The organism is Shewanella sp. SM69 (genome assembly GCF_025653985.1).
Classification (GTDB): Bacteria; Pseudomonadota; Gammaproteobacteria; order Enterobacterales; family Shewanellaceae; genus Shewanella; species Shewanella oncorhynchi.
This window is the reverse complement of record NZ_JAKKRV010000016.1, coordinates 57,672-115,342: the sequence shown is the minus strand read 5'-3', so window position 1 is coordinate 115,342 and position 57,671 is coordinate 57,672. Positions and strand designations below refer to the sequence as shown.

Sequence of the window (57,671 nt, the reverse complement as noted above, 5' to 3'; positions counted from 1 at the left end):
CGAGTGGGGAATTCAACGTCGCCGCGTGGTGACGATCAACGATGGTCTACCTGGCGAAGCCTCAATTTCAGTGGCTTGTATGCACTGTACTGACGCTCCCTGCATGGCCGTATGTCCGGCAGATTGTTTCTACCGTACCGAAGACGGCATAGTGCTACACAACAAAGATACTTGTATCGGTTGTGGTTATTGCTTCTATGCTTGTCCATTTGGTGCACCGCAATTCCCGAAAAAGACTGCCTTTGGTAGTCGTGGCAAGATGGACAAGTGTACTTTCTGTGCCGGTGGCCCAGAAGAAACCTTCTCCGAAGCTGAGCGTAAAAAATACGGTGCTAACCGTATTGCTGAGGGCAAGTTACCTATGTGTGCTGAGCTTTGTTCTACTAAAGCGCTGCTCGCAGGTGATGCGGAAGTGGTATCAAACATTTACCGTCAGCGTATGGCCTCTCGAGGCAATCCTAACGTGATTTGGGGTTACAACCCCAAGACAGGTGAGATTAACTAAGCAGAGCGAGGGTTAGGGAGAAATCCCTAACCTCTGGCAAGGAGTGAAAATGTTAAACAAACAGTTAAACAAATCACTGCGCAGTCTGTTTGCTCTGTTGGTGCTCGTCATGGGATTGGGATTAGGTTCAGTCATGAGCTCAAACCCAGTACACGCAAGTGATCAGCAATCGAGTCAACAACAGGCGAAAGCGCAAACCAGCGATGCCGATCTTTGGCGAGCGGTAAAAGCAGGCGATGCCGGCTATACCACTGCCAAAGGAATAGATACTGGGGTGTTGATTAACGTTGCCGGTAACCAAGGTAAAGAACTGAGAAATGAATACTTAACCCCCGTCATGGCGCTAGCCGTGGTAGGTGTGTTTGGTGCTTTCTTATTGTTTTATCTGGTGAATGGTCCATCAAAACTGAGTCATGGCTTTTCAGGCAAGATGGTTTCGCGCTGGTCAAAGGCGGATCTGTGGATCCATTGGATCATGGCGAGCAGCTGTCTGGCACTGATGTTTACCGGTCTAACCATAATGTTAGGTAAGCATGTCATACAGCCAATGTTAGGCCCCGACCTTTGGGCGCCATTGATCTATGGCAGCAAAACAATCCACGATTGGGCAGGTCCCATTTTTATCGCGGCTTGGGCTGTATGTGTGGTGAAATGGATGCCGTTACAAACCTTCAAGATGTATGATTTGAAATGGTTTTTAGTGGTAGGTGGTTATATCAACTTTGGCCCGTTCAAAGGTAAGCACCCTGACAGTGGTTTCGCTAACGCCGGTGAAAAAATGTGGTTCTGGACCCTGATGTTGTTTGGTTTATTCATCAGCGTATCTGGCATCATGTTGGTATTACCAGGCTTGGATTTACCCCGCGAAGCCTCTATGGGCGCGCTGCTGATCCACTCTATCAGCGCTATTATCTTGATTGCCTTTACTATAGTGCATATTTGGATGGCGACCGTACTGAGCGAAGGCGGTATGGAGTGTATGAAGTCAGGTTATTGTGATGAAAACTGGGCAATCCAGCACCATAATCTCTGGTATGACGAAATCAAAGCCAACGGCAGCTTAAAGTATAAAGACTAAGTTAAACCGCAGCTTTTACATCCTCAAAACACCCCGCGATGCGGGGTGTTTTTTATTCGCCCTGATACCCATCGCATTAATTCAAAAGCACAAAAAATTAACAACTGAAACAGCGAGATACAAAAATCCGCCAACGCCATCCTCCCCAGTAGTTCACTAAACTATGAGCGAGTTAACGCTTTAAGAGAACGGCCGCCGATTTCAGGGCTGCAAACTGTCCTAGATCAATTCCTACTCAACCCTTTCCTACTATATTGCCGTCACGCGCGATGATTGATGGTAAACAAGATGATTTCATTATCTTTTCCGCCGCTAATCTTCACTTTTTGATAACAAGATGAACCCCACAAAAAGCCGTGCGATCTCAAAAACTAAACCCTAATTTCAGGAGTCAGCATGAAGCAGCAACCCAGCGATTTATCTCGCCGATCTTTGCTCAAAGCGCTCACCGTCGGCAGCGTAGCGGGTGCCGCCATTGCCGCAACCGGCATGAGCGTGGCACAGGCCAGCGAGAGCAGCAAGGTAACCACTAAAGAGTCAAAGGGTTACCACGAAACTGCGCATATCAGCAGCTATTACGATAGCTTGCGCAGCTAATCTAGGAGAAGTCAGCGATGAAGTTAACTCGCAAGTCCAATGTTGCCACAGTGGCAGACAAACCGGCGTTAGGCATCAGCCGTCGTCAATTTATGAAGCACGCAGGTATCGCCACAGGTGGTATTGCCGCAGCATCTCTGATGGGCACAGGCATGATGCGTCGTGTCGAAGCCAAAGAAGTGCCGCATGATGCGCCAATCGAAATCAAACGTACTATTTGTAGTGCCTGCGCCGTCGGTTGTGGCCTGTATGCCGAAGTACAAAATGGTGTGTGGACGGGCCAAGAACCCGCATTCGACCATCCATTCAACGCTGGCGGTCACTGCGCGAAAGGTGCTGCACTGCGTGAACATGGTCATGGTGAAAAACGCCTGAAATATCCAATGAAATTGGTTGATGGCAAGTGGAAAAAAATCTCTTGGGAAGATGCTATTAACGAAGTGGGCGACCAAATGCTCAACATTCGTAAAGAATCTGGCCCAGACTCAGTGTACTTCATGGGTAGCGCTAAGTTTTCTAACGAAGGTTGTTACATGTACCGCAAGTTGGCGGCTATGTGGGGCACAAACAACGTCGACCATTCAGCTCGTATTTGTCACTCTACCACGGTAGCCGGTGTTGCTAACACTTGGGGCTACGGTGCGCAAACTAACTCTTTCAACGATATCCAGAATGCTCATGCCATCTTCCTGATCGGGGCAAACCCAGCAGAAGCGCATCCCGTTTCGATGCAACATATTCTGATCGCTAAAGAAAGAAACAACGCCAAAATCATCGTCGTTGACCCACGTTTCTCTCGCACTGCAGCGCATTCAGACTTGCATTGTGCAATTCGCCCAGGCACTGACATTCCTTTTATTTACGGTATGTTATGGCACATTTTTGAAAATGGTTGGGAAGATAAAACCTTTATCAAGCACCGCGTATTCGAGATGGAAAGTATCCGTGCTGAAGTGAAGAAGTTCCCACCTAAAGAAGTCGAAAACATCACTGGTGTGAGCGAAGCCGAGGTTTATCAAGCGGCTAAATTAATGGCTGATAACCGTCCTGGCACTGTGATTTGGTGTATGGGTGGAACTCAACACCACGTGGGTAATGCCAACACTCGCGCTTATTGTATTCTGCAATTAGCACTGGGCAACATGGGCGTTTCAGGTGGCGGCACTAACATTTTCCGTGGCCACGATAACGTACAAGGCGCAACTGACTTAGGTTTGTTATTTGATAACTTACCCGGTTACTACGGTTTGACCTCTGCAGCATGGAGTCACTGGACCCATGTTTGGGATCTGGACATGGCATGGGTGAAAGGTCGTTTCGATCAAACAGCCTACCTTGGCAAAGATCCAATGACGACACCGGGTATTCCTTGTTCTCGTTGGCACGATGGTGTGTTAGAAGATAAGAGCAAGTTAGCGCAGAAAGATAATATCCGTATGGCGTTTTTCTGGGGACAATCGGTCAACACTGAAACCCGTCAGCGTGAAGTGCGTGATGCCTTAGACAAGATGGACACAGTCGTCGTTGTCGACCCATTCCCAACGATGGCAGGTGTTATGCACCGTCGTAAGAATGGCGTGTATCTGCTGCCTGCGGCAACTCAGTTTGAGACTCACGGTTCAGTATCTAACTCAGGCCGTTCTATCCAGTGGCGTGAGCAAGTCATCGAGCCACTGTTCGAATCTAAAACTGACATCGAAATCATGTACCGTTTGGCCCAAAAACTGGGTATTGCCGAGCAGTACACTAAACGCATCGCGATTGAAAATGGTTTACCTGTGATTGAAGAAATCACCCGTGAAATCAACCGCGGTATGTGGACTATCGGTATGACAGGTCAAAGCCCTGAGCGTATCAAGTTACACACCCAAAACTGGGGCACTTTCAGCAACAAGACGTTGGAAGCCGCAGGCGGCCCAGCTAAAGGCGAAACCTACGGTTTACCTTGGCCATGTTGGGGCACACCAGAGGCTAAACACCCTGGCACTCAAATCCTTTATAATCAAGCCAAACACGTTAAAGACGGCGGTGGTAACTTCCGCGCCCGTTACGGTGTTGAATATAAGGGTCAAAGCATTTTAGCCGATGGCACTTATTCTAAAGGCGCTGAAATTCAAGACGGTTACCCAGAATTTACTGCCGATATGCTCAAACAATTGGGTTGGTGGGATGATCTGACGGCGGAAGAAAAAGCGGAAGCCGAAGGTAAAAACTGGAAAACAGATTTGTCAGGCGGCATAGTGCGCGTGGCGATCAAGCACGGTTGTATCCCCTTTGGTAATGCTAAAGCTCGTTGTATTGTATGGACTTTCCCTGACCAAGTCCCTGTACACCGTGAACCGTTATACACAGCACGTCGTGACTTAGTGGCGAAATACCCAACCTATGACGACATGCAAGTACACCGTCTCCCTACGCTGTATAAGTCTATCCAAGACAAAGACATGAGCGGCAAGTACCCGCTGGTACTGACATCGGGTCGTCTGGTTGAATACGAAGGTGGTGGTGAAGAATCTCGCTCCAACCCTTGGCTGGCTGAACTTCAACAGGAAATGTTCGTTGAGATAAGCCCTGCCGACGCTGCCGATCGCGGCATTCGTAACGGTGAAGACGTCTGGTTAGAAGGCGCCGAAGGTGGCCGTATTAAGGTACAAGCCATGGTTACCCCAAGGGTAAAACCCGGCGTTACCTTTATGCCATATCACTTTGCGGGTGTGATGCACGGAGAAAGTTTAGCGCCTAATTATCCAGATGGAACAGTGCCTTACGTTATTGGTGAATCTTGTAACACTGCGCTGACCTATGGTTATGACCCTGTGACACAAATGCAGGAAACCAAGGCATCACTCTGTCAGATTGTTAAAGCGTAAGTGCAGCTTAAGCTAGGAGAATTGCCATTATGGCTACAATGAAATTTTTGTGTGATACCAAGCGCTGCATCGAATGTAACGGTTGTGTCACTGCCTGTAAAAACGAAAACGACTCCGCTCTCGAGTGGGGGATCCAACGCCGCCGCGTAGTGACGATCAACGATGGTCAACGTGGTGAAGCCTCAATATCTGTCGCCTGTATGCATTGCTCAGATGCACCTTGTATGGCGGTTTGCCCAGCAAACTGCTTCTACAGAACCGACGACGGCATAGTGCTACACGACAAAGATGCCTGTATTGGTTGCGGTTACTGCCTGTACGCCTGTCCATTTGGCGCACCTCAGTTCCCGAAGAAAGGTGCCTTTGGTAGCCGCGGTAAGATGGATAAATGTACCTTCTGTGCCGGTGGCCCAGAAGAAAACCACTCAGATGCAGAACGCCAAAAATACGGTTCAAACCGTATTGCCGAAGGCAAACTGCCTATGTGTGCAGAACTGTGCGCGACTAAAGCACTGTTAGCGGGTGATGCCGAAGTGGTTTCAAGCATCTTCCGTGAGCGTGTGGCTTATCGTGGTGCTAAAAACGCGGCTTGGAATTAATTCAGGTCAACAGGATCTGTCCACAGACTTAGCTTAGCGCCTATCTAGGTGGGCGCGACTAAGTGAGAGAGGATGTATGATGAACAAATGGTTCAAACACATAGGTTTAGCCATAGCACTGTTATTTAGTGCTGTGTGTATAGCCAATGGTGGTGATGAACTGGCGAATCAAGTTCAACAGTCTGATGCCCAAATTTGGGCGCAACTGAAGGATGGTGCCACGGGATACACTACCTCCCAAAGTGAGTTTCATGCTCAGCCTATCAATACCTACGATTTACGGGTATTAGCGCTGCGTAGCGACTGGTTAGCGCCCGCCTTAATGGCAGCACTATTCGGTATGATCATTATCTTTGTCCTATTTATCAAGGTGAATGGCATCTCCAAGCTGCACCATGGTTTTTCAGGCAAGTTAGTGCATCGCTGGTCTAAGTTTGATGTTTCAATCCACTGGTTAGGCGCGATTCCATGCTTACTGTTGATTTTAACAGGCTTAACCTTGCTGGCGGGTCGCTTCTTCTTCCAACCTTGGTTGGGTGAAGGCATCTGGGAAGCAATCGTCTATGGCGCGAAGCAAATCCATGACGTGATGGCGATTCCCTTCATGATAGGTTGGGCATTGATGACCACCCTATGGGCAAAAAACCAACTGCCAAAAATGTACGACGTAAAGTGGTTCATGGTAGTAGGCGGTTACATTAACTTTGGTCCGTTCAAAGGTAAGCACCCAGATGCAGGTTTTGCTAACGCGGGTGAGAAAATGTGGTTCTGGGCATTTGCCCTGTTTGGATTAGTGATTTCGGCCTCGGGCATGTTATTACTCTTCCCTAACCTGTTCGAGCCAAGCCGTACATTAAGCTTGATCGCCCTGGTACTGCATTCAGTGAGCGCTATCGTGATCTGTGCTTTCTCTATCGTACACATCTTCATGGCAACTGTGATGTCAGAAGGTGGTATGGAATGTATGGTGTCAGGCTACTGTGATGAAAACTGGGCAAGCCAACATCACAACCTATGGTTTGATGAAATCAAAGCCAACGGCACGCTTAAATATAAAGAATAAGACTGGAATCTAGTTGTAGGTATTCCAAAAAATACTTAGCCACTAGCAAACGTAGAGCCCCCGTCAATCACTACTGGCGGGGGCTTTTATTTCAGCATTAGTCATCGGCTTTAACTATATGTCTGAATTACATTTTGAATCATTTGTAGCATTTGAGTACGAGATCACAAAGACCAATTTAAATGCTAAATCACTGTAAAAAAATTGCATGTATCATAGTCATTTAATAATAAAAACAATAATCTAGATAAAAGTTGAATTTAAACAACACAACATTTCGTAACTTAGCAACCAACCAGATGCAACACCAATAAAACAATTCAATTAAAAACAGTATCTTAGTGGACATTTCCATAAAATACTCTCTTGCTGGCTAGCTCACGCACACGCTAAAATTACCTATAGCGTAATTAAATTACGCATTGCTGCTTTTTATCCTAGAAGGTCACCATGTTTAAAAATGCCAAAACCAGTACATTGACGGCATTGCCATCAGTGTTTACAAGTATCTTACTGATCATCATAGGTATTTCGTGCTATCGCAGTTTTAACGAACTCGGTGAGACCAGTAAAAGCCTAGTCGACAACACTCAGCTCGCAGAAACTTTCACTACAGTACGAGAATCCTTTTTTGAGCTGCGCTTAGCCACCTTAGTCCACAACGGTAAAGCTATCGCCGATCAACAACATAAGGTCGCACAACTTGTCTCTCAACTGACCAAATTTAATACCGACTTCATGGGCACTGATGCTCAAGCTATTCACACACTTTTGCCACAAACAGAACATTATGTTCGTCTCTACCAAGATGAACTGGCACTCGCTAAACAAACTGGAGCAGTACCTGAACTAACCGCTGAGCGTGCTGCGCTCGGGCCTAAGGTCAGTAATCAAATCAACCAATTAGTCACGCTGATCACTCAGAGAAATCATGAGTTAGGCAAACAAGCTGAAGATAAAGTCACCTCGACAGAAAGTATCCTACTGGGATTGATCTTGTTCGCGATTATAGCGTCACTCTTTAGCGCCCTCATTATGAGTAAACAACTCGTCCACATAATCAATGAGATAAAACGGGTAATGGAACGTCTTGCCCATGGCGACCTAACTCATAAAACAAATATTAAAGGACAAAATGAGCTCTGCTCACTCGCAGAAGATCTCGACAGCGTGATAGGTAATCTACGTGAAATTATGTCTGAAATTGCCCAAGCCTCGGATCATATGTCCGACCAAATAGGACAATTGAATGTACAGTCAAATGCCAATAATCATGCACTGCAAATCCACGCCGTTGAAACCGACCAAGTCGTGACAGCCATGACTGAAATGAGCGCCACGGCCCATAATGTCGCGGGTGATGCTGCATCCGCAGCCCAGTTTACTCAACAAGCAAATGCGCAAGCGGATAAATCAAAGAAAGCCGTCGAACAAGCTGCCAACACTGTGATTGCCTTGGTCGCTAAAGTCGATGTCGCTGCTGATGCGATTAATGATATGAACGAAAATACCCGTCATATCGCCGCGATTTTGAATGTAATAGGTGAAATTGCCGATCAAACCAATCTGCTAGCGCTTAATGCAGCCATCGAAGCCGCCCGTGCAGGTGAACAAGGTCGAGGCTTTGCTGTTGTCGCCGATGAAGTTCGCTCACTGGCCGCACGCACTCAAGCAAGTACCGCAGAAATCAACCAGATGCTGGAACAACTTTATCTTGGTGCCAATGCCGCCGTAACCGCAATGGAGCAAACTAAACACAGTTGCCAGCAAGCCGCCGATACCACCAATCTAGTGACGGAAAACCTTGATACCCTGACCACTTATGTGTTCGATATTAATGGGCTCAGTAATCAAATAGCCACCGCAGCAGAAGAGCAAAGCGCTGTGACCGAAGAGATAAACCGTAATCTGACCACCATTCGTGAAATGGTCGATGAACTGAATCAAAGCGGTAAAGCCACCCTCAATAGCGCAACCTCTTTGGCCGCGACGAAGGAACAACTCGTCGGCGTGGTCTCGCATTTTAAGCTTTAGGTTTAGGCTCCCTAAAAAAAGCTTTTAAATCTGCGGCCTAATAACAAAAATTATTGGGCTGTCAGATTTTTAGATGAGATATAAAGCGAAACACACACCTGCAATATAAATCGCAGCCAAGAAAAATAATCTATTATTAATACTATATTTTTATAAAAATTATTTACCAAAAAATGATTAAATTGATTCAGTGTCAACTGTACTAAAGCAATAATAAGAGCGTGAAGCCTATAGTTCAGGAATGAAGATACGTATTGCCCATCTCCCACAATATTGAATACCACTAAAAAACTTCGGACTCAGCTAATCAACGATTAGCTATCGTCGGCTTCCATGTAAGGCCAACACACGGCAGTGCTACCGCTGCAATTCATCCGCCTGTCCATAACACAGTGGTAAACCGCAAGGCTTGCTTGTAGCATAACAAGCCTCTACGTTAAACAACTTCACTAGCACTACCGCTTACAAGTACCCGCTTAACGACAAGGATGTTATGAAGATATTCACTATTGCTACTCTCCTATTACTGTTGACAGTAAGCTTTGCAGCAACCGCAGAAAAGTCCGCGCTGGAACAGCTATTTGAGCAACAACAATACGACGCTTTCTTGCAACAAGCACAGCAGCAAGCAGCAGAGAACAATGCTGAGGCGTTATTCTTACTGGGTAAAGCCTACCATCTCGGCCGTGGCGTCACGCAAGACAATGCCACCGCCAGCCAATACTATGAACAAGCCAGAGCCTTAGGTTCGGCCCGTGCCAGCCATAATCTAGGCAGCATGGCGCTGGATAATGATCGAAAAATGCAGGCCATCCCCTTGTTAGAAGAAGCGCTGGCGCGGGGTCTTAAACTACCGACCTTATATAACCTAGGACGAGCACACAGTCCGGCAGATCCCAGCTCAAGGTTCTATCTAGCGAAAGCAATCACTGCGGCGCAGCAAGCGGGGAGTTACTTTGGGCAAGCCTTTGAACTCCAGCCCGATAACCTCTATCTGGATAATGCCTCACGCGAGTATCTGCGTGCTTATTTAATGGCGATGCAAAGTGTCGGCAACGAAAGAGAAAGCCTCGACATCCCGCAGTTACGCCAGCAAGCCATAAAGTGGCTGGAATTGGGTATGGCAGCAGATGACAGTACGGCGTGGACAAACTACGGCGCTCTGCTGTTGAATGAAAATGACTACAGCGGTGCGAAAGCCGCATTTTTACAAGGTGCTAAGCGTCAAGTTGCCATAGCTAACTATCATTTAGGCAGTATGGAAGAGCGTGGTTTGGGTGCAGAAGCCGATAAAGTGCAAGCACTGGCATACTACGAGAAAGCAGCGTTAGCGGGCATGGAACAAGCTAAAACGCCCGCATATAATCTGCTTAAGGCACAACTGGAATATGAAGACGATCTCACTAAATTGGAACAGGGCATTGCCCGCTTTAATGCACTAAAACAGCAAGATGAGTATGTTCCCATCTCACTTGACTCAGTTATTCATCGCCTGACGTGGGGTAAGTTTCTGGCACAGCAGCGACAACAGATTATTTCGTTGCCAACAGCGGCCAAAACCCAATTAAGCTTGCAGGCCTGTGGTTTAGGCTACAACCAACTGCATGGCAGCACATACAATATTGGAGAAAACTCTCACTGGCGTATGGCGGCGTATCTAACCTTAGCTGACAAAATCGCCTTACCACTAGAAGGCAGAGTCGATGAACATGGCTGCGCCAGTTTAACGATTACCATGACAGATCAGCTGTATCACTTGTTACAACAAGGTGCCGTATTCGGATTACGCTTTCCCAACTACACACTGCCACTGGCATTAAGCCGGCAAGAAAATATCTTGCAGCTAACACTCATGCCTGTCGAGACCCCATTACCGGTTAATTAGTCACAGCAATTTAAGCCTGTGGCCACGCTTACTCAGGTCACAGGCATTGTCTATTTTCGACAGCAACATCTTAATCTTGCGATTCCCTCGCCCAATATCCCGCCAACATGGCGCCAGACAAATTATGCCATATCGAAAATATCGCGCTGGGAATGGCAGAAATAGGACTAAAGAATTTAATACATAAAGCAGTGGCGAGACCGGAGTTTTGTAGGCCAACTTCGATGGAGATAGTTTTACAAACTGTGTGGTTAAAGCCTAATAAACGGCAACAGAAATAGCCTAATGCGAGACCAAGGCCATTATGTAAGAACACGGCCAGCAGAATTATGGGGCCAACTTTATCAAACTGATTGGCATTTAACGCCACGATAATCGTAATCGCCATCACAATTGCCAAGATAGAAATCAGTGGCAATGCAGGAGCGACTTTAGCCACCAGCGATTTAAAAAAATGATTGATAATCACGCCAACGCTGACAGGGATTAGCACAATTTTCACTAAACTCAGCAGCATATCGGCGAAGGGTATATCGATCATTTCCCCAATCAACAGCTTAATAATCAGTGGTGTTAACACCACGCCCGCTAAGGTTGATAGGGCCGTCATGGTTATCGATAAAGCCACATCGCCTTTCGCTAAATAACAGACCACGTTTGAGGCGGTGCCGCCTGCAACACTGCCTACTAGCACCATGCCTATGGTGAGTTCCCTATCTAATCCTAATAACAGGCTGATCAATAATGCGCTGAGCGGCATGACCGAAAATTGCAGCACGAGTCCTGCGAGTACCGCACGTTTCTGTTTGAAGGCATTAGCAAAATCCTGAAGATCTAAGGTGAGCCCCATAGATAGCATGATGATCACCAACAGCGGCACTATGGCGGATTTAAGCTCAGTAAACCAACTCGGTATCAGATAAGCTGTCATTGCGCCTATCAGTGCCAACAGCGGGAAGAAGCGGTTTACGTTTGCCAACATAGTGGGCCCTTTACATCAAGAGGTTATTTTTATCGCTCGGATGATGACAGCCGTCCCTTGGATAGACAAGCGCTAATCCGCCAGCAACAAAATGCCTAGAATGGTGATTTTCAATCTCAGTATTTAGACTGACACGGCAAGCTAACCCCGCAAATCTACAATAAATTCCGCTAAAAAATGTATGATAAAAATGCATTCTCAATCGCTAAAACATGATCTGCTTAACAAAAAGCCCGTGATTTCCTTGTTAGGAAACCGTAACTTATAACCAGTTCACGTTTTAACAATTACATACGAGGTAGTCTTATTGCGCTAGGTGGTCGTGAATTACCTAAAGCAATTTCGGTGTTTACGGTTAGCACTCTCAGATAGGAATCGTTATGTCATCAGTTATTCAAACGCTCAGCGGCGCTATCGCAACGCCTTATCAAGCGAATATTACCGTCCCTAACTGGATGCTCGGCTCGATGGAACGGGTCATGCAGTACTATGTCGATAAGAATCTTCGCCTCGATACGCTTTCCGCAGAAATGATGCCAGCACCGGTTGAAGGCAAAAAATATATGCTATACGCACATATTCCCTTCTGCCATACCCTGTGCTCTTACTGTACCTTCCACCGTTTTATGTTTAAGGAAGACAAGGCGCGTGCCTACTTCATCTCATTACGTAAAGAGATGGAAATGGTCAAGGCCCTCGGCTATGACTTTGAATCTATGTACATTGGTGGTGGTACCACCACAGTATTAGAAGACGAATTAGCCCGTACCATAGAACACGCTAAAACCCTATTTCCTAGCATTAAAGAAGTCTCCTGCGAGTCCGATCCGCAGCATTTAGACAGCCCAGGCTTTAAACAGCTCAAAGGCTTAGTGGATCGCATGTCTATCGGCGTACAAAGCTTTAATGACGATATTTTAAAAATGACCGACCGACTCGATAAATTCGGCACGGGTCAGCAAACCTTCGACAAGATCATGGGTGCCAAAGAGTTGTTCCCTATTATCAACGTCGACCTGATTTTTGGTTTCCGCGGCCAAACCGATGAAGTGATCCAACACGATCTCGACATGGCATCGCGCTTAGACCCAAGACAAATTACCACCTATCCGCTGATGATCACTCATCAAACCCGTAAGAGCGTTAAAGGCAAATTAGCGGCGCCGCAAGCGGATATGGCAAACCAATATCGCCAAATATTAAACAGTCTTAATGGTCAATATAATCAATTATCTGCATGGGCATTTGGTAAAACCGATGACGAAGGATTTGACGAATACGTTATTGATTACGACGAATACTTAGGGGTAGGTTCGGGCTCATTTAGTTTCTTAAATGACACGCTTTATGTGAACACTTTCTCGCTACGTAAGTACCAAGAACGCATCGCAGCGGGTCAAATGGGTGTCGAGCAACAAAAGAACTACAGCAAAAAAGACGTGATGCAATATCGCTTTTTGCTGGGCATGTTCTCCGGCCGTTTATCGCGTAAATATTTCCGTGAAACCTTTGGCGTCAATTTAGATACCGCCTTATTTAAAGAAATGACCTCAATGAAACTGATTGGCGCCATCAAAAACGACCCAACAGATCCCGACAATCTGATCGTCACCGACAACGGCAAGATGATGGGTCTATTGATGATGAAAGAGTTTTACTCAGGCATGGATAACGTGCGCGCCCAGTTGCGTAAACCGCTCAAACCCTGTGATATGTAACACTTATTGATGATTGTTGATTCATAAAGACTAAACAGGCCCTTCGAGGGCCTTTTTGTTAACTCGGTTTAAAGGTAATCTTGCCCAGTACTATTAATTGAGCACAATCCCAACAATAAAGGAGTATTCGTTATGGGTTTTAATGAACAAGAAAAACAAGCCTTATTAGCACTCAAAGGCGTTGGCCCGACAGTAATTAAACGCTTCGAAGAAATTGGCATCAGCTCGCTACAACAACTCGCCCAACACGAAGTGGATGATATTGCTAACTTAGTCGCCAGCATGCTGCGCACTACTTGCTGGAAAAATAGCCCACAAGCGCGAAATGCGATAAGTGCGGCCATCGACCTCGCCCGCGCGCAATAATCGTTCCCCATTGATACTTAAAGCATCCAACTAGAGTTAAGAAGTACATGTCAGCACACTTAGCCATACCCCTTTTTGCTATAGTTTTACTCGTCTACGGAGAAACTGCCTCTGCCAACGATAGCAGTTTTGGCGATGCTAATGGCTCTATTACCTTGAAATATCAGCCTAATATCAGTATGGATAAAGAGTCCCTCTTCATCAGCGAGACCGAAGTCAGGGTCGATTATGTGTTTACCAACACCAGTTCGCAGGATCTTATCGTCCCCATAGCCTTTCCCATGCCACCGATGTTTTTTGGCTCAGCCGATCACAGCAGCATTGATAACTTCACCCTTAAAGTGAATGGCAAAACCCAGCCAACTCAGCACAGGCTTGTTGCCCAACTTGCCGATAAAACCGATATTTCAACCGAGCTGAAACAGCTTGGTTGGGGGATAGATGAAGTCGCTTACTTTACCGAATATGCTGAAGTCCCCAAGGGCAAACCCGCGCTCCCCAAGCAATGGTTGGATGAGGACCAACAAATCGCCTTTACCCTAAGTGATTACTTTGTGTGGGAACAAACCTTTCCCGCGGGCCAATCTGTCGCTATCAGCCATAGCTACACGCCAAGCCTCTCAACGGGCATCCCCGATACTGCCAGTAGTATTATTGATACTTACACTGAACTGGCCTGTTTAGATGAAAGCGCCAAGCAAGGTATTCGGAAGCGTAATCTCGTTGTCAAACAAGACGGCGAAGATGTTGAATATGGCGTGGAATGGAGCCACCTTAGCTATATTTTGGTCACGGCCAATAACTGGCAAGGGGCGATTAAGGACTTCAAACTCACTATTAAAAAATCCCAGCCCACAGATCTCATTAGCCTGTGTTTTGATGGCGAGCTTAAAAAAACCGATCCACTCACCTTTGAATTCCAGCAAAAACAGTTCACGCCAAAGCAAGATCTCAGCATCCTGTTTATTCGTAAACCGAATTTTGAATAATCAAAAAAGAAGCCAGCTAAGTGCTGGCTTCTTTATAAATCACTGTTTTTTAGTTAAAAACTATAAGTCACACCTAACCAGTAACGGCGGCCATCTTCGATATAACCGTATTCCTCTTGGGTAATTTCCTTATCGAAGGCGTTATAAATGCCCGCACTAAATCTCAGGCTATCGTTCAACTGATAGTTAGCCCCCAAATCCAGCAGAGTATAAGAAGGGGCGATTAAACTGCTCGATGAAGGTCCTGTCGTCGGTTGGCTCTCTTCGCCACGGTAGTTCACCCTCAACCAAGTGCTTAAATTATCAATAGGCTCGTAGTTGAAAGACGCTTGGATCAAATGCTTAGGCAATTGATTCAATGGGCTACCTTTGTAAGCACCCGTCTTTTGCTCTGAATCCGTGTAAGTGTAGTTACCCGTAAAGCTCAGGTTTGAGCGAATCCGATAATCGATACTCAGCTCAATCCCTTGAGTCACAGCATCGTCGATATTCACGTAAGTGGTTGGGTCGGAACCAAATTGATTGGGACCATCGGTACACTGAGTCGCAGGACAGGCTACGCGGGTGATCTTGTCATTAAACTCGTTATAGAACACACCCGCGCTGGCGGTAATGCTCTCGGTCAGATCAGAATACAAACCTAACTCGTAGTTAACTGAAGTTTCAGGTTGTAAATCTGGATTACCGTACATGTTGCCACCGCGGCTGACTTGTCCCCAGTCGGGCACTGTCTGGCGTAAACTCGGCGCCCTAAACCCTGTTGATACACCGCCCTTTAAGGTGGTGCTGTCGGTTAATCCCCACACGCCATAAACGCGCGGACTGACATGATTACCAAAGTTTTCATCATCATCCAAACGCAGCCCCATGGTCAGAGCAAAGCTATCGACAATGCGCCATTCATCCTCAGAAAACACCGACCATTGTTTGCGACTAATATCAGTTAAGTCACTCACTTGGTTACCTGTTTCGTCGGTGAGATCTTGATGGTTGAATGCTGCGCCAAAGGTCGCTGTATGACTTTGGCCTAACGTAGTGATAAGGCTAGATTGCGCATCCGTGTTAGTGATTTTCATCTTACGGGATTTATTATCAAACACTTCATGCTTGATATAGCTATCCGAAGTACCAAAGTCCCAACGACCTGTATGTGAAAGGGAGAAGGTGCTGTTTTCATATTCTGTCGTTGAAGATTCAGGGCAACCGCGACGACCACAGGCTTCGCCCGGTGCTAACGGTGTGACGGTTTTACCTAAACTGCTGTCGAGTTCTTGGTTAGAAGTGCCAACTTCAAACATGATATCGTGATTTTCATTGGGTGTGAGCGCAAATCTCGCTGTCAGATTAGTCGCATCGCGACCTCGGTAACCACCATAGATTTGATCTTCTTCACGCTGGGTATATTGACCATAAAGTTGCATCCCTAGCAGATCTTTGATCAAACCACCGTTGACGAAAAAGTTGCCTTGATACACATTTCCCGAGTCAGATTTCTCCTGCAAAGTGCTGTCGAGTCGCACCTCACCCTGCCACTCGTTTGGCACTTTGCGAGTGATAATGTTAATTACCCCACCAATGGCATCCGAACCATAAAGTGACGACATAGGCCCACGAACGATCTCAATTCTATCGATAGCAGCCAATGGTGGTGTCCAAGCGCCTTCAACGCCTGGGCCGTCACTGTTGGTCCGTGTCTCGCGCGAGGATTGGCGTTTACCATCCACTAAAATTAACGTGTATTGGCTACCCATGCCCCGCAGACTGATATCCTGACGGTCTGCACCACCCGTAATCACCACGCCGGGCACTTCTAACATGGCATCGGTTAAGTCGCGGTAGAAGCGGTTATCCAGATCCTCACGGGTGATCACGCTGATAGAAGCTGGCGCATCGCGAATTTGCTGTTCAAATCCCGATGCAGTCACCACGATTCTTTCCATCATCTTTTCTTTATCTGACGCGGTATCCGCAAGGGCATTTGTTACTGGTACTGTGGGCAACAAACATAAAGCGGTGATCACTTGAGCGAGGTACTTCTTACGACTTAACAACATAACCGACAAGTCTCCATTAGAGCAAAGATTGTAAATGAGAACAATTTTCAATACGGCAATGTATCTCTATGTTACAATCAGCTCAAGTTAGACTTTAGGTATTCACTTGTAAGAGTTACTTAAAAATGAATAAAAACATGATCAAAGGGATGATCGTTTTTGCGACAATCGCAGAAAAGGGCTCAATGAGTGCCGCAGCGCAGCAATTAAATCTCAGCTCGTCGGCGGTAAGTCAGCAAGTGACCAAGCTCGAAATGGACATGGGGATCAGCCTATTCCACCGCAATACCCGCAACCTCACACTCACCGAAGCGGGCAGTTTGTTCTATGAGAATTGCCGCAAGGTCATAGCGATAGTCGAAAGCACGGAGCAGAAACTTAATAACTTGAAAGGTATTCCATCAGGGGAATTAAAAATTGCCGCGCCTATAGGATTTGGCGGCGGCCTGTTAAGCGAACCTTTTAATTACCTATTGGCAGCACATCCACAGATAAGTTTGAATTTACTGCTGCAAGATGGCCCGATAGATATAGTCAACGACGGTATCGATCTGGCGATTTGCATCGGCCCCTTATCGGATTCCAACTTAATTGCCCGCCATTTAGCCGATTGGCGTATGTTACTGTGCGCCTCCCCCAATTATCTGCCAATGCATAAAAACCTTAGCCACCCAACGGAGTTAGCTGAATTAAATCGGATCTATCACACTTATGCTAAAGGCGATATCTTAACCCACGCCTTCAGCCAAGAGTGTTTTGAACTGACAAGCCAGCGAATTAGCGTCAACAATATGCAGGCGTTAATTCAACTCACACTCGATGGTCTAGGATTTGCCGCCCTGCCCGAACCTGAAGTACACAAATACCTCGAAAGCGGCCAACTGGTCACCCTATTACCCGAATGGTCACTCAATACCTACAGTGTTTATAGCGTAACGTCGGCGCGAGATAAGCAGCCCGCAAAAGTGAAAGAAGCACTCAATGCTCTTAGCCAATACTTTAGTCAGGCAGATTTTACAGATAATTATCATAATCGTGCCCCTGCACTCAGCAATATGCTATTCGATATGAATTTAAATTGATAAAAACTAATTTACAATTCTTTATTAAGCATGTTAGCTAGAGCTTGTAAATTAATAGGTGTCACTTTTATAATACCTTTCCCAGGAGCGTCTATTTCAGCAATCATCAAGAATGATAATGAAATCATTGCAGGTAAGATAAATAACAAACCTAACTTCCCTTTAACTTTCCTTGCATTATAACCAATCAATATATTGCAATTAATTGCAATAACCACCAATAAAATCCAAGCTGCTAATGGAATTTGATGACGCCATCCAGCAAAGGTTTTCTGTTGAGCGAGTACAATTTCGTTAATACTGGCAATCACTAATGAGGTCACAGGAGTCTGTTTCTGGGTAGTTTCATGCACCGCTGTTTCCCATAATACTTTCTGCAAATCCAACACTTTCATCCTAATAAAATCAATACCTTCAGGCGATTGTGCATCATAAATATTAATTCGTTGCTGTAAATATTCTCGTAGTGTGGCCTTCATTAAATCACGGCTTGATTCAGTCAATAAATCTGCTCGCATAAAACCAGTACGAATAACAAAAGCCTCATACTCTTCCGCTGCCTGCCGACTATTGAAGCCACTTATTGACATCGATAACGTAAAACCAATAATTAAACCAAGAAGAGATAAAGTAGCTCCTAGTATTACTCTAAAATCTTCATCGCCCTCATTATTACTAATGCCCTTCCTACCGATAACTTTTTTCCCAATCCAAGCGGACAGAAATAGCACTATAAATGAACCTAAAAACAATCCAATTGAATATAAAGTTAAACCAAAAAATTGAATATCAAGCAAAGTTTCAACCTATTTAATCATAATAAAACTTAAACCTATGTAATAAAAAAGAGAACCATCTCTTCTAAATAAATTATAGGCCTTCGAAAATTACCTTCGAGAAGTTTAGCCCCGAGGTCCCTAGCTATAAATTTGACCAACTCGCAAAGGTGGTGCTCTGGCATTATATTTACTTATCTATTATTTACAGTAGTCAAAATCCAATTAAGATATTTCCTACAAAAAAACAAGATGCCACTGGGACGATGAACTTAAATCAACCATTAAAAATAGGGAGGGAAACGATACAAGATATTAATTTATAATGATAAATTATTATCTTGTACTTGACTAATAATCAACTCTCGCAGCCATTTATGGCTCAAGTCGTGTTCGAAGTGTTTGTGCCACATCAATAAATACGCACCGGGGATCAGCTTGATGGGTGATGGTAAAGACTGAAGCTCAAAAGACTTCATCACAGCCAAGGCATAGCGCGAAGGTGCACAGAGGATCAAATCGCTCTGTTCACACAGGGTGAGAGCACTCTGAAAGTCGGTCATATTCACGGCAATATCCCGTTTACGGCCCTCGAGTTGCAACACATCATCCAGCAACCAATGCTCTAAACCGCCAAAGGCCACTTGCAGATGGCGATAACTCAAGAAGGTATCTAAATTCCATTCTTGTGTTAACGCCGGATGATCACGACGCATCAAACACACTGGATAATCCTGCACTAACTCAACATGGCATAAGTCATCGGGAATATTATTCACATGCATGGGCGAGCGCTCGTCCCACTCGCGACAACCTATGGCTAAGTCGATGTCGCAGCGCAGTAATCTGTCCATGGTATCGAGTCGCCACGTTTGGCAATTGAGACTCACACCGGGCGCTTGAGTGAGCAACATGGGCATAAAATGGGGAAAGGTCAGTGAATAGGTGGTTTCGACCAAATGCATTCTAAACTGTCGTTGGCTCAAGGCGGGTTCGAAGGTGTCCGGCCGAGTAAATTGCGCCAATTGCTGTAAGCATTGGCGTAACTCAGGCGCGAGTGACAAAGCCTTGGGTGTCGGTTTTAGGCCGTAGGCGGTACGTTCAAATAAAGGATCATCAAACACTTCCCTCAGACGTGTAAGCTGTTTACTCACCGCCGACTGGCTCAAATGCAACCGCGCAGCAGCGGCGGTCACGCTTTGCTCCTCAAGTAGAATTTCGAGTACGGGCAGTAAATTCAGATCCAAACGTTTTAGCATCTATGCCTCATTCACCCCAAAATAATGACTAGGGTTGCACTTTTTTAAATGGATTTAACCTTAAATTCTGTGGCAATTTCATCAATAACAGCGACAATAAAATCACCGCTATTCCCATCCATTGGCGCATATCTAAAGTTTCCCCCACAATCATGACCCCTAATGATACGGCAACCACAGGGTTGACTAAAGCGACCATACCCATGATTTCTGGCCCTAAGTTTCGCATAGACCATAGCCAAGCCCAATAGGCAACGGCGGTGTTGGCAATCACTAACCATATCAGTGAAGGTACAAGCGTCATACTCGGTAGCTGCGGTGGCCCTGCCATAAACCAAGCCAGTGGGATCAGCATCAAACCGCCCAATAATAGCTGCCACGCGGTCAGCACTAAAAAGTCACCCACATCCCACTTTTGCATCCAGCGAGAAGAAAAAGCAATTAGCGTCGTGGCGCTCAACATGCACAACACGCCGATAGGATCGAGATCCGCCGACGGGTTAAGCAATAAAACCACTCCACCAAGACCCATTAAACCTAATAATAACCACTTCATTCCTGGGCGTTTTTTATCAATCACCCAAGCTAAAATTAAGAAAATTAACGGCAGCGTCGCCCCTAAGGTTCCCGCCACCGCGCCCGGCAAACGATACGCGCCGATAAATAGCAAGGTGAAGAAGGCACCGATATTACAAAAAGCCAGCAAACCAAGCTTTGACCAAACCAAAGTTGGCAAACGAGGACGCAGCATCAGCATTAATATCCCCGCAGGTAAGGCACGCCACACGGCTACCCAGTAGGGCGACATGTCATGTAAGTAGAGACTCACTAACGCATAGGTCGTCCCCCAAAATACAGGAGCGAGTAACGCAATAATAAAGGGCATAATGACTTCTTAAAAAGTATCTTGATGTTGAGATATGTTACTTTGAGATAATAAAACAGGCAAGCCTTGAGATAACAATTCCACCTATTACAACCTCTATTGCATGAACTTAGCCAAATCCCCCCACAACAGACACTGCGCTTGGGCACCGTTTGCCGTATAATCGGCCGTCATTTTCTACAGGCGGGCCAGTATGTTCCATATCGCACTCTATGAGCCAGAAATCGCACCTAACACAGGTAATATCATTCGCCTTTGCGCAAACAATGGCTGCCAGCTGCATTTGATTGAGCCATTAGGTTTTGATCTAGAAGAGAAAAAGCTACGCCGCGCGGGTTTGGACTATGCCGACTTAACCAATGTGACTCGCCATAAAGACTTCGATGCTTTCCTCGAAGCCATGGCTGGCAAGCGCATTATGGCCTGCACCACTAAGGGGAGTCGCCCGCATACTGAGCTGAGTTTTGCCAAAGACGATGTGCTGCTATTCGGCCCAGAAACCCGAGGTTTACCGATGGCGATTATCGAATCCATCCCCACTGAGCAGAGACTACGCATCCCCATGGCGGCCACCAGCCGTAGCTTGAATCTGTCTAATGCGGTGGCAATTATCAGCTATGAAGCGTGGCGCCAACTGGATTTTGCTGGCGCACTTTAAGCGCTATCGAAGGTAAATCGGATTGGCGACTAAGGAGATGGCGCGACTGGCGTCATCTCTATCCCGCGAAAAAGCTGATAGCGATCAACATCATCGTCTAAATATTGAATATTCTGCGTCCATTGCCATGCGTTAGCTTGAGCACCCGCCCCCTTTGCCTCGAACAGTAATTGAATTAACGCAGACCGGGCAGTCACCACGCCCTCGCCCAGCAAAGAATAATCGCCATTTTGACGATACAAGCTAAAGACTTGCTGCTTCTCTTGGGACACGCCATCGTAATAGGTCAACAACACTTGCTCGCCCTGCTCCCTAAACCACCAGGTTTCACTATAGGGTGCACGCGTGCCAACACTCACAGACAATAACAGCTGCCGCTTATCATGGGAGCAAAATCCGGTGACTGTGACTTTTCGTGGCACTTCCCCCACTTTGGCGGCATCGCCCACCCATTGACCGGTAAACTGAGGGCAAAACTCACTAAAACTTACCTTAGCCGCGTGCGCAGCCAGAGGAATAGCAGCACTCAATGCAATTGCCACTCCCCATAATAGTCTTAATCGGTTGATTTTATTCTGCATCTACCTAGTCCTCAGCCGAAATCTCATCCTAGATTAGCCTGTAATTCTGCCATCAACAAATCACAATTAGCCGACAACCATTCACAGATGCTTACACAAAGCGCCCCGCTATGGGTTATCACTCAGTTTGCTTTCATGCTCGGTTTCTATACTCTCGAATCTGCACCACAAATTAAATCATTATAACTATATGTATGATAAGGAGACTCACAGTGAAGAAGACAGGAATCTTATTGCTCTGTCTGTTGATGCCATTCGGCTCAGCATTTGCGGAGCAGGGTAAACCGCTCTCGGTGGAATTGCTCTGGCAACTTAAGCGTATTGGTAGCCCAGTCGTATCGCCCTCTGGTGAGCATATTATTGCGCCAGTCACAGAATATGATCTGAAGGAAGATAAAGGTTCGACCCAGTTATGGCGTTTTGATGGCGAAGGTAAAAATAATCGCGCGATTACAGTCAAAGGGTTAAAGGTGAGCGAGCCCGTGTTTTCACCTGACGGCAAAACCTTAGCCTTTGTGAGTGAGCGAAATGAAGACGACGCAGGCCAAATCTACCTATTGCCTATGGACGGTCCGGGTGAAGCGCAGCGCTTAACCGACATACCTACTGGCGTAAATGGTATTAAATGGGTTGGCAAGCATTTGTATTTCATCAGCAATATATTCCCAAATCAAACATGGGACGAGATGAAAACCCAACTAAAAGCCGACGAAGATAATAAGGTCTCCGCTCGCCAGTGGAACGCTTTGCCCTACGCTCAGTTTGATCACTGGTTAGATGAGCGTCGCCAAGCCCATGTATTTAGGATCCCCGCTTCGGGCGGCGAAGTCGAATCCGTGACGCAAGCACTCGGCCATGAGTTACCACGCTCGAGCCAAAGCAGTTCAAGTTACGATATTTCGCCTAATGAACGCTTAATTGCCTTCAGTACTTATGGCTCAGACAACCGTATCGACCCTAAACTGGATATTTTCCTTGCGACGATTGGCAGTGGTAAAGCAGAGAATATCACCCCAGAAAATCAAGCCGCAGATGCTGATCCCAGCTTTAGCCCCAATGGCAAAACGTTGGCTTTTACCCGTCAGAAAATCCCCGGTTTCTATGCCGATACTTCAAGGCTGATGTTACTGGATATCGATAGCCGTAAACTTAATACGCTAACACCAGAGTGGGATCGTTCGGTCAGCCAATTTAATTGGACCCCCGACAGTAAAGGCTTTTATGCCACCATCGAAGATGCCGCCACTAACCGCATTTATCATATCGATGCCAAAAACGGTAAAGTCAAAGCCATTACAGAGGCAACTGACTTTGGCCAACCCGCCATAGGCAAAGACGGTGAACTGATTGCCACCAACGAGAGCTTTTTGCACCCAGCGCGCTTGGTCAGCATTAATCCCCGCAATGGTAAGACGGTACGCCTAGAGAATTTTAATGACGATATTCTCAAAGATGTTGATTTAGGCACTTACGAATCAGTGACCTACAAGGGATATCAAGATCAAGATATTCAAATGTGGGTTCACTATCCCCCCGGATTTGATCGCAGTAAAAAGTACCCACTCTTTATGCTGGTTCACGGCGGGCCACACAACGCCATTACCGACGGTTTCCATTACCGTTGGAACGCACAAACCTTCGCCTCTTGGGGATATGTCACTGCTTGGCCAAACTTCCATGGTTCTAGCGGCTTCGGACAAGCGTTTGCCGATGCGATTAACCCAGATTGGAAGAATAAATCCCTCGAAGATGTGCTCAAGGCGGCCGACTGGTTTAAACAGCAAAGCTGGATAGACAGCGACCGCATGGTGGCGGGTGGCGCAAGTTACGGCGGTTATCTGACCTCAATTATTTTAGGTCAACCACATCCCTTTAAAGCCTTGTTGATCCACGCTGCGGTTTACGACATGTATTCACAAATGGCGTCGGATTTTGCCGTCCACAGCACCCGATTTGGCAACTACTGGGATAATCCTGAGCTGTATAAAGCTATTTCTCCGCATTACTTTGCGGCTAACTTTAACACTCCGACCTTAGTCAGCCACGGTCAGCTCGACTACCGGGTACCTGTGGGACAAGGATTTGAACTGTTCCGCACCCTGCAAACTCGCAATGTGGAATCACGGATGATTTACTTCCCCGATGAAAATCATTGGGTTATGAAACCCAATAACTCTATCTATTGGTATAACCAAGTGAAAGATTGGATGACCCATTATGCTAAGCCAGGTGGACAATAAACGCAGCACCTAGAACCTAGAACAGAAAAGCAAAAGGTCTGCACTATGCAGACCTTTTCTTTATCGAATCAAGCCTCGCAATGATGGCTTATTGGCCAAATCCCGTGGCTTTAATATCGACGGTTTGCACTTTGCCGTACTTAGCAGCAATCGGTGCAATCTTAGCCGCATTGCCAATCAGCACAAATTGCAGATCTTTTTGCGGGAAGTAAGTTTTCACTAACCTTTGGGTTTCTTCTAAGGTCAAACCATCCACCTTAGCTTGGAACTCATTGATAAACTTATCATCGAAACCGTACAAATACATGCCAGATAAGAGCCCTGCCAGCTGACCTGAGGTTTCAAACTGAGGCGGGAACTGACCCTTAACATAGGCTTTAGCCGAATCTAAAGTCGCTTGATCTACACCTTTCTCCCATAAACGTGCATAGGTTTTTAAGGCTAGATCCATCGCTTCTTGAGTGGTTTCCGTCTTAGTGAAAGTGCTGATAGTAAACACACCCGAGTCGGTATAAGGACTAAAACCTGAGCGCGCGCCATAGGTTAGCCCCGCGTTCACCCGCAGCTCGTCGTTAAGCCAAGAGGTGAAACGACCACCTAGAATAGTGTTCACTACCGTTAAACCTACATAGTCTGGATTGTCACGACTAATACCTAAGCCCCCGATCACAAAAGTAGTTTCGATTGCATCGGGTTTATCCACCAGCAAGACTTTGGCATCGGTCAACTGAGGCAAACCTTGGTTTAAATCAGGTTGTACCAGTTTTTCGTTGCCTTGCCACTGACCAAAGGTTTGCGTCAACTTGGCTTTCATCGTCGCCACATCAAAGTCACCCACGACAGTTATCGCAGTATTGGAAGGCTGATAGTAACTCTTATGGAAGGCGCGCAGCTGCGACACAGTCACTTGCTCCAGTGAGTCACTGTTACCCGAAGCCGCATTACCATAAGGATGTGCACCAAATACGAGCTTATCGAAGTAGCGACCAATCACCGCCCGCGGGCTTTCTTTATCCTGCTGCAGCCCAGCAATCGCGCGCTGTTTGAGTTTATCGAACTCGGCGGCATCAAAGTCAGGCGCTAACATCGCCGCGCTAAATAAGCCCAGCATCAAGTCAATGTCCTTCGCCATAAAGTCAGCACTCAGATAACTGCCTTCCTTATCCGCTTCGGCCACTAAGCTTGCGCCGAGAAAATCCACTTGCTGCTCGATATCCGCCTTAGATTTCCCCGCCGCACCTAACAGCAAGCCTTCTGCTGTCATTTGTGCCACGCCTGCGGTGGTGTCATTGACAGCCCCCGCACGTACCACGGCATTTAAGGTGACTAAAGGCACTTCGCGCTGCGGCATTAAATACACAGTTAAGCCGTTATCCAGCACGAACTTGTCGTAACTTGGCATCACAAAGCTGCCAGTTTCAACGCGTTTTGGCGCCGATGTCGTAGCACAACCCGCTAAGGCTAAACTTGTGCCTAGGGCTAATGCGGCCATTAACTTAGACGATTTCCCAAGTGATTCCATCTTAAGTGATTTCACTGCTGTCGATTTCATAGGGAAGACTCCTCAGTTGCCGCCAGCACAGCCACAGTGCGATTCGATTTACGTAAGTAGGTTTGGGCAACTCGTTGAATATCCGCAGGCGTCACCTTGTTATAGGCTTCAGGTGCATTAAATAACTTGTCGTAACTGCCAAAATACATCTCATAGGTGCCTATGGTATTAGCCTTACCATTAATGGTTTCCATAGAACGATAAAAATCCATCAACTTGATATTTTTAACTTTATCCAGTTCTTGCTGGGTCACGCCCGTTGTCGCAATCGCATCGATTTGCTCAATCAGCGCATGCTCCAGCGTCGAGGCTTTCACCTCAGGTGTAGCAACGCCCATCACATAGAAAAGGTTAGGATCGACCGACATCGGCATGTAGGTTTGCGCTTCTAAGGCCACTTGTTTATCAACCAATGATTGATATAAACGTGAGCTATTACCTTGGCTTAGAATCGAGCTTAATAAGTCCAGCGCATAAAAATCCGCATGGGTTGCCGCCGGAATATGGTACGCCAACATTACGTTAGGTGTGCTGACTGATGCCTTCTGCACAAAGGTGCGACGCTCACCCTTTTGCTCAGGTTCGACAGTGCGAATCGCTTTAGGCGGAGTCTGTGCTGGAATAGGCGCAAAGTACTTGTCTGCCAAGGCTTTTACTTGGGCAAGCTTTACATCACCGGCAATCACGACCACGGCATTGTTCGGCGCGTAATAGGTTTTATGGTACTGGACTAAATCTTCCAGCGACCAAGCGGCGATATCCGACTCATGGCCGATCACCGACCAAGAATAAGGGTGGGCTAAAAATGCCACGCCTTTGATTTCGCCTTCGAGAGCATTCCAGTTAGAGTTTTCTAAGCCAGTGGAACGCTCCGACTGCACTACACCACGTTCGCTATCGACCATGGCTTGGTTGATATCTAAGTTAGCGATGCGGTCGGCTTCGAGATCGAACATAGTTTCGAGCGCATTGGCGGGGAACCAATCTGTATAAACCGTCATGTCTTCAGTGGTATACGCATTGTTCGCGCCACCTGCTGCTTCCATAGTACGGTCGAACATTTTTGGGCCGTACTTTTTCGAACCGTTGAACATCATGTGTTCGAAAAAGTGCGAAATACCGGTAATGCCGGGCACTTCGTTACGTGAACCGACCTTCCAAAATAAATACATGTTGGCATTGGGAATTGAGGCATCTTCTAGCACCATGATTTTCATGCCGTTATCTAGCGTGAAACTCTTAATGTCTTCTGCCGTGGTGGCCTGTGCTTGGCTTAGGGGGTTCAAAAGTCCCATGGCCAAAACCAGAGCCGATAGCGTGCGCTTCATCTTGTTCGCTCCTTGCTGTAAATATCCACATATAGAGGTAAATTGTTTAACAAATCAAGCGCAGGAAGCGTATCCCGCGCCGATTTTTTGTAAGCTCAAGTTATACCGCAGCGCTTACGGAATAATACGTTAGCCACTTATTGCGCTTTGAGCGCCGTTAACGCCACTTTGGTCATGGCCTCAACGCCCACTTTTAGCGCGCTTTCATCCACATAAAATGCCGGCGAATGATTGCTGGCCGCCGTTTCAGGGTCCGTTCCCTTTGGCGTCACCCCGAGGAAGAAAAACATCCCCGGCGTTTCTAAGGCATAGTAAGCAAAGTCTTCGGCACCTGTGATTAACCCGGGTTCAATCAGCATCTTATCGCCCACCACGCTCGCAAGCACGGGCCGCATACTGGCGACTAATTCGGGATTGTTAACCACCACAGGATAACCTTGGTGGATCTCAGTAGTGGCAGTCGCCCCTAAGGTTTTCGCCGACAGCTCGGCCATTTGCGCTAGACGCACTTTAATATCGGCGCGCATAGGTTGGTCGAAGGTGCGAATAGTGCCAATCAGCTCGACTTCATCGGGAATAATGTTAGAGCGAATACCGCCATTGACCGCGCCAAAACTCACCACCGCCGGCGCTTTAGTGATATCCACCTGACGGCTGACGATCGTTTGCACATTAGTGATAATTTGCGCCGCGGCGACGATAGGATCGACCCCATTCCAAGGACGCGAACCATGGGTTTGGCTGCCTTTCACTTTGATAGTAAAAGAGTCTTCACTCGCCATTGCTGGACCACTGCGCAGGCCAATCATGCCACTCGGCATACTCGAGGTGACATGCATACCAAACACTTGCTCGGGTTTGCGCTGAGCAAACAGCCCTTCTTTGAGCATCAATTCCGCGCCGCCCTCTTCACCCTCTGGCGCACCTTCTTCAGCGGGTTGGAAGATAAACATCACATCCCCCGCTAGGCTGTCTTTCACTTTAACCAAGTTTTCGGCCACGCCCATTAACATAGCCACATGGGTATCGTGCCCACAGGCATGCATCACACCCACTTTTTGATCGCGATAAGTGTCAGTCGCCTTAGAGGCAAAAGGCACATCGACCACTTCAGTCACAGGCAGTGCATCCATATCCGCTCGAATCGCAATCAACGGACCAGGCTTGCCGCCCTTCAGCTTCCCGCCTTTCAAAATGGCCACCACGCCCGTATGTGCCACACCCGTTTGCACTTCTAATCCTAAGGATTTCAGATGTTTTTCAATAATCTTGCTGGTGCGAAACTCACGGTTAGACAACTCAGGGTGTTGATGCAAATCACGACGCCAGTCGATCACCTTTTGCTCCACACCCGCCGCCAACTTAGCCGCATCAGGCATAGCACTGGTCGCCGCTTGCACCGAATTAAAACCCGTGCCCATAAAACTCAAGGCTAAGGCTGAAGCGAGTAAGGTCTTGGAAAAATGAGATTTATTTACTAGGGGCTTAAATTCAAATGATGTTGATGCAGCAAGTGATACAGAGGGTAAAGTCATAGCGATAGCCTATTGTTGTTTTTATAAGCTACCTAAACTACACGGACAAGGAGGAATTGTTAATAGATTTAGTGATAAAGGTAAAAGAGACTGTGCTTCATTAGAGGCTGTCTTTAACCGTCATTCCCTCAATGTTTGTGGGCGGGAATCCAGCTTTTAGATAAATCAACCTGAAAAAAGATAGGGATGGCTGATCTCAGTTAAAGAAACTCAAGGCAACGGAAAAGCTGTCCTAATGCTTGGCATCGTTAGCTTTAGTCACAAAACAACAAATTCACGATTTTCTTTAAAACCACATGGCCATCGGCCTTGGCTATACAACTCAGCCACCTCACTCCATACGCCCTTTTGTCTGAGAGCGGCCTCTCTCGCTGCCATTTTGAAGGCAAAGAGTGCGCCGCCTCTAAAGCTCTCAGTAAAATCATGAGGACCATACACAAGCAAAGGATGTGACCGGCCAATTTTTCTCAGAGATCTGAGCGCAGATTTATACACAAGCATCTCCGCGTCTTTTGTTTCCTCACATTTTTTCGGACCATTCAAAGGATCCTCTTGATCTCTGCTTGTAGGCAGCCACTCCCATCCATATGTAGAACCCAATACGCCTTCAATGGGACTTGCAGCCGAGAGCCAGTCAATAAATTCAACTTGTTTGGCTAGATATTCAGGTGTCATAGGAGGTTAACGCCGTGTTAAAGGAGTTTCAAACTGAAGCAGCAGTTTGAACTCCCAGTGAGTAAAGCGAAGAATTTCAAACACTTTATTACGTTTTGGCTGCTTAGCTTGGTTTACCAGCCAAAGTCTAGCCACCCATTCTAAATCAACAACATAATGCACTTTCGGTTTCTCTACCACCTGTACTGGCTAAAATTACTTGAACCAGAGCTATCATATATGGATGTCTGGCTAAAATGCCTAGCTAACATTGCCTTTCTGAGTAACACAGTATTGCGCGGGAATAATAGTAGTAAAATTTAGTCAGCAACTCACAGAAAATTAAGCTCTTCATCTTGAAGGGATAAAGCACTATCAATGGAGGCTAATAACACACCATAGGTGTAACCGCAGTTGCCCACAAAAATCACTTGATTACCATTGAGTACCATCACCTCTACCCCATGATCGGTTTCCCAGTTGCAGGAGTAATGATAACGAATTGCCCGAGTCTCCATTGTGCTGGTGTCATCCAATATAATGTACAACGGCTGGATATTTGCGGCTATTTCATTGATGGTATTTAAAGAAACCTCCAAATCACCGCAATAATCTTCAAAGTACTTATGCATTTTGAGCATAGCATTTAGAATTTGATGCTTCGTCTCTTGTGTCATCAGAGAAACGTCTTCGAGCATTTTTATGCGTAACTTATCGTTGCCCTGAAGCTCACCTTCAATAATCAGTTCACTAGGTTTGTTGAATAATGGATCGTACATTTTTGTTATCCTTAATCCTCAATTAATTCATCTGGATATAGCGCGATTTGCGCCAAGGATTGTGCAAAAAATTGGCTTAGATCTGGGCTAATAAAGTCCATCATATCGGGGTCATGGGTGTATGCTATCACTTGTCCCATTTGGCCTAATGCCGAGGGCGAATGATCTGCAATCAAGAGTAATGTACCGCCCCCAAATTGTGCAAAGGGCAACCAACCTTCTTGATACCATCCTGATTGGATTTTGGGTTCCCGCACTTCTGGCTCATGATAATTAGCGTAGTGCTGGGCCCGTTTTTTCATTCGGTCACGATATGTAAGAGATGAGGCTAATGACAAAAAATCATACCGGCAAAAGTAATCTTTCCGGGCAAAGACTGTGCTCCACTCATTGCCGCCATTGGCATATCCCCAAAGATCCCTTAGCGGGGAAACTAGTTTAAAACCTAATTGTTTTTCGGCTTCATCTAAGACTAAGTTTGATAAGCCACGATCCAGTTCTAATGTTTGATTCATGTTGGCGTAAACAGCACTCAATGCTTGTAGATACGTCTTAACATCCATTGTATTTATTCCTTCATCTTGACACTTGGCCGCAGTGTTAATCCGTTTGCTTTATACCGCTAACATATACACTTGGCGAACTTATTTAATCGAATTAACCACATAAATTCTATTTTCATATTGCTGCAACAGATTTTGTCGCAGCCTTCTATTACTTACTAAGCCGCTATTCCAGTCATACCTTATTAACTAGATATACAGCCTAATTTTCAGCGTCAAGTGACCCTTACTCAGTTTGATCCCTCGCTCGCCCCGCAAAATATCGGTGAATGAATTAGTCGAGCGTCTTGCAAACCACACGCAGAATACGAGTAAACGTTCGGTGCAACATCCACTACTCGATGATATAGACCAAGCACTAGCGGCAATGTGAGTGTCGTCGCGAGGAACACCATAGAACTCAGTTAATACAATCAGATAGGCGTGCTAAACAAACAACTCCCCCCACGATGCCATAGTGATTATCGGACTAACGGTTAACCCTAATCTTGAGTCAGAGCTTGAGGTATTAGTAATAGCCACTGGCATTGCAACAAAGCCCATAGAAAATCAGGCATCTATAGCGTCACAAATTGATGATAAGTACATTTAAGCGACAACAGCATTAACTCGACTGATGAATTCCTTTATGCATCTCTTTATGCAAGAAGACTACATCTTTATCGATAATTTCGAGTCGCCAGCCATAGTGCTGGGCGAGCCATTCAAAGGTCGCTTCGGCATAAAAGTTGATGTGGGTGGGATCGTTTTTATAGTGCCAGTTGGCAAATGCGGTTTTATCCTGCACACGCTTGGTCATAACCGCCAAAATGCCATTAGGTTTTAATAACCTATCAAGCTGGGCAAGTAACCCTGCGGCACCACTCACGTGTTCAATGACTTCGGTTAAGGTAATAAAGTCGTATTGGCGGACTAAGGTTTCGGGGTTATTAGCGTAATAAAGGTCGTAATTATCGATTTGATAACCGCGCGCCTTTGCCATCAAGCTCAACGCTTTGCCTTCGCCGCAGCCAAAATCGAGCCCTTGGGCCGAAGTGCTAACACGGCTAAGTAGTGGCTCGAGTGTGCGATTTAAAAATGTTTGATAGCCGAGATCATCGGCATGATTCTCGTGCTTATCGTACTCGGCTTTTTCTGCCTCGGCCGAAAGATAAAACTCAGAAGGCACGCTCACCAGTTGGCAGGTTTGGCATTGCTGGTAGCTACGCTTCCTATCTTGATGATAAGCGAGTAATTCAACGCCATGACATAAGGGGCAGATATTCAACAACAATTCCTAGGGATAGTAAGGTGCAAAGTAATGAGAATAGTCATAATGTTCACAAATAATGCTAGCACTGACCAGCTGAAATCGACTATGTCGATGGCCTGATTAAGGTTTAGGGATTTTACGCTCTTTTGCGGCGGCTTCTTTTGCTTCCCGTAAATATTTTTGCTCGCGACTTTCTCTTTCGTCGAACTGTTTTTGTGCCTTAAATTTTTGCTGCGCTTCCCAATCGTTGGTTTGGGATTGTTGCTTAATTTTATCTTCCCGCTCTGTCGTCTCTTTAGTGGCTTGACGGGCCTTTTCTAATTGAGCCTGTTCTAATCGCTGTGAGTCGATGCGAGCCTTATCGGCTTTTTGCTCTAGGGTCAATCTAGGCTTTGGCGCCTCGGCGGCATTCGCTAACGCGAGATGAAAACTAAAGATGAGGACTAGCGATATTAATATTTTAGAGATTAACACTTTAAATAAATACGCCATTCCATGTCTCCTTGTATTCGATAATTGAATGACTCAATGATAAAAGCCAATTCACGCAAGATGTGCAAAACATAGCATAAAATCTGCCTAAGCTTGAAATATGCAGCAGGTGTTCTTAAAAAATATGCTTGAATACAAGTCTTAAACTACACTTTTTAAGTTTCTATTTGAGTGAAACAACAATTAGGTTTATTTTTAACCCCATTGGAATGATGTACTATTGGGCAACTTCGTGTTCAACGAAGACCTAAAATGGGATGTGACTATTTTGCGTCACAAGGGAGTATCCTGAATGATCAGATGGCAACACTTACTTAAGAAACTCAGTACAGATGATCCTGTACTGCAAGAAAAGCTGTCTCTCTGGCAAGCACATCCCCATAAAACCCCCTTAGCCTTAATTCAAGGCTTTAGCTTTATTAGTGCCAACCAAGCCACCCTCAGTTATTTTGAGACTGAATACGATGCTTTTGTGAATGCGACTCCCTATGATTTTTCTCCGAGAATCCAATCTTCAGGCCGCAATAGTGTTGAATTTGCACGGGAAATGATCCTTGAAGCCATTGCTGGCAATAATGTTGAATTCAACTGGCTGCACATGAGCCAACAAGGCAATGAACTGCCGACTCGAATTAATCTCTATCGCTGTTATCTGCAACAACAGCCCGTGGTACTCGTTGAATTACAAGCTCTTAATCGCCGCAATCAAATGCGCGAAACGATTTCTGATGGTTTTGCTCATATTCCCAAAGAAATTTTGTCGACCACGCTCGAAGAAAGTGCCGAAGCTGTGTATATCACTGACACTGATAATCAAATTTTGGCTGTCAATAAAGCCATGTGCCGTATTTGCGGCTATAGCGCTGAGCAGCTCATCAGTAAAACCCCTGAATTTTTAGAGGTAAGAACCCATAATATGGGGGAAGAAACTGAATGCCAAATCGCCTTGAAACAAAGGGGATTTTGGCAGGGCGAAACGTGGAAAAGACGTTCAGATGGCAGTAACTTTCCTGCTTGGCAGAGCAGTCGTAAAATCGTCACTGAAGATAATGCTCATTATAATGTGAATATTTTCAGTGATATTAGTACTAAAAAACTATTAGAAACCCAGCTAACAACTCGGGCTATGTACGATACCTTGACTGGATTACCTAACCGGTTCCATCTCAAACAGATCCTCAATAGTGCCCTCGAAAAACTTAAAACAGATCCCCTCGCACTGGGCGCGTTGATGTTTTTAGATCTCAATGGTTTCAAGAATATCAATGACAGCTTCGGTCACTCCATGGGCGATAGAGTATTACAACTCGTCGCCGCCCGCCTCGAGGCGGGTTGCATCGAAAAGGCCGATATAGCCCGTATGGGAGGAGATGAGTTTACCTTAGTGCTGCAAGACTGTAGCTGTAAAGATGAAATTCAGCTGTTTGCAGAGCAGATTCTCAGCTTATTTGAGAGCCCCTTTGAAATTGAAGGCCAAAAGTTCTTCCTCGGCACCAGCATAGGCATCGCGCTATTTCCTACCCACAGTAACCAAGCGGGACAGCTGATTAGTCTTGCCGATACTGCCATGTATTGCGCTAAAAAGAGCTTACCGCATCTCGTGTTTTACGATAAGGAGATGAGCCTAGCAGCCGAGTTAAAATTAAAGTTAATCAATAACCTAAGACATGCGCATAGCCTAAAACAATTCACTCTCGCTTATCAAGCCATAGTCGATTTACACACAAATCAAACTATTGCTGCCGAAGCACTGCTCCGCTGGCAGAAGTCACCGACAGAATATTATGAAGCTGCCGACTTTGTGCCATTGCTTGAGGAAACAGGATTAATTGTCAGCATTGGCCAATGGGTATTAGAACAGGCCTGTGTACAAGCGGCCCTCTGGCGAGCACATTATCAACCCGACTTTAGAATTTCAGTCAATGTGTCACCACTGCAATTAGAACACTTAGATTTTATCGACCAAGTTATAAATGCCTTAGAAATTGCGAAGTTACCTGCTGAAGCACTGATTTTAGAAATTACCGAATCGGCATTGTTACGACAACCGGAGCAAGCACGACTCACACTCAATCGTATCAAAGCGTTAGGTGTCAGTATTGCCATCGATGATTTTGGGACTGGGTTATCGTCACTCAGTCGCTTAGGGACTTTGCCAATAGACAGCGTCAAAATTGATGCCGAGTTTGCCTTGCGCTTAAACGAAGTCTCAGGACAAAAGCTCTGCAATGCTATAGTGCAACTCGCACAAGCACTCGACATTCACTTCGTCGCAGAAGGCATTGAAACTCAACAACAAAAAGACATAATGACTGACATGGGTCAAGGTTTCGCCCAAGGATTTCTATTTGGCTACCCGAGTTCAGTTGAAAACTTCACCCAAGCCTTTCTTGCTGAAAAACGCTTAGCCTAGAACAGATTTAGGACTGCCGATGTTCGCATCGGCTCGATAATCCGACTTGCGTACCAAATTATCGCTCTCAACGTTTACAACGGAAAACGAAAGATTTCGCTAAGGTTTTATCGAAATATTTTGATGGGGCGCGAACTAAGGGGAAAGATTTTCTTGCAGAAAACATATGATTTAAGCTCGATAGCCCTGCCAGCACGCCATTTACTAATAGTAATGAATGGAATTACTCCCCTACAAAGCCAGTGATGGCCTGGCAAAGCACTCTCATCATTATCAACAAAAACACCATATTTAAAGCTCGATAGCCCTGCCAGCACGCCATTTACTAATAGTAATGAATGGAATCACTCCCCTGCAAAGCCAGTGATGGCCTAACAAAGCACTCTCATCATTCTCAATAAAAACACCATATTTAAAGCTCGATAGCCCTGCCAGCACGCCATTTACTAATAGTAATGAATGGAATTACTCCCCTGCAAAGCAATTGGCTGGCAAAGCTATCTCATCATTTGCTGCGCAAATGAATCCTAGTTATTAAACCGTATTTCACATTAAGTTAGCGTGATCTGAATAAGATTTTGACTATTTTAATTCGTACGGAGTCTCAAAACTCAATAACTTAAAAGCACTAATTCATACTTAAAAAATCTAAGACTCAATAGCCTTAACCCCATCAACTATACCTTACCACTGGATTCATTTGAGTTCTGATAACGAACCTGCACTGTACTCGGCATCGCCTTAATCCGCAGTTCCACCATAGCATCAAATGCCATCATTAACGGCTGAACATCAAGGGTAGGATCGAGGGCGCTTAACATATAAGCGCAAGCTTCTAAGGTCGATAAACTATCGCTACGACTCGATTTACGGATCCGATAGCGCGATTCATAACCTTCAGCCAAATGCACCGCAGGATACTGGGCTAACCAAGGATTCAGCTGCAGCATTTTGAATGCCTTACGCCAAGTGCCATCGAGCAACAGCAATATACAATCAGGATTAATACTTTGCTGTTCAACACTTACACTTAACGCAGAGGGATAGACGAGATAAATAGGCTTATTACACGCCGCTAAATATTCCCGTAAACCGTTGAAATCAGACTCGCTTTCACCCACATAAACTTGCGTTTTAGGTACAGCAAGACTCAATACCCGCACACTATTCTTCTTATGTTCGACTTCACTCGGGTGCTGTAAAACCACCAACTGAGTCATTGGAGAGATAGGCTGAACACTCGCACATAAGCAAGCATTTTGCGGATAACGACAGATAGAACAATAGTGACGAGACAAGCTTTACCCTCGGTTTAGTGAGTTATTTTACGAGTATACCAAAGGATAAAAGGGTATTAGACACAATAAAAAATACCCACAGTTCGCGGTCAAACAAACTGTGGGTAAAGGGTGTACTCTGTAATTAATCAGTGCAGCGAACTAATGCTCGCCAACTAACTGCTCTTGGTGCCAGTGGTCGAATCGACTCAGCGCCATCATCAACAATAAACTGATAGAAAATACGCCCATGACGAGTGCTACTGCGTAAGGTGCAGTTAAATTCGTTTGCTGTATAAGTCCAGCTAAAACGGATGCACCACTCATCTGAATAAAACCTAGCATAGCCGCGGCAGTCCCCGCTCGCTCACCGAAAGCTGACAGCGCCATACTCGTCGCGGGGCCGAGTAAGAAGGCAAATCCCACACATAACAACATCATAGGTAACATGAAGTTAAAAGCTGCTGCCATCCCTGTATTTGGGCCAAACTGTTGGCCCGCCACTGTCGCCACTGAAGACAGAACGAGTAAAGACAGAGCCAAAATAACCGTTGGACGATTACCCAGTTTGCGAATGACGATCGGTGCCGCAAAACAGGCCACGATATTAAACACAGCATTGAGCCCGAATAAACCACTAAACGCCAGCTCAGAAACCCCTAAATGCCCAATCAACCACACAGGCGCATAAGACACATAACTCAAAATAGCCGCCATAGCTGACATACAAGCAAAGGCATAAAACAAAAAGTGGGTGTTACCGAGTACAGGTTTGAATCTGCCCCAACGGTAAAGTGGGCCAGTAGTAACAGTGTTGGCTGGACGAGTCTCAGGTAAGCGATAACCGACAACGAGCATCATCAACATGGCATATAACGTCATGAAAACGAAGGTTGAACGCCAGCCGAATTGCATCGCTAACAAGCCACCTAAGGTTGGTGCTAAAGCTGGGATCACGCAAATCGCACCATTTAAGTAACTGTAAATTTTAGCGCCTTCTTTTTGTGAGTAGCAGTCGCGCACCGCACTAAACACCACGATAGAAGTTGAACAGGCGGCTAAACCTTGCAGCACACGAGCAATCTGTAACCAATGAAACTCGATGGCCGCGGCAGCGAGTAGGCTACTTGCGCCGTAGAGTAAGACCCCGAAAATGGCCACAGGACGGCGGCCATAACGGTCGGCTAATGGCCCAATCAACACTTGGCCTAAGCCCATGGCGAATAAAAACAATACGAGCGTGGATTGCACATCACTGGCAGATACGGCGAATTCTGTCGCCATAGTTGGCATTGAAGGTAAATAAATATCGATGGCTAATGGGCTGAGCAGCACCATAGACATCAGGATAGGTAACAGATTACGCCGCATAAATAATCTCAGTTGATCAGGGAAAGGTATTTCAGTGGGCGCTATTTTAATTAACTCAAGGTATGAACAGAAATGGTATAATTTCCAAAGTAAATTTCCTCTGAGGAATATCTGTGAATATCGACAACTTAGCTAGAATCGATTTGAACTTGCTGGTCATACTCAAAGTGCTGCTAGAGGAGCAGAGTGTCACTCGCGCCGCCAGCCGATTACATATAAGTCAGTCAGCCCTCAGTAAGAGCTTAAATCGACTCAGAGAAACCTTAGATGATCCCCTATTTCAGCGCACGGCGCATGGCTTAAAACCCACAGCGCACGCCCTCATTCTTGGGCAAAAACTACCGAATATATTGCAAGACTTGTATCAACTCACTCAGCCTCCGACCTTTAATCCTGCCAGTAGCAATCGACAATTTTCTTTTGCCATGGTGGAAAGCGCCTATGAAACCTTAATCCCATATTTTATCGGCCCTATGCTGACCACGGCACCCAACGTCAAACTCGACTCCTATGTCTGGACCGAAAAATCGATGCAGGATTTGCAGCAAGGGCAAATCGACTTTGGCATTTCAGGGCGAGATTTGCATCCACTGTCGGATTTTCAAGTGGATCGCCTGCCCGAAGGGATTGCCTATCAAACATTATTTACCGATCAACAAGTCTGCTTAGTGCGAGAGGATCACCCGCTGATGGCGGCGCTCACCTCAGAACAATGGAATTTACCCCTTTACCTCGATATGGCCCATGTGCAGGTTCGTTGTGAAGGTAGTGATTGGTGGGCACTGGATTACTTTCTTGCCGATCTTGGGCATAGACGCCGGATCAGCACGACTGTACCCGACTTTTATGGTGCCGCCAGCGTTTGCGCCCACAGCAATTTAATCTTCACTCTGCCTTCGAGCTTTGCCCGTCACGCCTGCCAACTTTATCCGCTCAAACAACTGCCACTGCCTTTCGAATTTATGCCAATGGCCTATGTGTTGTTATGGCATCAAAGAAATGATGAAGATCAAGGGCATAAATGGATTAGAGAAACCATTTGTCAAAGTGTGGCTAAGTTATTCAATCCCACAGAAATGCTTTAACACGACAAAAACGGTCAGTAAAAAGCCCGACAAAGCAAAGGCTTTATCGGGCTAATATCGAGGCACGCTATTAAGAATAGCGATTACAGAATAAATGTCGCGACTTGCGCATTCAGATCATTAGCGCGAGCTTTTAAGCCCCTCGCCTGTGCCAAATCTGCCATGGCCGATGCGGTAATCTCATCGGTCACATCTTTAATCGCAACCGTATTCTGGGTTATTTCACCCGTCACTTGAGTCTGTTCTTCCGCTGCGGTAGCAATTTGGCCTGCCATATCTGAAATCACATTGACCGCTTGCGTAATCTCTTCAAGGGCTTTCGCCGCCGCATTGGCATCCTCTACGCTATGACCCGCTAATGCTTGGCTGCTTTCCATCAAGCTGACTGCTCGAGCGGTAGTGCGTTGTAGCGTTTCAATCGTGGTATGTACTTCCTGAGTCGAATCCTGTGTACGACGTGACAGTACTCGAACTTCATCGGCAACGACCGCAAAGCCACGACCCTGCTCACCGGCACGCGCCGCTTCAATGGCTGCGTTAAGCGCCAACAAGTTGGTTTGTTCAGCAATCCCTTGAATCGTCGCCAGAATACTCGAGATAGACTTAGCGTGACGACTTAAATCGCCGATGACATCCGTTGCTTGAGTCACTTCATCGGCGAGTGAATTAATCGAGTTACGAGTTTTATTCACTAACTCTTTACCCTGTAAACTGCTCGCCGCAGACTGTTGAGCCGCTGTTGCCGTGTTCTCAGCATTGGCTGCAATCTCATTAGTCGCACTCGCCATTTCAGTTACCGCAGTCGCGACCATAGCGACTTCTTGCTGTTGACGTTGTAACTCCGCAACTGAAGTTTGCGTGGTGGTAAGACTACGTTCAGCATCGGCATCTAACTCATTCGCTAATTGGCGAATATGGCTGATCAGCTGATGTTGACTGCCCACAAAGCGGTTAAAACTGTCGGCAAGCACGCCCACTTCATCTTGAGTGTCGACAGAAATACGTTGAGTTAAATCACCATTACCATCGGCAATACGCGCAAGAGCTTGCGATACTCGACTCAGAGGACCCAGTAACATGCCAACTAACCAAGAAATGGCTAACACACTCAGCAACAGTACGAGTGCAGAGAGACCCAATTGAGTGAGTAATAGGTTAGACAATGGCGCTTCTAGCGTTTCCTTATCAAGCACTAACACTAATTCCCAATCTGTATTAGGGATATCAACGCTCCAGACTAATTTGTCACGTCCTTCATTTTCAAAATACATAGGCAACAGAGTGCCCGCTGCACGGCTCTGTTCTGGTAAGTTGCGATTAAGCTCGTTGTCGATTTCACCTATAGGTTTCATCGTCTTAGCTTGATCTTTATAAGCGATCACTGTGCCATCTTTGTGCATCATAATGGCATAACCGTTTGCCGGTAACTTCATCCGATTAACACCGTCAACTAGGCTTGCGATAGATAAGTCACCACCCACAACACCTTGTGCGGTAGGCTGCGCCATAGTCACAACCAGAATGTTATAGGCAACATCCACGTAAGGTTTTGTCAAAATAAGACCGCGCTCACTGATGGCTTGTTGATACCAAGGGCGGCTGCGAGGATCATAGCCCGTACGATCAATACTCGGATCAGAATCCAACATTTGCCCTGCTTGAGAGCCAAAATAGGTCAGCTGGAAACGGCCCGATGCCTGTGCTTGTTGAAGTGTATTGAGGCTGTCACCTTCAACTTTGTTCGCCAGGGCTCCCATAATATCTTGGCGGCCAGCCAACCATTCTTGGATCCGCTCAGCCTGCTGTTCACCTAAGCGCTGCACTTGTTCTAGGCTGTTTTGTAACAGCTGGGATTTTTGGCTGGAATAACTTTGCCATGACAACAAACCAATCACGAGTGAAAGGGCTGCCACGACAGAGAACAGAATTTTTTGCTTGAGCGAATATGAGTTCATGTTGGCGTCTAATTAATTAACAAAGCAGTGAAACAAGAGGGTGTTTGAGCGGGTCGAACGAACATTTACAACCAATATAATAAGGCGGCTAACTGAGTTAAAACTGCAGTTAAATTTGAGCTGAATTTTCTCATATTCTGTACAGTTAGCAAAGAAATTGCTCAGATTTACATCAAAAAGATTTTAGCAAACACATATAATTAACCAACCATCATTCAAGCAACAACATATAGATAGGCATGCGATCACATATCAAAGTAATGCGCAACACCAAAATGGCCTCTGGAGTAAAATAAAGTAAATTAATCAAGATTAACGTGACCTAGACGCACTCGCTATTGCACACTAAATGTCCACTGCCTATCGAGGAGTTCTTATGATTTTTCAACAGTTCCAACAGAGCCCACTGCAGACCCGAATTTCTGGCCCACGGGCTTGGTTAGCGATGGCAATTAGCATTAGCCTAATTTGTTTATCACTATTTTTATTGCCCTTCGTGCTCTTATTTGGTGCCATTGCGCTCGGTTGTTTAGTCCTATTTAGCCGTTTTTATATGGCACGTCAGTTGGCTAAGTTTAATCAGGCTCAGGCAAACGCAATGCAGCATGCCCACGCGAGAGAGGAGCCGCAGAGTCAGGTTTATGGATCTGACACTATTGTTAGGGAATCTAATGCGACACGCCATCAAGGGCGCACTTTTGAGCATAAAGAGGATGAACACTAGTTCAATCGAAGCAAAACTGCGCTCAAGCGAGTAAGGTCCGGGCGCGTTTAAGGCTATGAATTTCGGCGGGATCTTGGGTTACCTCAAGCACATTTTCAATCTGTAATACCAGTGAACGCCACAGAGGCTCGATAATATCCGCCTCTTTTTTATTGGCATTTTGCCGTGCCAGCTTAAGCAAAGCCGCAGATCCAACGACATCAATTCGCCCTAAGATACCGTCGGCCAGTGCCATACTCAGCTCAATCATCGCAGGCACACTGTGGCTATACTTGATCACTTGGCGCAAATAATCCTCAGCTTGAGTCAAATCACTGCCAAAGGCATTGTCATCATTGAGCATATGCTGCGCCCGCGTGAGCATAGCATCGAGTTGTCCTTGCTCGGCAGCTTCGGCCATCCAATGCTCACTGGCAATCATATCTCGAGTACAACCATCTCCATTGGCAAGCATTAATGCTAAATGATACTGAGCATGGGGATAACCTGCTTGCGCGGCTTTGCTTATAAAATGATAGGCTTGAGTTAAGTTCTTTTGCTGGTAATGCAATACACCTAGATTCGCCATCGCTTCGGTTTGCTCGCCATCTGCCGCACCTTGTAAATATTGCTGTGCTAACTTGCTGTCGGGTTGAAACGACTCACTGCCTACAAGATAAAAATATCCCAATAACGCCATCGCATTGACCACACCTGCTGCTGCTGCAGTGGCAATGATCTGTTCACCTTTAGCCACTTCTGGCGCGCCTTGATAACCGTGGATCAGTGCTACGCCATGCTCATGTAAGGCTTCCATGTGCTTAGGTGCCGCAAGGGAAAACCAATAGGCCGCCCGGGCAAAACTGTCAGCAGCGCTAATGTGAGAAATGACATTTAGAGGTGAAACTGTGGATAAATCTTGGCTTGATATAGCTTCGGCTTCAGCCACAAGTTCTTGCTCTTTCAGTATCAAAGCCTTGGTCTTAAACGATATCCCCACCAAATACTGCGCTTGCGGGTCATCTTCCATCACAGCGCGGTAGCACAAGTCCCTCACCGTCATTGCGTCAGTCGCTTCATAACAGTAGTCAGGGGCAACTCGACCTTTAACCTTAGGATACAAGTGCTCGACTAAAGTCAGAACATCTTTAATGGATTTTCGCGCTAGCGCGAGTAATTGTTCTTGGGTGAGATGGTATTTCTCAGGATGAGCGCCGCGGTTACCGTCGGCACGCAATCGATGCAGGGCACGAGTGGTCTTCACATCAATCACGCGCCGCTGATTTAGCTGTTCGATCCTATCGTATAAATTCGGACTCGAAAACGCGATTTGCTTATCTTGCCCCAGTAACTCTGTAAGTTTATGGGTAAAACTGCGAATGTGTAGCAGCGACTGTGTCGGTACATCCTGCACATAGCTTTTAGCCTTGAGGTAATCATCACTCAAGGAGACCGAAAAATCGTGGATAAACTCACTATCCTTAATGACTGTTTTCGTCCCCATGAGTGATTCCCTGCAGGCTGAATTGATGTTGCACTATTCGACGCTTGGTTTTTTCGACACCATATATAAGCGGAACAAAGCGACGTTAACGAATAATCCAATAAAAGACATAAAAGTATCCGCTAACATTTGCACAGGTAATCCGCCCATGGACGCTAACCCAGAAAGCTGGCTACCTATGACTGAGAGTGGTAAATATAACATCAATAATGCAATGGTTTTCAGTACGATAGGGCCACTAAAACTAAAACTACCCTTAATCGCTTCTAGCGGTGTTAAGCGCTCAACCACAACCATAAAGTTCACATAGGCTAAACGCGCAAAGAGATAGAAGCTAATTACCAATCCTACCAGCCACACAGGACCGAAGGCGGCAAACAGCATCACTGGTGCTAAAATCGCTAGACCAGAAAACACCCCAGCCAATAATAATGGTGGAACAAAAGGTAAACTCGCCTTCAACACCACTCCCGCTGAAGGACTATGCCCTTGTGAGCGCAGTTCTAAAAACAGAGTCAAAGCGGCAATTAATACCGAAAAAGTAAGTAGTAACAGCATCATGGCGATCATATGCGGCGCGCCAAACTGTGGGTTTTCTAGATCAACTTTACTCATCTCTATACCAAGCCATAACTGGATCCCCACTTGGATCAAGAGTAATGGGATCGTCAGCATAGCGAGTTGCGCCAGATGATTACGGAAGAAGTTATAGGCTTCTGACAAAATTGCGGATAGTGACATGCGACTTTCCAAATAATTGAAATGAATTAACACTTAGAATTGCCGCTAAGGATACCGAAAATCCCTTGGCAATGCACAGTAGAAATCACCAGTGTGAACCGTAAATCACAGAAAACTACTGCAACAAAAGTGACAAACCCGCTAAACTGTCCAGCGAACTCGTGCGCAAACCATCAAAGGACGCTTCCATATGAAACACACTCTGACCTTCTCTATCCTCCTCAGCACTTGTATTTTAGCGGCGCCCGCCAGTGCAGGCTGGTTAGATAACTTGGCAGGAACTCAAGCCAAAACTGAAAAAGCGACCACTACAGCAGCGGCTACTCAGTCGAATGATTTAGTTGGTAGCGTCATGTCACAATTGGGTTTAAACCAAACTCAAGCCGAAGGTGGCTTAGGCAGTTTATTAGGCTTAGCGCAATCAAGCCTAGGAACAACCGACTACTCAAAACTGGCTGCCAGCATCCCTAATGCCGATAGTTTGCTCGCCGCTGCGCCTAAATTGGACTCAAAATCGGGTGTTTCTGGCTTATTATCCAAAGCGGGTGATTTAGGTTCATCACTGCAAGGCAGTGCTATGGTATTAGACGCCTTTGAAAAATTGGGTATTTCTAAAGATCTAGCAATGCCAATGATCAACATAGCTAAGTCTTACTTAGATACCAATGGCACTGAAGGCACCTCAGACTTACTGGTGAAAGGCCTGAACTCGCTACTGTAATTCAGTCTTACCTCACCCTAAGCAATACAAGGTTTAGGGTGAACTTTCACTTCCCAATCGACTCTACTTTATATTCCCTCCAGCATGAGAACCGCCAAATATGATTGCGAAATTAAGACGATTTTTTGAAGCTCATACTCAAGCAGTCTCCCCTGAAGACAAGGCACATCAACTTAAACTGGCCGCAGCGAGTATGTTACTTGAAGTCGTGTTTGCCGATGAGACCTTAACGGCAGAGGAAGAAGCCTTATTACCTAAGCTGCTAACCGATACCTTATCAATGTCAGAAGTAGACGCTAAGATACTGATTGATGAAGCTAAAAGCGTACAAGGCAGCGCGACCTCACTCTTTGAATTCACCTCAGCCATTAACGCTGAATTTAGCCTAGCGCAAAAGCAGCAATTGTTGCTCGCAATGTGGCAACTGGCCTACGCCGATGGCCAGCTATCCCAATATGAAGACCAGATCATTCGACGCACCGCCGATTTGTTGCACCTCAAACACAGCGAGTTGATCCAAATGCGTAATCTTGCCATAGCTGCAACCCAACAAACTGGCTAGCCACATCCACTATTCAATCAAAGTGCAAATCAACAAAAGCCCATAAAAAAGCGTGAATGCGAAACACCCGTTCCCCATTCACGCGATTGCTTTCTTAAGACTAAATTGATATCGCTCTTTGGCTAAAAATATTTTTACTGCCGCCCTACTCACCAAAACACTAAGCTAAACAAGCTCCTAAGCTAACGCTTTACCGATTTCATATCCCGAACCGTGTAATTCAGTCAACTTAGTCCTTAGCCCGCCCATCTCCATCTTCAATCCTTTCTTAGTCGCTAATTGAGATAACCAACTGGTTTTTTCATCATCCTCAATCGTATCCCACTCATCTAGAACTTTGTAAGATAAGCATAATAACGCAGCAAGTTTTGAAAATGGGTTTGAATCCTTAGGGTGGTCTTGATACAAAATGCCTTGCACTAACGCTGGTGTAAACTTCCAATTTTTCGCTAGTAATGCGCCAATATCAGGGGAATCATATCCAAGTAACTCGCGCTCAAACTGATGCTTATCTTTACCCTGCGCCACAGCTTCGGCAATTTTCGCCGCATCTTCAGGCGATACTGCCGCAATCAATAGATCGCCAATACGATGTAAGATACCGCAAGTAAAAGCCTCTTCTGGGACTGCGCCACAACGCTTTGCCATTTCTTGGCTATAAAGCGCAATCTCAAAGGTTTGCCCCCAAAACTGGGCTAAATCTATTCCTTCACACTTAGGGACGGCACCAATCACCGCCGATGCTAGCACTAAGGTTCGTAGGGTTTGCATCCCAAGACGCACAACAGCTTCATCGATAGTGCCAACCTCTCGACTGCGTCCATAGTGGGCACAGTTAGCAAGGCGTAACACCCTAGCGCTAATTAAGGGATCGTGTGAAACTTTAGTGGCAATGCTTTTTACTGTCGCATTGTCATCATTGACCGCATCTAACAATTCACTGATCGCCTTAGGTAACCTAGGTAACTCATCGACACGATTGAGCAACGCAGCTGAATCCATATTTATTCTCCTTCCGTATGAATGATCAAAATATAGAACACAAGTTATCGCCTCGCTCACCGAGATACATTAAATATCAGTAATGTGCAGTCCTTCGGCAACAAAGCTTGGCGGCCATCAGACTTAAGGTTTACCTCTTTATTTCATTCAATTTAATCGCACTCAATCATATCCAGTTTCGAAATCCACTAAGCCACACAAAAAAGCCCCAAACTCTTATGACAATAAAGAGTTCGGGGCTTTTTTAATTAACCCATCATGTTGATTTAGCCCCAGAGGGTGCGAATATTACTCAGGTAACGCCAAACTTTGTTTGCGACTAATATGGGTCTTTTGCCACCACAAAAATGGCGCGACCACTAAGATCAACACAAGCACGTAGGACATACTTGCACCTAGGGCAAAACCTAATACTAAGCAAAACGCACAACCCAGCGCCACCAGCGGCCAATTGTGCCGTGGTAATAACTTAGCGGCAGCGAGCATAGCCATCAAATAGATCACCACAAATACGCCGTTGCTCCATGCAATAAGGTGCTCTAACTCTTGCCCGGTAAAATAAGTCAGTACGATAACGCTTGCCATCACAGATAACAGCGCAGCAAGTGCTCGAATAGGTACACCATGAGCATTCTTAACGGCAAAGAAGCGCGGTAAAATGCCTTCACAACTAAAACTCCAGACCAGACGTGCCGCACTGGCCGCATACACGTTAACGGTTGCCAATCCACTTGCGATACCTAACACACCAATCACTTGTGCGCCGTAACCACCGAGTAGTTGGTCAAACACGCCGATCATGGCAACACTTTTATCTGTCGGCACTAATAGCAATAAAAGTGTACAAGCCACATAAATCACGCCCACCAGCACTGTGCCCATCATCATAGCGGGGATCATATCCTGCTGCGGACGACGAAAATCATCGGCAAGATGCGTCATAGCTTCTATACCCAAGAAACTCCAAAAAGCGATGCCAGCGGCAATCATCACGGTTGGCATTTCAGGCATACCATGGCTAGCAAGTGTCGTGAGATGACCTTGCTGAAAACTACTCGCACCAAACAAAACCACAACAACGGCGACAATGCAAAGTGTCAGGCCAAATTGCAGCTTAGCCGACACTTGGATGCCTCTTAAATTAATCAGAAACAAGCCAAAAATCACGAGTATTTCAACACCAACCTTGGACCAACCCGATATCGGTATTAAGGCATTCACAAACTGGAAGGTCATCAAAATCGCGGCCGGTGCCCCCATGGGCACAACCAGTAAAAAGATCAGTCCAATTGTTCGACCAGCAGTGCGACCAAAGGCTTTTTCGACAAAGTAAGCGGGGCCTGCGGCATGGGGAAATACACTCGCTAAACGACCAAAGACCAGTGCCACTGGAATAATGGCCAAGGTTAACAAGATCCATGCGACTAAGGCGCCAGAATGCGCTTTTTCAATAGTCATCTGAGGCAAAATAAATACCCCTGTACCGAGCAAAGTGGTCGCCATTAAACCCGCACCTTGCCAACGACCTATAGTTCCGCTATTTGAATTCATCTGTTAATATTCTGTGGTTTTTGAGCTGTCAGTATAATGAGATTTCGCCCTACAATCTGCCGTTAATTTCAGTGTTCTCCACGTCCAATACCGGCAAAATCGCGGCAAATAACGTTATTTCCATCAAAATGACGGCCAGCTTAAATTTTGGTAAAATTTTAAGCAAAAATACTCAGCAAATTCTGTGGTTATTCAAACCAATGGCAAAATAACACACAGATTCAATATAGCCATTTTCACAGGAGTCACCCTTGGATAAATTCGATACGGCCATCATTCATAGTTTGCGTCAGGATGCGCGCCAGAGCGTGTCGAATATCGCCGAACAGGTCAATCTATCCCGTAGTGCGGTTGCCGAGCGCATAAAAAAGCTCGAACAAACTGGAGTGATCCGTGGCTATCAAGTGCTCTTGAGTGAGTCGCAAAAAGAAGGAGTATCGGCTTATTTCGAAATCCAGCATCAATGTCCACGTTGCGCCGACGTGGTACACGTATTCCAAGCGATCCCCGAAGTGATTACCTGCCGTGGTATTTCTGGTGATATGGATTTACTCGTGTACGTGCATGCGCCTTCGATGCGCCGCCTGCATGAGATCCGTGAGTATATCGACACTCACACTGACATCATCAAGATCAAAACCCATGTGGTAATGAGTGAATGGATTAATAACCTCGGCGAGTAAATCGTGCCTCCCTAAAACAAGAAACGCCACCCTTAGGAATAAGGTGGCGAGGCCCGTTTGGAGGCAGGGCAAAATATTGAAGTGTAAAATATGGCATCCTTGCCCAGCGACCTCCCTGTTACACAACCAACCGCGGCTAGACTTAACCCTTGAGAGCTCAGCCAGCGCCGCAAGGGCCTCATCTACAATGTTTTCCTTTGACATTGTTTCCGCGATCCGTCGATTCCATTGATTATTATGATTTTTTCGTCATTAATTAACGGTACGCATTAAGCGATCGTCATTTGTCCTGTATAGAGTATGAAGTTACGTAGCAGTAATACCCCGATCAAGCTCAAGCAAGCCGTCCCCGCCACGTAGGCCCATTTCCGTTTAGATGTCGCCGTCATAAACAGATTCATCGCCAATGGTCCAGACAAACCGAGTCCAATAATACCAAGCCAGAAAATCCATCCCCAGAAGCCATACCCTAAGGCATTAAAGGCGGCAATTTTACTCTGTCCACCTGTTAGCACTAAGCCCATAAAGAAGGTAAAAATCAGCACGATTTCGACTAAAATCAGTGGGATTTCAACCTTGTGGATAAAGTGCACCTCTTTGTCATTAGGTTTGCCATTCATCAACACGCCACCGAGTAAAGATGATGCCGCACCGGAAGACAAACCAGATGCCAAAAACAGCAGAGGTAACACAGGGTTTTTAAGCATGGGATAGCCTGGCAAGGCCGAGAGCAGGAAGCCTGTATACGCGCCCAATGCCAAGGATAGAATCACGAGCAATCCTGTAATTGTCGCTTCAAATCGAGCCAATAATGCGGTCAACTTAAGCACAATAGGAAAGCGTGTTTCACACCAAGCATCAACAGGTTTACGGAAGGTTAAACCAATCCACATAAACATGAATACTTGGTAAATCAGCAGAATAAGCACGCCCATCGACATGACAGATTTAGGGTTGTAGAACACCAAAATCTTCCAAAAATCGAGAGGTTTAGTTAAGTCTGCGACCAATATCCCTAACCCGGCCATCACAGCTACAGGCGCGACAATACAAGCGGCTCGCACAAAACCAGACTGATAGGCGTTTTGCTTCAAAACAAAATGTTTCAACAGTACGGCGAAGAACATGGCTCCCGCAGATACACCTGCTAAAAACAGGTAAATTGCAATCGGCCAATGCCACACTAAGGTATCAAAATGTAGGGCACTCATAGTATCACCTCCCCTGATTTTGCAACGATACGGAACAATTTAGGTCTCGTTCCAAGATCAACCTTAGTGCGCTGGGTTGGATTAGACCGCAGAACTTGAACAACCTCAGAAGTCGGATCTTTTAAATTACCGAACACGAGTGCCTTTGTTGGACAAGCAGCAACACAGGCAGGTTGTTTACCTTGAGCTAGGTTAGTTTCTCGGCAGAAATCACACTTATCCGCCGCATGGGTGACAGGATTAATAAAACGGACTTGATAAGGACAAGCTGCAATACAGTATTGGCAACCTACGCATTTCCATGCATCGACAGAAACGATACCCGTTTCTTTATCAATAAATGCAGCTCCAGTTGGACATACATTTACACAGGGCGCGTCTTCACAATGCTGACAAGACTTGCGACTAAAGTGATAAAACTGATTAGGGTATTCGCCAAAGGGACCCGCTTGCTTAATTTGAAGCCTAGACACACCTTCGGGTACATTATTCACTTCACGACAAGCCACCTCACACGCTTGGCAACCTATACACTTAGTTTCATCATGAATAAGTGCATATTTGACATCAGGTTCTGCTTTAACACTATCCGATGCATTCACTGTGGCGAGTAATGATGCACCTGTAGCGCCGGCAAATAAGGCACAGGTGCCTTTTAGAAATCTTCTTTTTGAATTTTCCATAACCTTACTCCTGCTTGCCAGTGTGGCAACTGCTACATAGCTCACTGCGAACCTTCGGCGTCATATCCGCCATTGGATCCGTTGGGCTATGTAATTTATGGCAGGCGGCACAAGGCACTTTTTGAGCATGTACGTTATGCGTCCAATCTGCTCCACTGAGTTTTTTCTTGGTATGACACTTCTGACACACTCTCAGCTGAACCGTCAGATCCGACGATTCTTCCATACCAAAGACCACCATATCATTCGGTTTCTTAGGGTGATCGCCCTTTTCTCCATGACAGGAAGAACAGCTCATTTTCATCGCATCTTGACCATGATGCCCTAACATTTGACCATTACGCTTGTGACACTTCATACAAGCATCACTGTTAATTTGATTGGCTGGCTCAGCACTCATTGCAGAAAAGCTTAAAAGCAACGCAGCAGCACCTAAGCGTAACGACCACAGCCATTGTCTTTTGGACATAGGAAGTCCTCACATTTATCCGTAGGAAGGTAAAGAAGGGGTCGAGTTCGGATAATTCCGAACCCGACGGTCAAGATCACACAGCCAAGGCTTGCTTAAGACTCTGAGTATCCCACTGTTTATGCTGGTTCATTTCAATGAAACTGATATTGAACTTGCTAAACAGTTTTTTCAGTGGTGAGTTAGTTTCTTTGCCAAAATCACTGATCACCATTTTCACTTCAGATGAATCATGGTCGATCAATACATAATCGAGTCGGCATTCATGATTTAATTCCGTATCATGTTTGTCCATCTCAAATACAGTGTCTAATGGCACGTTACAACAAACATCGTATTTACCTTCAACAACTGTTTTTAATGATTTAAAAAAATTGAAGCTTTGTTTATCAAACAATACTGGTTTAAGTTTCATCTCATGATGTGCGGCTTCATCAGGACCTGCTTTAAAAAACTTAATGCAAGTCATGACAAACATCACAAACACGAATGGTACTGCTACGAATAGTACGAAGTACATAAACGCATAGCTGAGAATGACTGAAGTATTCATACACGCCTCCAAAAACTAATTTATTTTTTGTTATCTCCTTTAAAGCAACTTTAGTATTATTTGAAAACACTTATCTTTTCTTGACGCATGTCACACTTGCAAATAACAACTTAAATATAAACAATGATTTACATGGCTCGTCACATTGCAAAATTATGTAAATCTTAAATACAAATATTGATACTTGATAATTCAGTATTTGTATTTTAAATATGTAAATATCAGTTTTTGAAATTTTAAATTTTATGAAAAACCATTTTAAATATTAAAAATAAAACAAAAAAACCTTTGATACACATAGATAAAATCTAGATCCAAAACTTGGGATTAGTTTCACATTAAAATTATTAATTAGCACCATAATTAGGCATTGATTTAAGTATTTGCTCAATATTAAGGAATATAAAAAATGCACATTAGTAACATGGATGGCCTCGATATTCTGAGTTTAAAAATACTTGTTTCATTATATGAGAACAAGTCAGCAACCTATGTATCGAAAGCGCTAGACATTCCAGCTCCTAAAATCAGCCGTAGCCTTAAAAATCTACGGGAAATTTTTGGTGACGAGTTATTTATTCGTCGTAAATATGGCTTATTCCCAAATGAGTTTGCTACTCATTTATATCCAATTGCAAAAGAAGCAATTGAGTGTACTGATAAGTTTCAAAAAGCCAGAATAGCAAACACTCGCCAAGTTAAGACACATGTCGAAATTGCAGCACCAGGGTTAATTGCCTACACCTTTCCTAAAGCCTTGATGCAGGCTATTAAAGAAGAGCAAAAACCCATGCACATTAATATAAACCCTTGGTCTATGCATACGACTCAAGACATTATTAATGGTGATACAACCCTAGGTATTTGTTGCAATAAAAGTGCTGCCGATGTTGCCGCCTTCGGCGATAAACTGCTAACGACTGAATTGCAACGTATGGACAAACTCTACCTGATTGCTAGCAGGCATCATCCTATTTTTAAACGGGAAATCACCCTAGAAACGATTGCGGAATACCCCTATGTCAATACGGATCTTGGTAATCCCAGCACCAAATTGAGTCCATACCAAGAGTTTTGCATAACGAATGGCATTAAACTCAATACTGAAATTACCATTACCAGTATTTCAAGTTTGTTTGAATATCTAGGCGAAAGTAATGCAGTCTCCCTATTGCCTTATCGGATAGTTTACGAAATGGTGAGCGATATTCCTGAACTGCATACGTGTCAACTATCGCAGTATGAAGCAGAACGTTTATATGCAGATACAGAAACCCCAACGATTTTCTTAGTGCAAAAAAATCAGCCTAATGCAATCAATGAGGACTTAAAATGGTTAAGCGGAGAGATTAAAAAAATCGTCGATCGTATTATCTAGCCAAGCAATAGCTCAACATATCCAAACAACAAACCACCGATACACGAGGTGACAGGCATCCTCTGCCTTAGCTTAGGCTCCACCTCAGCCCCCATGCGATCCACTCGAGAATTGTTAAACCAAGCATACATCTTGGAGCATAAACACGTTACACTAAGCCCATCTTTATCCTAATAGATTCAGCTATGCGGACCGAAAATACAGCCACTCTTAATCTTATTTGGGGCGCCCTTATTCTTGAGGAGTTAGCACGTCTTGGCGTGCAACATGTGTGTATGGCGCCGGGCTCGCGCTCAACACCGTTAACCCTCGCCGCCGCCCAGCAAACTAAACTCCAGCGTCACTTACATTTCGACGAGCGTGGGCTCGGCTTTATGGCCTTAGGTCTAGCAAAAGCTAGCCGCGCACCGGTCGCCATCATTACGACCTCAGGCACAGCAGTCGCCAACTTGTACCCTGCCATTGTGGAGGCGTGGCTGACCCATGTACCTTTAATCGTCTTAAGTGGCGATCGTCCGCCCGAATTACTCGGCTGCGGTGCCAATCAAGCCATAGTCCAACCGGGAATTTTTGCGAATTACGCCACTCAAGTGAATTTGCCAACACCGGATACACATATCGCACCGCAGGCGTTGCTTACCACAGTGGATGAAACGGTGGCGAATCAAACTCGCCCAGTGCATATCAACTGCATGTACCGTGAGCCCTTGTATCCGAGTGAACTCGGTGGCGCGATTCTCGATGCCGAATCACCTTACCTCAAACCATTGCAAACTTGGCTGCAGCTCGCACGCCCGTATACCCAATACGGTAAGAGCAAACAGGTGAGCAGCCCAAGTGACGATGCCATTATGCGGTTCGTCCACGGTAAAGGGGTGATCGTTGTCGGTACTCTCACGCCTGAACAAGATCCACAGCAACTAATTGCCCTATCGCAAAAAATCGGCTGGCCATTACTTACCGATGCCCAGTCGCAACTGCGTCAGCATCCCGCGGCAATAGGTAATATTGATCAACTGCTGCAACATCCAAGGGCACGCAATCTATTGCAGGAAGCGGATCGTGTACTCGTATTCGGCGGCCGTTTATTATCAAAACGCTTGATAGGCTATCTCGCCGAGCAAAATTGGCACAGCTATTGGCAGGTTTTACCAGAACAAGACAGGCTTGACCCTAGCCACAATGCTAAACACATTTGGCACGCGAATGCACAGCAGTTTGCGGCCTTAAATTGGTATCGCTCATCCTCGGCAAACTGGGCGAATACCCTAATCACCTATAACGATGAATTGCATAACTTATTTGTGCGCAATATCGACCAAGGGGAATTTGGTGAAGCACAAGTTGTGCGCGCCATCGCCAATACTCGTCCGCTAGAACAGCAGCTTTTTATCGGCAATAGCCTGCCTGTACGCTTATACGACATGTATGCCCCTGTCAGTTGTTGTACGGCAACCACTTATACTAATCGTGGCGCATCGGGTATTGACGGATTACTCGCCACCGCCTGCGGTATTGCGGCCCATGAAGGCAAACCCACGAGTTTAATCATCGGTGATTTATCACAACTGCACGATCTTAACTCGCTGGCCATCGCTAAAGGCTTAACCAGCCCGCTGGTGATCGTGATCCTCAATAACGATGGCGGTAACATCTTCAACTTATTGCCCGTTCCCAATGAACAAGTCCGTAGCGATTATTATCGACTCAGCCACGGTTTAGAATTTGGCTACGCCGCAGCTATGTTTAATTTGCCCTATAATCAAGTGGATAATTTAGCCGATTTTCAAGATAGCTATAATGAAGCGCTGGATTTTCAGGGGGCTTCGATCATTGAAGTCAATGTAAGTCAAACACAAGCCAGCGACCAAATCGCCGAGCTCAACTTGTGGGTGAAACAAAGCTAATGCCAACCATGGCCCGTTACGGCGATCCTTCACTACCGACCTTAGTGTTACTGCATGGCTTTTTAGGCACTAAGACCGACTGGTGGCCGTTAATGCCTGCGCTAAGCCGGCACTTTCACTGTATTTGCTTAGATCTGCCGGGCCATGGGGATAACCAAAAGGAGTTGAAGCCAACCGAATTAGATGGATTTAACCAATGTGTTGAAGATGTGTTGGCACACCTGAATGGCCTTCATATTGGTCAATTCCATCTCTACGGTTATTCTCTCGGTAGCCGTATTGCTCTGCACCTTGCCAAAGCCTATCCAGAAAGACTACTGAGCCTAAACCTCGAATCCTGCCATCCTGGACTTACAGACCCGCAAGAAAAACTTGCCAGAACCAAAAATGATACCCAGTGGGCCGAGCGTTTACTGCATCTGAATAGCAAAGACTTTTTAAGCTTGTGGTATCAGCAGCCCGTATTTGCCGATATGACGGCTACCAAACGAAAAACCTTAATCGAGCATCGTTCTGCAGCATTAGATCTGCATCCTAAACAGCGGCTTAAAGAGGTATTCATAGCCACCTCACTCGCACACCAAGCATCGATGTGGGATGTACCTTTGCAGCTTACCTGTGAGTGCCATTTCTTTGCGGGCAACCAAGATGCCAAGTTCCACGCCCTCGCCCAAGAGTGGCAATTACACGCGCCCATCCTCGTCCATAGTATTCACGGCGCCGGCCACAACATACACCAAGCTGCTCCCGAGGCATTAACCTCAAAAATAGTGAAGTTGCTAGGGTAATGACAGAATTAAAATGTAGGAAATATATGATATTAACTTCGCTTAACCTGTATCAATATCGACTACCGCTCGACGTATTATTGCCCGTCGGTAAGCAACGTATCGATCACAGAGCGGGATTAGTACTACAAGCCAGTGTAAGTGCCAGTGCTAATGTTGGTGGCGAGCATAGACAAGTCGAAGTTGAAATTGCCCCACTCTCTGGCATAGATGTCGATGAACAAGCCTTGATGGGGTTCAGCCGTGAAACACTCACTCAAGTGCAAACGGCTTTGACTGGATTATTACCCCAACTCTGCGGTCAGCATATTGATACATTGCTGGAATGCGCCGAGCAAAGCCCTTACCCTTCTTTGGCCTTTGGTTTAAGTCTGTTACATGCCAAGTTAATGGGCAAACTCGATGCCATCCGTCCACAAACGGCCACAGTCCCTTTGATTTATCATCCAACGGATGCCAGCAAAGACTTGCTCGATAGCAAAATTGCCGCCCTTGGCAGGAATGTTCGCTCGGTTAAAGTCAAAGTCGCGCAAACTTCAATCGAAGATGAACTAAGCCTGATTTATGGCATTTTACGTACCCGCCCCGATCTCAAATTGCGTTTGGATGCGAACCGAGGGTTTACACTTGAGCAAGCAATCGAATTTGCCGCTTGCTTACCCCTAGAGACCATAGAGTACATTGAGGAACCTTGCCTGAATCCTCATGATAATCATGAATTTTATCAAGCAATTGGTATACCCTACGCCCTCGATGAATCGCTCAACGATCCAGAATACCAGTTTGTAATGCAAAATGGTCTGACTGCGCTTGTCATCAAGCCTATGCTGCTCGGCAGTATCGAAAAGCTAGCTAATTTAATCGATACGGCGCAAAGCTATGGCGTACGTTGCATTATCAGTTCGAGTCTAGAGAGCAGTTTAGGCATTAATGATCTGACTCATTTAGCCGCGATTCTCACTTCGGATGAAATCCCTGGGCTCGATACCCTCAGCGCCTTTAGCCAAGATTTAATCATGTCATCGGGTAAAAAATACTGCCTCACACTCGCGCAACTTGAGCCAATTGCACTGCACGCCATTGATTCAATGCAACAAAATGATGATACAGCCAAAAGTGAGGGAAACGAGTTTGTCTAATGCCAGCCTATCAAAACCGCTTGCACTGTCACCCGTGCACCAAGCTGCGCTTGCGTTTCCACAGCAGACAGCCATCAAGTTGGCGGGGCAAGACATTAGCTACTCAGAGCTTAGCCAGCGCGTTATCGCACTGGCTCAGCAGCTAAGCGCTTCGGGGATCTCAAAGGGGGAACCGCTCGCCTGTATTGCTAGCAATAATCTCGAGATGATTTGTCTCTATTGGGCCTGCATCGATATAGGAGTCATCTTTTTTCCTATCTCGCCCCGTTTCCCCCTCGCGCAGATCCAAGACTTAATTAATGAACATCAGATCCGCTATGTTTGGAGTGCTGAGGTTTGTGAACTACAGAATTGTCATCACTTGCGCTTAAATTTTAATCGCATTAGCAGTGACTTAGCCCAGCCTGTCGACTTTACTCGTCCAGCTAATGTGATTTTAACTTCAGGCTCTAGTGGCTTTCCCAAAGCGGCGGTGCATTGCTTAGCGAATCATATTGCCAATGCCGAAGGTGCACGCAGCTTAATCCCACTCGAACAAGGTGATGCTTGGCTACTCTCCTTGCCCTTATTCCATATTGGCGGTCTTGCGATATTAAACCGCTGTGCCTTAGTCGGTGCTAGTGTTGTCATGCCAGATCAAGCGCTTACCCTTGGTCAGCAGATTGACCAAGATCAGTTGACTCACATATCTCTCGTTCCCACACAACTGAGCAAGTTACTCGCCGATACGAGCAGCAAGCTTAAAAGTATCAAAGCCTTATTACTTGGTGGCGGCGCAGTCTCAATCGACTTACTCCAACAACTTAAGCAACGCAATATCGCCAGTTACACCAGTTACGGCATGACGGAAATGGGCTCGCAGATCACCACAGGTCACGCTTTAAGCGACGGCAGCAGTGGCAAACTACTCCCCAAACGTGAGCTCAAAATCGAAGATGGTGTAATTTTGGTGCGCGGCGAATGCCTGTTTATGGGCTACCTCACCGCGGATGGAATACAAAAGTGCGTTGAACAAGACGACTGGTTTTACACCAAAGACAAGGGCGAATGGGACGAAAATGGTAATCTAAGCATTCTTGGCCGCGTCGATAATATGTTTATCTGCGGCGGCGAAAACATCCAGCCAGAAGAAATCGAAGCCGCGCTTAAACAGCACCCACAAATAGACGATGCAATCGTTTTCGCCATACCAGATGTACAATTCGGCAATCTCCCTGCCGCCATCATTCGCGGCAGTTTAACTCATCTCACAGAGTCGATTGCAAGTGAACTCGAATTGTTCCTCGCCGACAAAATCGCCCGCTTCAAACGCCCAAGACAGTATTATGTATGGCCAGAAAATCATGAGCAGGCAGGGCTGAAAGTAAATAGAAAAGCCTTGATAGCTAATCTTGTTAAACACTGATTTATCATCAACGTCATCAAGCCAAATTTCACCCATAAAAAAACCTGCCGCAGCAGGTTTTTTTATGGTTAAGTTACAATCATTTTACACGTGATGTGACTTAGGCTTCCATACAAGCTTTTAGCTTGTTCATGGCATTTTTCTCAAGTTGGCGAATACGTTCGGCCGACACTTGATAAGTCTCTGCAAGTTC

The 57,671-nt window shown here is 45.8% G+C and carries 51 protein-coding genes (2 of these 51 cut by a window edge); 25 read left to right on the top strand and 26 right to left on the bottom strand.

Features of this window, described 5'->3' with window-relative positions:
• The 8 genes from fdh3B (L5M37_RS18970) to L5M37_RS18935 all read left to right on the top strand — a co-directional run.
• On the top strand, nucleotides 1-505 hold the 3' portion of the coding sequence (fdh3B, locus tag L5M37_RS18970; RefSeq protein WP_006083566.1) for a formate dehydrogenase FDH3 subunit beta. It extends 92 nt beyond the left edge of the window; only the last 505 of its 597 coding nucleotides appear in the window; its start codon lies off the left edge, out of view; its stop codon occupies nucleotides 503-505.
• 49 nt (nucleotides 506-554) lie between these two features.
• On the top strand, nucleotides 555-1,583 hold the full coding sequence (locus L5M37_RS18965; RefSeq protein ID WP_113940318.1) for a formate dehydrogenase subunit gamma: 1,029 nt from the start codon (nucleotides 555-557) through the stop codon (nucleotides 1,581-1,583).
• A gap of 396 nt (nucleotides 1,584-1,979) precedes the next feature.
• Nucleotides 1,980-2,180 (top strand): twin-arginine translocation signal domain-containing protein, encoded by a 201-nt coding sequence (locus L5M37_RS18960; RefSeq protein ID WP_253989766.1) that lies wholly within the window; start codon nucleotides 1,980-1,982, stop codon nucleotides 2,178-2,180.
• Between the two features lie 17 nt (nucleotides 2,181-2,197).
• Nucleotides 2,198-5,050, top strand: coding sequence for a molybdopterin-dependent oxidoreductase (locus L5M37_RS18955; protein ID WP_173497709.1), 2,853 nt, complete (start codon nucleotides 2,198-2,200; stop codon nucleotides 5,048-5,050).
• Between the two features lie 29 nt (nucleotides 5,051-5,079).
• Nucleotides 5,080-5,649, top strand: coding sequence for a formate dehydrogenase FDH3 subunit beta (fdh3B, locus tag L5M37_RS18950; RefSeq protein WP_105250558.1), 570 nt, complete (start codon nucleotides 5,080-5,082; stop codon nucleotides 5,647-5,649).
• Between the two features lie 79 nt (nucleotides 5,650-5,728).
• The gene (locus L5M37_RS18945) at nucleotides 5,729-6,712 is read left to right on the top strand and encodes a formate dehydrogenase subunit gamma (protein ID WP_131525797.1); all 984 of its coding nucleotides are present in this window, start codon (nucleotides 5,729-5,731) and stop codon (nucleotides 6,710-6,712) included.
• 450 nt (nucleotides 6,713-7,162) lie between these two features.
• Nucleotides 7,163-8,746, top strand: a complete 1,584-nt coding sequence (locus tag L5M37_RS18940) for a methyl-accepting chemotaxis protein (RefSeq protein ID WP_263201596.1) — start codon at nucleotides 7,163-7,165, stop codon at nucleotides 8,744-8,746.
• Nucleotides 8,747-9,239: 493 nt separating this feature from the next.
• Complete coding sequence (locus tag L5M37_RS18935; RefSeq protein ID WP_263201595.1) at nucleotides 9,240-10,631, top strand: tetratricopeptide repeat protein; 1,392 nt, start codon at nucleotides 9,240-9,242, stop codon at nucleotides 10,629-10,631.
• 70 nt (nucleotides 10,632-10,701) lie between these two features.
• Here L5M37_RS18935 and L5M37_RS18930 read toward each other — a convergent pair whose 3' ends face one another.
• Entirely contained in the window at nucleotides 10,702-11,613 is a 912-nt protein-coding gene (locus tag L5M37_RS18930) for a bile acid:sodium symporter family protein (protein ID WP_173248130.1), read from the bottom strand.
• A gap of 380 nt (nucleotides 11,614-11,993) precedes the next feature.
• Between L5M37_RS18930 and L5M37_RS18925 the strand changes: the two genes are divergently transcribed.
• From L5M37_RS18925 to L5M37_RS18915, 3 genes are all read left to right on the top strand, one after another.
• Entirely contained in the window at nucleotides 11,994-13,331 is a 1,338-nt protein-coding gene (locus L5M37_RS18925; RefSeq protein WP_105250563.1) for a coproporphyrinogen III oxidase family protein, read from the top strand.
• Nucleotides 13,332-13,463: 132 nt separating this feature from the next.
• Complete coding sequence (locus L5M37_RS18920; protein ID WP_011787794.1) at nucleotides 13,464-13,697, top strand: hypothetical protein; 234 nt, start codon at nucleotides 13,464-13,466, stop codon at nucleotides 13,695-13,697.
• 47 nt (nucleotides 13,698-13,744) lie between these two features.
• Nucleotides 13,745-14,686: a DUF4424 domain-containing protein gene (locus L5M37_RS18915; protein ID WP_263201593.1), complete on the top strand. Its 942-nt coding sequence runs from the start codon at nucleotides 13,745-13,747 to the stop codon at nucleotides 14,684-14,686.
• 53 nt (nucleotides 14,687-14,739) lie between these two features.
• Here L5M37_RS18915 and L5M37_RS18910 read toward each other — a convergent pair whose 3' ends face one another.
• A complete protein-coding gene (locus L5M37_RS18910) occupies nucleotides 14,740-16,740 on the bottom strand; it encodes a ligand-gated channel protein (protein WP_263201592.1) in 2,001 nt (666 codons plus the stop codon).
• 125 nt (nucleotides 16,741-16,865) lie between these two features.
• Here L5M37_RS18910 and L5M37_RS18905 point away from each other — a divergent pair, with 125 nt between their 5' ends.
• Nucleotides 16,866-17,822 carry a LysR family transcriptional regulator gene (locus L5M37_RS18905; protein ID WP_263201591.1) on the top strand — a complete coding sequence of 319 codons (957 nt, stop codon included), beginning with the start codon at nucleotides 16,866-16,868 and terminating at the stop codon, nucleotides 17,820-17,822.
• Between the two features lie 11 nt (nucleotides 17,823-17,833).
• Here the strand turns inward: L5M37_RS18905 and L5M37_RS18900 are convergent, their stop codons facing one another.
• From L5M37_RS18900 to L5M37_RS18890, 3 genes are all read right to left on the bottom strand, one after another.
• On the bottom strand, nucleotides 17,834-18,619 hold the full coding sequence (locus L5M37_RS18900; RefSeq protein ID WP_263201589.1) for a hypothetical protein: 786 nt from the start codon (nucleotides 18,617-18,619) through the stop codon (nucleotides 17,834-17,836).
• A gap of 299 nt (nucleotides 18,620-18,918) precedes the next feature.
• Nucleotides 18,919-19,857, bottom strand: coding sequence for a LysR family transcriptional regulator (locus L5M37_RS18895; RefSeq protein ID WP_263201587.1), 939 nt, complete (start codon nucleotides 19,855-19,857; stop codon nucleotides 18,919-18,921).
• A gap of 28 nt (nucleotides 19,858-19,885) precedes the next feature.
• Nucleotides 19,886-20,743, bottom strand: a complete 858-nt coding sequence (locus L5M37_RS18890; RefSeq protein WP_263201585.1) for a DMT family transporter — start codon at nucleotides 20,741-20,743, stop codon at nucleotides 19,886-19,888.
• Between the two features lie 193 nt (nucleotides 20,744-20,936).
• On the opposite strand from L5M37_RS18890, the gene trmL reads away from it, so the two are divergent.
• Nucleotides 20,937-21,401, top strand: a complete 465-nt coding sequence (trmL, locus tag L5M37_RS18885) for a tRNA (uridine(34)/cytosine(34)/5-carboxymethylaminomethyluridine(34)-2'-O)-methyltransferase TrmL (protein WP_006079682.1) — start codon at nucleotides 20,937-20,939, stop codon at nucleotides 21,399-21,401.
• A gap of 29 nt (nucleotides 21,402-21,430) precedes the next feature.
• Here the strand turns inward: trmL and L5M37_RS18880 are convergent, their stop codons facing one another.
• Nucleotides 21,431-21,982 carry a hypothetical protein gene (locus L5M37_RS18880; RefSeq protein ID WP_219234984.1) on the bottom strand — a complete coding sequence of 184 codons (552 nt, stop codon included), beginning with the start codon at nucleotides 21,980-21,982 and terminating at the stop codon, nucleotides 21,431-21,433.
• Between the two features lie 212 nt (nucleotides 21,983-22,194).
• Between L5M37_RS18880 and L5M37_RS18875 the strand changes: the two genes are divergently transcribed.
• The gene (locus tag L5M37_RS18875; RefSeq protein WP_263201584.1) at nucleotides 22,195-24,222 is read left to right on the top strand and encodes an alpha/beta hydrolase family protein; all 2,028 of its coding nucleotides are present in this window, start codon (nucleotides 22,195-22,197) and stop codon (nucleotides 24,220-24,222) included.
• Nucleotides 24,223-24,310: 88 nt separating this feature from the next.
• Here the strand turns inward: L5M37_RS18875 and L5M37_RS18870 are convergent, their stop codons facing one another.
• The 8 genes from L5M37_RS18870 to L5M37_RS18835 form a co-directional block, all read right to left on the bottom strand.
• The gene (locus L5M37_RS18870) at nucleotides 24,311-25,774 is read right to left on the bottom strand and encodes a M16 family metallopeptidase (RefSeq protein ID WP_263201580.1); all 1,464 of its coding nucleotides are present in this window, start codon (nucleotides 25,772-25,774) and stop codon (nucleotides 24,311-24,313) included.
• Nucleotides 25,771-27,102 carry a M16 family metallopeptidase gene (locus L5M37_RS18865; protein WP_198572369.1) on the bottom strand — a complete coding sequence of 444 codons (1,332 nt, stop codon included), beginning with the start codon at nucleotides 27,100-27,102 and terminating at the stop codon, nucleotides 25,771-25,773. The genes L5M37_RS18870 and L5M37_RS18865 overlap by 4 nt, the downstream gene beginning before the upstream one ends.
• Nucleotides 27,103-27,239: 137 nt before the next feature.
• Nucleotides 27,240-28,637 (bottom strand): amidohydrolase, encoded by a 1,398-nt coding sequence (locus tag L5M37_RS18860; protein ID WP_263201579.1) that lies wholly within the window; start codon nucleotides 28,635-28,637, stop codon nucleotides 27,240-27,242.
• A 258-nt stretch (nucleotides 28,638-28,895) separates the two neighbouring features.
• The gene (locus L5M37_RS18855; protein ID WP_113940298.1) at nucleotides 28,896-29,312 is read right to left on the bottom strand and encodes a hypothetical protein; all 417 of its coding nucleotides are present in this window, start codon (nucleotides 29,310-29,312) and stop codon (nucleotides 28,896-28,898) included.
• A gap of 311 nt (nucleotides 29,313-29,623) precedes the next feature.
• Entirely contained in the window at nucleotides 29,624-30,070 is a 447-nt protein-coding gene (locus tag L5M37_RS18850) for a DUF6985 domain-containing protein (protein ID WP_263201577.1), read from the bottom strand.
• A gap of 11 nt (nucleotides 30,071-30,081) precedes the next feature.
• Nucleotides 30,082-30,633 (bottom strand): SMI1/KNR4 family protein, encoded by a 552-nt coding sequence (locus tag L5M37_RS18845; RefSeq protein ID WP_131525537.1) that lies wholly within the window; start codon nucleotides 30,631-30,633, stop codon nucleotides 30,082-30,084.
• A 604-nt stretch (nucleotides 30,634-31,237) separates the two neighbouring features.
• Nucleotides 31,238-31,900, bottom strand: coding sequence for a class I SAM-dependent methyltransferase (locus L5M37_RS18840; protein WP_263201575.1), 663 nt, complete (start codon nucleotides 31,898-31,900; stop codon nucleotides 31,238-31,240).
• A 105-nt stretch (nucleotides 31,901-32,005) separates the two neighbouring features.
• Complete coding sequence (locus L5M37_RS18835; protein WP_263201573.1) at nucleotides 32,006-32,377, bottom strand: hypothetical protein; 372 nt, start codon at nucleotides 32,375-32,377, stop codon at nucleotides 32,006-32,008.
• A gap of 292 nt (nucleotides 32,378-32,669) precedes the next feature.
• Here L5M37_RS18835 and L5M37_RS18830 point away from each other — a divergent pair, with 292 nt between their 5' ends.
• The gene (locus L5M37_RS18830) at nucleotides 32,670-34,790 is read left to right on the top strand and encodes a putative bifunctional diguanylate cyclase/phosphodiesterase (RefSeq protein WP_263201571.1); all 2,121 of its coding nucleotides are present in this window, start codon (nucleotides 32,670-32,672) and stop codon (nucleotides 34,788-34,790) included.
• Between the two features lie 677 nt (nucleotides 34,791-35,467).
• Here L5M37_RS18830 and L5M37_RS18825 read toward each other — a convergent pair.
• Together L5M37_RS18825 and L5M37_RS18820 are read right to left on the bottom strand one after the other, a co-directional pair.
• Nucleotides 35,468-36,088, bottom strand: a complete 621-nt coding sequence (locus L5M37_RS18825) for a tRNA-uridine aminocarboxypropyltransferase (protein ID WP_263201569.1) — start codon at nucleotides 36,086-36,088, stop codon at nucleotides 35,468-35,470.
• A gap of 141 nt (nucleotides 36,089-36,229) precedes the next feature.
• Nucleotides 36,230-37,438 carry a multidrug effflux MFS transporter gene (locus tag L5M37_RS18820; protein WP_263201567.1) on the bottom strand — a complete coding sequence of 403 codons (1,209 nt, stop codon included), beginning with the start codon at nucleotides 37,436-37,438 and terminating at the stop codon, nucleotides 36,230-36,232.
• Between the two features lie 113 nt (nucleotides 37,439-37,551).
• Between L5M37_RS18820 and L5M37_RS18815 the strand changes: the two genes are divergently transcribed.
• Nucleotides 37,552-38,523 carry a LysR family transcriptional regulator gene (locus tag L5M37_RS18815; protein WP_113940290.1) on the top strand — a complete coding sequence of 324 codons (972 nt, stop codon included), beginning with the start codon at nucleotides 37,552-37,554 and terminating at the stop codon, nucleotides 38,521-38,523.
• 83 nt (nucleotides 38,524-38,606) lie between these two features.
• Here L5M37_RS18815 and L5M37_RS18810 read toward each other — a convergent pair whose 3' ends face one another.
• Nucleotides 38,607-40,478 (bottom strand): methyl-accepting chemotaxis protein, encoded by a 1,872-nt coding sequence (locus L5M37_RS18810; RefSeq protein WP_263179142.1) that lies wholly within the window; start codon nucleotides 40,476-40,478, stop codon nucleotides 38,607-38,609.
• A 376-nt stretch (nucleotides 40,479-40,854) separates the two neighbouring features.
• Between L5M37_RS18810 and L5M37_RS18805 the strand changes: the two genes are divergently transcribed.
• Nucleotides 40,855-41,202 carry a hypothetical protein gene (locus L5M37_RS18805; protein ID WP_263201565.1) on the top strand — a complete coding sequence of 116 codons (348 nt, stop codon included), beginning with the start codon at nucleotides 40,855-40,857 and terminating at the stop codon, nucleotides 41,200-41,202.
• 22 nt (nucleotides 41,203-41,224) lie between these two features.
• Here L5M37_RS18805 and L5M37_RS18800 read toward each other — a convergent pair whose 3' ends face one another.
• Both L5M37_RS18800 and L5M37_RS18795 read right to left on the bottom strand, forming a co-directional pair.
• Entirely contained in the window at nucleotides 41,225-42,685 is a 1,461-nt protein-coding gene (locus L5M37_RS18800; RefSeq protein ID WP_263201563.1) for a DUF4145 domain-containing protein, read from the bottom strand.
• 33 nt (nucleotides 42,686-42,718) lie between these two features.
• Nucleotides 42,719-43,426: a hypothetical protein gene (locus L5M37_RS18795; RefSeq protein ID WP_105250588.1), complete on the bottom strand. Its 708-nt coding sequence runs from the start codon at nucleotides 43,424-43,426 to the stop codon at nucleotides 42,719-42,721.
• 190 nt (nucleotides 43,427-43,616) lie between these two features.
• Between L5M37_RS18795 and L5M37_RS18790 the strand changes: the two genes are divergently transcribed.
• Nucleotides 43,617-44,147, top strand: a complete 531-nt coding sequence (locus L5M37_RS18790; RefSeq protein WP_168827259.1) for a DUF2780 domain-containing protein — start codon at nucleotides 43,617-43,619, stop codon at nucleotides 44,145-44,147.
• Nucleotides 44,148-44,247: 100 nt separating this feature from the next.
• Nucleotides 44,248-44,709 (top strand): TerB family tellurite resistance protein, encoded by a 462-nt coding sequence (locus L5M37_RS18785; protein WP_105250590.1) that lies wholly within the window; start codon nucleotides 44,248-44,250, stop codon nucleotides 44,707-44,709.
• A gap of 177 nt (nucleotides 44,710-44,886) precedes the next feature.
• On the opposite strand, the gene L5M37_RS18780 is transcribed toward L5M37_RS18785, so the two are convergent.
• Both L5M37_RS18780 and yjeH read right to left on the bottom strand, forming a co-directional pair.
• Nucleotides 44,887-45,711 (bottom strand): HDOD domain-containing protein, encoded by an 825-nt coding sequence (locus tag L5M37_RS18780; RefSeq protein ID WP_173248173.1) that lies wholly within the window; start codon nucleotides 45,709-45,711, stop codon nucleotides 44,887-44,889.
• Nucleotides 45,712-45,999: 288 nt separating this feature from the next.
• The gene (gene yjeH, locus L5M37_RS18775) at nucleotides 46,000-47,262 is read right to left on the bottom strand and encodes an L-methionine/branched-chain amino acid transporter (RefSeq protein WP_263185129.1); all 1,263 of its coding nucleotides are present in this window, start codon (nucleotides 47,260-47,262) and stop codon (nucleotides 46,000-46,002) included.
• A 251-nt stretch (nucleotides 47,263-47,513) separates the two neighbouring features.
• Between yjeH and L5M37_RS18770 the strand changes: the two genes are divergently transcribed.
• Nucleotides 47,514-47,945, top strand: a complete 432-nt coding sequence (locus L5M37_RS18770; protein WP_006079646.1) for an Lrp/AsnC family transcriptional regulator — start codon at nucleotides 47,514-47,516, stop codon at nucleotides 47,943-47,945.
• 269 nt (nucleotides 47,946-48,214) lie between these two features.
• Here L5M37_RS18770 and nrfD read toward each other — a convergent pair whose 3' ends face one another.
• The 4 genes from nrfD to L5M37_RS18750 form a co-directional block, all read right to left on the bottom strand.
• Entirely contained in the window at nucleotides 48,215-49,156 is a 942-nt protein-coding gene (nrfD, locus tag L5M37_RS18765; protein WP_105250593.1) for a cytochrome c nitrite reductase subunit NrfD, read from the bottom strand.
• A complete protein-coding gene (locus L5M37_RS18760; RefSeq protein ID WP_105250594.1) occupies nucleotides 49,153-49,839 on the bottom strand; it encodes a 4Fe-4S dicluster domain-containing protein in 687 nt (228 codons plus the stop codon). Before L5M37_RS18760 ends, nrfD begins: the two co-directional genes overlap by 4 nt.
• A 4-nt stretch (nucleotides 49,840-49,843) precedes the next feature.
• On the bottom strand, nucleotides 49,844-50,308 hold the full coding sequence (locus L5M37_RS18755; protein ID WP_105250595.1) for a cytochrome c3 family protein: 465 nt from the start codon (nucleotides 50,306-50,308) through the stop codon (nucleotides 49,844-49,846).
• A 76-nt stretch (nucleotides 50,309-50,384) separates the two neighbouring features.
• The gene (locus tag L5M37_RS18750) at nucleotides 50,385-50,861 is read right to left on the bottom strand and encodes a DUF2726 domain-containing protein (protein WP_105250596.1); all 477 of its coding nucleotides are present in this window, start codon (nucleotides 50,859-50,861) and stop codon (nucleotides 50,385-50,387) included.
• A 409-nt stretch (nucleotides 50,862-51,270) separates the two neighbouring features.
• On the opposite strand from L5M37_RS18750, the gene L5M37_RS18745 reads away from it, so the two are divergent.
• The 5 genes from L5M37_RS18745 (at nucleotide 51,271) to menE (ending at nucleotide 57,478) form a co-directional block, all read left to right on the top strand.
• Nucleotides 51,271-52,239 (top strand): LysR family transcriptional regulator, encoded by a 969-nt coding sequence (locus L5M37_RS18745; protein WP_105250597.1) that lies wholly within the window; start codon nucleotides 51,271-51,273, stop codon nucleotides 52,237-52,239.
• 185 nt (nucleotides 52,240-52,424) lie between these two features.
• The gene (gene menD / locus L5M37_RS18740; RefSeq protein WP_263201561.1) at nucleotides 52,425-54,146 is read left to right on the top strand and encodes a 2-succinyl-5-enolpyruvyl-6-hydroxy-3-cyclohexene-1-carboxylic-acid synthase; all 1,722 of its coding nucleotides are present in this window, start codon (nucleotides 52,425-52,427) and stop codon (nucleotides 54,144-54,146) included.
• Nucleotides 54,146-54,934 (top strand): 2-succinyl-6-hydroxy-2,4-cyclohexadiene-1-carboxylate synthase, encoded by a 789-nt coding sequence (gene menH / locus L5M37_RS18735; protein WP_263201559.1) that lies wholly within the window; start codon nucleotides 54,146-54,148, stop codon nucleotides 54,932-54,934. The genes menD and menH overlap by 1 nt, the downstream gene beginning before the upstream one ends.
• 26 nt (nucleotides 54,935-54,960) lie before the next feature.
• Nucleotides 54,961-56,073 (top strand): o-succinylbenzoate synthase, encoded by a 1,113-nt coding sequence (gene menC / locus L5M37_RS18730; protein ID WP_263201558.1) that lies wholly within the window; start codon nucleotides 54,961-54,963, stop codon nucleotides 56,071-56,073.
• Nucleotides 56,036-57,478, top strand: a complete 1,443-nt coding sequence (menE, locus tag L5M37_RS18725; protein WP_411569074.1) for an o-succinylbenzoate--CoA ligase — start codon at nucleotides 56,036-56,038, stop codon at nucleotides 57,476-57,478. The genes menC and menE overlap by 38 nt, the downstream gene beginning before the upstream one ends.
• 100 nt (nucleotides 57,479-57,578) lie before the next feature.
• On the opposite strand, the gene rpoH is transcribed toward menE, so the two are convergent.
• Nucleotides 57,579-57,671, bottom strand: the final stretch of a protein-coding gene (gene rpoH / locus L5M37_RS18720) for an RNA polymerase sigma factor RpoH (protein WP_006079635.1). The gene runs 765 nt beyond the window's last position; the window shows 93 of its 858 coding nt (coding positions 766-858); its start codon lies beyond the right edge, outside the window — the gene reads right to left on this strand; its stop codon occupies nucleotides 57,579-57,581.

Bases quoted from the DNA above. Each gene is read 5' to 3' on its own strand.
- L5M37_RS18965 (WP_113940318.1), top strand. From the start codon at position 555: ATGTTAAACAAACAGTTAAACAAATCACTGCGCAGTCTGTTTGCTCTG.
- L5M37_RS18960 (WP_253989766.1), top strand. From the start codon at position 1,980: ATGAAGCAGCAACCCAGCGATTTATCTCGCCGATCTTTGCTCAAAGCG.
- L5M37_RS18955 (WP_173497709.1), top strand. From the start codon at position 2,198: ATGAAGTTAACTCGCAAGTCCAATGTTGCCACAGTGGCAGACAAACCG.
- fdh3B (WP_105250558.1), top strand. From the start codon at position 5,080: ATGGCTACAATGAAATTTTTGTGTGATACCAAGCGCTGCATCGAATGT.
- L5M37_RS18945 (WP_131525797.1), top strand. From the start codon at position 5,729: ATGAACAAATGGTTCAAACACATAGGTTTAGCCATAGCACTGTTATTT.
- L5M37_RS18940 (WP_263201596.1), top strand. From the start codon at position 7,163: ATGTTTAAAAATGCCAAAACCAGTACATTGACGGCATTGCCATCAGTG.
- L5M37_RS18935 (WP_263201595.1), top strand. From the start codon at position 9,240: ATGAAGATATTCACTATTGCTACTCTCCTATTACTGTTGACAGTAAGC.
- L5M37_RS18930 (WP_173248130.1), bottom strand. From the start codon at position 11,613: ATGTTGGCAAACGTAAACCGCTTCTTCCCGCTGTTGGCACTGATAGGC.
- L5M37_RS18925 (WP_105250563.1), top strand. From the start codon at position 11,994: ATGTCATCAGTTATTCAAACGCTCAGCGGCGCTATCGCAACGCCTTAT.
- L5M37_RS18920 (WP_011787794.1), top strand. From the start codon at position 13,464: ATGGGTTTTAATGAACAAGAAAAACAAGCCTTATTAGCACTCAAAGGC.
- L5M37_RS18915 (WP_263201593.1), top strand. From the start codon at position 13,745: ATGTCAGCACACTTAGCCATACCCCTTTTTGCTATAGTTTTACTCGTC.
- L5M37_RS18910 (WP_263201592.1), bottom strand. From the start codon at position 16,740: ATGTTGTTAAGTCGTAAGAAGTACCTCGCTCAAGTGATCACCGCTTTA.
- L5M37_RS18905 (WP_263201591.1), top strand. From the start codon at position 16,866: ATGAATAAAAACATGATCAAAGGGATGATCGTTTTTGCGACAATCGCA.
- L5M37_RS18895 (WP_263201587.1), bottom strand. From the start codon at position 19,857: ATGCTAAAACGTTTGGATCTGAATTTACTGCCCGTACTCGAAATTCTA.
- L5M37_RS18890 (WP_263201585.1), bottom strand. From the start codon at position 20,743: ATGCCCTTTATTATTGCGTTACTCGCTCCTGTATTTTGGGGGACGACC.
- trmL (WP_006079682.1), top strand. From the start codon at position 20,937: ATGTTCCATATCGCACTCTATGAGCCAGAAATCGCACCTAACACAGGT.
- L5M37_RS18880 (WP_219234984.1), bottom strand. From the start codon at position 21,982: ATGCAGAATAAAATCAACCGATTAAGACTATTATGGGGAGTGGCAATT.
- L5M37_RS18870 (WP_263201580.1), bottom strand. From the start codon at position 25,774: ATGAAATCGACAGCAGTGAAATCACTTAAGATGGAATCACTTGGGAAA.
- L5M37_RS18865 (WP_198572369.1), bottom strand. From the start codon at position 27,102: ATGAAGCGCACGCTATCGGCTCTGGTTTTGGCCATGGGACTTTTGAAC.
- L5M37_RS18860 (WP_263201579.1), bottom strand. From the start codon at position 28,637: ATGACTTTACCCTCTGTATCACTTGCTGCATCAACATCATTTGAATTT.
- L5M37_RS18855 (WP_113940298.1), bottom strand. From the start codon at position 29,312: ATGACACCTGAATATCTAGCCAAACAAGTTGAATTTATTGACTGGCTC.
- L5M37_RS18850 (WP_263201577.1), bottom strand. From the start codon at position 30,070: ATGTACGATCCATTATTCAACAAACCTAGTGAACTGATTATTGAAGGT.
- L5M37_RS18845 (WP_131525537.1), bottom strand. From the start codon at position 30,633: ATGGATGTTAAGACGTATCTACAAGCATTGAGTGCTGTTTACGCCAAC.
- L5M37_RS18835 (WP_263201573.1), bottom strand. From the start codon at position 32,377: ATGGCGTATTTATTTAAAGTGTTAATCTCTAAAATATTAATATCGCTA.
- L5M37_RS18830 (WP_263201571.1), top strand. From the start codon at position 32,670: ATGATCAGATGGCAACACTTACTTAAGAAACTCAGTACAGATGATCCT.
- L5M37_RS18820 (WP_263201567.1), bottom strand. From the start codon at position 37,438: ATGCGGCGTAATCTGTTACCTATCCTGATGTCTATGGTGCTGCTCAGC.
- L5M37_RS18810 (WP_263179142.1), bottom strand. From the start codon at position 40,478: ATGAACTCATATTCGCTCAAGCAAAAAATTCTGTTCTCTGTCGTGGCA.
- L5M37_RS18805 (WP_263201565.1), top strand. From the start codon at position 40,855: ATGATTTTTCAACAGTTCCAACAGAGCCCACTGCAGACCCGAATTTCT.
- L5M37_RS18800 (WP_263201563.1), bottom strand. From the start codon at position 42,685: ATGGGGACGAAAACAGTCATTAAGGATAGTGAGTTTATCCACGATTTT.
- L5M37_RS18795 (WP_105250588.1), bottom strand. From the start codon at position 43,426: ATGTCACTATCCGCAATTTTGTCAGAAGCCTATAACTTCTTCCGTAAT.
- L5M37_RS18790 (WP_168827259.1), top strand. From the start codon at position 43,617: ATGAAACACACTCTGACCTTCTCTATCCTCCTCAGCACTTGTATTTTA.
- L5M37_RS18785 (WP_105250590.1), top strand. From the start codon at position 44,248: ATGATTGCGAAATTAAGACGATTTTTTGAAGCTCATACTCAAGCAGTC.
- L5M37_RS18780 (WP_173248173.1), bottom strand. From the start codon at position 45,711: ATGGATTCAGCTGCGTTGCTCAATCGTGTCGATGAGTTACCTAGGTTA.
- yjeH (WP_263185129.1), bottom strand. From the start codon at position 47,262: ATGAATTCAAATAGCGGAACTATAGGTCGTTGGCAAGGTGCGGGTTTA.
- nrfD (WP_105250593.1), bottom strand. From the start codon at position 49,156: ATGAGTGCCCTACATTTTGATACCTTAGTGTGGCATTGGCCGATTGCA.
- L5M37_RS18760 (WP_105250594.1), bottom strand. From the start codon at position 49,839: ATGGAAAATTCAAAAAGAAGATTTCTAAAAGGCACCTGTGCCTTATTT.
- L5M37_RS18755 (WP_105250595.1), bottom strand. From the start codon at position 50,308: ATGTCCAAAAGACAATGGCTGTGGTCGTTACGCTTAGGTGCTGCTGCG.
- L5M37_RS18750 (WP_105250596.1), bottom strand. From the start codon at position 50,861: ATGAATACTTCAGTCATTCTCAGCTATGCGTTTATGTACTTCGTACTA.
- L5M37_RS18745 (WP_105250597.1), top strand. From the start codon at position 51,271: ATGCACATTAGTAACATGGATGGCCTCGATATTCTGAGTTTAAAAATA.
- menD (WP_263201561.1), top strand. From the start codon at position 52,425: ATGCGGACCGAAAATACAGCCACTCTTAATCTTATTTGGGGCGCCCTT.
- menH (WP_263201559.1), top strand. From the start codon at position 54,146: ATGCCAACCATGGCCCGTTACGGCGATCCTTCACTACCGACCTTAGTG.
- menC (WP_263201558.1), top strand. From the start codon at position 54,961: ATGATATTAACTTCGCTTAACCTGTATCAATATCGACTACCGCTCGAC.
- menE (WP_411569074.1), top strand. From the start codon at position 56,036: ATGATACAGCCAAAAGTGAGGGAAACGAGTTTGTCTAATGCCAGCCTA.